At 37.7% G+C, this 57,671-nt stretch carries 37 protein-coding genes and 1 other RNA gene; 20 read left to right on the top strand and 18 right to left on the bottom strand.

The window, feature by feature from the left end; translation table 11 throughout:
• Window positions 1-455: 455 nt before the first annotated feature.
• The 8 genes from ACRD7B_RS13565 to ACRD7B_RS13600 all read right to left on the bottom strand — a co-directional run bounded on the left by ACRD7B_RS13565 (window position 456) and on the right by ACRD7B_RS13600 (window position 9,222).
• Entirely contained in the window at window positions 456-1,205 is a 750-nt protein-coding gene (locus tag ACRD7B_RS13565) for a tetratricopeptide repeat protein (protein ID WP_430825112.1), read from the bottom strand.
• A 97-nt stretch (window positions 1,206-1,302) separates the two neighbouring features.
• Window positions 1,303-3,129, bottom strand: coding sequence for a BatD family protein (locus ACRD7B_RS13570; protein ID WP_430825113.1), 1,827 nt, complete (start codon window positions 3,127-3,129; stop codon window positions 1,303-1,305).
• Window positions 3,130-3,162: 33 nt separating this feature from the next.
• Entirely contained in the window at window positions 3,163-4,113 is a 951-nt protein-coding gene (locus tag ACRD7B_RS13575) for a tetratricopeptide repeat protein (RefSeq protein ID WP_430825114.1), read from the bottom strand.
• Between the two features lie 14 nt (window positions 4,114-4,127).
• Window positions 4,128-5,183, bottom strand: a complete 1,056-nt coding sequence (locus ACRD7B_RS13580; protein ID WP_430825115.1) for a VWA domain-containing protein — start codon at window positions 5,181-5,183, stop codon at window positions 4,128-4,130.
• 24 nt (window positions 5,184-5,207) lie between these two features.
• Window positions 5,208-6,200 (bottom strand): vWA domain-containing protein, encoded by a 993-nt coding sequence (locus tag ACRD7B_RS13585; RefSeq protein WP_430825116.1) that lies wholly within the window; start codon window positions 6,198-6,200, stop codon window positions 5,208-5,210.
• Window positions 6,193-7,242, bottom strand: a complete 1,050-nt coding sequence (locus ACRD7B_RS13590; protein WP_430825117.1) for a hypothetical protein — start codon at window positions 7,240-7,242, stop codon at window positions 6,193-6,195. The genes ACRD7B_RS13585 and ACRD7B_RS13590 overlap by 8 nt, the downstream gene beginning before the upstream one ends.
• Window positions 7,242-8,108 carry a DUF58 domain-containing protein gene (locus ACRD7B_RS13595; protein ID WP_430825118.1) on the bottom strand — a complete coding sequence of 289 codons (867 nt, stop codon included), beginning with the start codon at window positions 8,106-8,108 and terminating at the stop codon, window positions 7,242-7,244. Before ACRD7B_RS13595 ends, ACRD7B_RS13590 begins: the two co-directional genes overlap by 1 nt.
• 118 nt (window positions 8,109-8,226) lie before the next feature.
• Complete coding sequence (locus tag ACRD7B_RS13600) at window positions 8,227-9,222, bottom strand: AAA family ATPase (RefSeq protein WP_430825119.1); 996 nt, start codon at window positions 9,220-9,222, stop codon at window positions 8,227-8,229.
• Window positions 9,223-9,568: 346 nt separating this feature from the next.
• Between ACRD7B_RS13600 and ACRD7B_RS13605 the strand changes: the two genes are divergently transcribed.
• Window positions 9,569-10,429, top strand: coding sequence for a histidinol-phosphatase (locus ACRD7B_RS13605; protein ID WP_430825120.1), 861 nt, complete (start codon window positions 9,569-9,571; stop codon window positions 10,427-10,429).
• Between the two features lie 26 nt (window positions 10,430-10,455).
• Window positions 10,456-10,644 (top strand): (2Fe-2S)-binding protein, encoded by a 189-nt coding sequence (locus tag ACRD7B_RS13610; protein WP_430825121.1) that lies wholly within the window; start codon window positions 10,456-10,458, stop codon window positions 10,642-10,644.
• 151 nt (window positions 10,645-10,795) lie between these two features.
• On the opposite strand, the gene ACRD7B_RS13615 is transcribed toward ACRD7B_RS13610, so the two are convergent.
• Window positions 10,796-12,001, bottom strand: a complete 1,206-nt coding sequence (locus ACRD7B_RS13615) for an S-adenosylmethionine:tRNA ribosyltransferase-isomerase (protein ID WP_430825122.1) — start codon at window positions 11,999-12,001, stop codon at window positions 10,796-10,798.
• Window positions 12,002-12,077: 76 nt separating this feature from the next.
• Here ACRD7B_RS13615 and ACRD7B_RS13620 point away from each other — a divergent pair, with 76 nt between their 5' ends.
• The 12 genes from ACRD7B_RS13620 to ACRD7B_RS13675 all read left to right on the top strand — a co-directional run bounded on the left by ACRD7B_RS13620 (window position 12,078) and on the right by ACRD7B_RS13675 (window position 33,271).
• Window positions 12,078-13,085: a DUF2027 domain-containing protein gene (locus tag ACRD7B_RS13620; protein ID WP_430825123.1), complete on the top strand. Its 1,008-nt coding sequence runs from the start codon at window positions 12,078-12,080 to the stop codon at window positions 13,083-13,085.
• A 37-nt stretch (window positions 13,086-13,122) separates the two neighbouring features.
• Window positions 13,123-13,725: a hypothetical protein gene (locus tag ACRD7B_RS13625; protein ID WP_430825124.1), complete on the top strand. Its 603-nt coding sequence runs from the start codon at window positions 13,123-13,125 to the stop codon at window positions 13,723-13,725.
• Between the two features lie 131 nt (window positions 13,726-13,856).
• Window positions 13,857-14,426, top strand: coding sequence for a class I SAM-dependent methyltransferase (locus ACRD7B_RS13630; protein WP_430825125.1), 570 nt, complete (start codon window positions 13,857-13,859; stop codon window positions 14,424-14,426).
• 485 nt (window positions 14,427-14,911) lie between these two features.
• Complete coding sequence (locus ACRD7B_RS13635) at window positions 14,912-15,568, top strand: PQLLE family protein (RefSeq protein ID WP_430825126.1); 657 nt, start codon at window positions 14,912-14,914, stop codon at window positions 15,566-15,568.
• Window positions 15,569-16,232: 664 nt separating this feature from the next.
• A complete protein-coding gene (locus ACRD7B_RS13640; protein WP_430825127.1) occupies window positions 16,233-16,892 on the top strand; it encodes a PQLLE family protein in 660 nt (219 codons plus the stop codon).
• A gap of 248 nt (window positions 16,893-17,140) precedes the next feature.
• Complete coding sequence (locus ACRD7B_RS13645; RefSeq protein WP_430825128.1) at window positions 17,141-25,888, top strand: T9SS type B sorting domain-containing protein; 8,748 nt, start codon at window positions 17,141-17,143, stop codon at window positions 25,886-25,888.
• A 20-nt stretch (window positions 25,889-25,908) separates the two neighbouring features.
• The gene (locus ACRD7B_RS13650) at window positions 25,909-26,958 is read left to right on the top strand and encodes a PorP/SprF family type IX secretion system membrane protein (RefSeq protein WP_430825129.1); all 1,050 of its coding nucleotides are present in this window, start codon (window positions 25,909-25,911) and stop codon (window positions 26,956-26,958) included.
• A gap of 67 nt (window positions 26,959-27,025) precedes the next feature.
• Entirely contained in the window at window positions 27,026-29,065 is a 2,040-nt protein-coding gene (locus ACRD7B_RS13655) for an OmpA family protein (RefSeq protein WP_430825130.1), read from the top strand.
• A 47-nt stretch (window positions 29,066-29,112) separates the two neighbouring features.
• Complete coding sequence (locus tag ACRD7B_RS13660) at window positions 29,113-29,736, top strand: SPOR domain-containing protein (RefSeq protein ID WP_430825131.1); 624 nt, start codon at window positions 29,113-29,115, stop codon at window positions 29,734-29,736.
• Window positions 29,737-29,755: 19 nt separating this feature from the next.
• An RNA gene (rnpB, locus tag ACRD7B_RS13665) (RNase P RNA component class A) lies at window positions 29,756-30,164 on the top strand.
• A gap of 21 nt (window positions 30,165-30,185) precedes the next feature.
• Entirely contained in the window at window positions 30,186-31,493 is a 1,308-nt protein-coding gene (locus ACRD7B_RS13670; protein ID WP_430825132.1) for a YihY/virulence factor BrkB family protein, read from the top strand.
• Between the two features lie 410 nt (window positions 31,494-31,903).
• Window positions 31,904-33,271 carry a 3'-5' exonuclease family protein gene (locus tag ACRD7B_RS13675; RefSeq protein ID WP_430825133.1) on the top strand — a complete coding sequence of 456 codons (1,368 nt, stop codon included), beginning with the start codon at window positions 31,904-31,906 and terminating at the stop codon, window positions 33,269-33,271.
• Between the two features lie 6 nt (window positions 33,272-33,277).
• Here the strand turns inward: ACRD7B_RS13675 and ACRD7B_RS13680 are convergent, their stop codons facing one another.
• Entirely contained in the window at window positions 33,278-33,694 is a 417-nt protein-coding gene (locus ACRD7B_RS13680) for a thioesterase family protein (protein ID WP_430825134.1), read from the bottom strand.
• Window positions 33,695-33,753: 59 nt separating this feature from the next.
• On the bottom strand, window positions 33,754-35,331 hold the full coding sequence (locus tag ACRD7B_RS13685; protein WP_430825135.1) for a peptide chain release factor 3: 1,578 nt from the start codon (window positions 35,329-35,331) through the stop codon (window positions 33,754-33,756).
• 176 nt (window positions 35,332-35,507) lie between these two features.
• On the opposite strand from ACRD7B_RS13685, the gene ACRD7B_RS13690 reads away from it, so the two are divergent.
• The gene (locus tag ACRD7B_RS13690) at window positions 35,508-36,368 is read left to right on the top strand and encodes a histidinol-phosphatase (protein ID WP_430825136.1); all 861 of its coding nucleotides are present in this window, start codon (window positions 35,508-35,510) and stop codon (window positions 36,366-36,368) included.
• A gap of 64 nt (window positions 36,369-36,432) precedes the next feature.
• On the opposite strand, the gene ACRD7B_RS13695 is transcribed toward ACRD7B_RS13690, so the two are convergent.
• The 3 genes from ACRD7B_RS13695 to accC are packed head-to-tail and all read right to left on the bottom strand — an operon-like array spanning window position 36,433 to window position 40,021.
• Window positions 36,433-37,971: an acyl-CoA carboxylase subunit beta gene (locus ACRD7B_RS13695; protein WP_430825137.1), complete on the bottom strand. Its 1,539-nt coding sequence runs from the start codon at window positions 37,969-37,971 to the stop codon at window positions 36,433-36,435.
• Window positions 37,972-37,988: 17 nt separating this feature from the next.
• Window positions 37,989-38,501, bottom strand: a complete 513-nt coding sequence (locus ACRD7B_RS13700) for a biotin/lipoyl-containing protein (RefSeq protein ID WP_430825138.1) — start codon at window positions 38,499-38,501, stop codon at window positions 37,989-37,991.
• A gap of 11 nt (window positions 38,502-38,512) precedes the next feature.
• Window positions 38,513-40,021 carry an acetyl-CoA carboxylase biotin carboxylase subunit gene (accC, locus tag ACRD7B_RS13705; protein WP_430825139.1) on the bottom strand — a complete coding sequence of 503 codons (1,509 nt, stop codon included), beginning with the start codon at window positions 40,019-40,021 and terminating at the stop codon, window positions 38,513-38,515.
• Between the two features lie 249 nt (window positions 40,022-40,270).
• Between accC and ACRD7B_RS13710 the strand changes: the two genes are divergently transcribed.
• Window positions 40,271-40,777, top strand: a complete 507-nt coding sequence (locus tag ACRD7B_RS13710) for a ferritin (protein WP_430825140.1) — start codon at window positions 40,271-40,273, stop codon at window positions 40,775-40,777.
• A gap of 49 nt (window positions 40,778-40,826) precedes the next feature.
• Here the strand turns inward: ACRD7B_RS13710 and ACRD7B_RS13715 are convergent, their stop codons facing one another.
• Window positions 40,827-42,632 carry a glycoside hydrolase family 15 protein gene (locus ACRD7B_RS13715; protein ID WP_430825141.1) on the bottom strand — a complete coding sequence of 602 codons (1,806 nt, stop codon included), beginning with the start codon at window positions 42,630-42,632 and terminating at the stop codon, window positions 40,827-40,829.
• A gap of 175 nt (window positions 42,633-42,807) precedes the next feature.
• Here ACRD7B_RS13715 and ACRD7B_RS13720 point away from each other — a divergent pair, with 175 nt between their 5' ends.
• Window positions 42,808-45,018, top strand: a complete 2,211-nt coding sequence (locus ACRD7B_RS13720) for a bifunctional alpha,alpha-trehalose-phosphate synthase (UDP-forming)/trehalose-phosphatase (protein ID WP_430825142.1) — start codon at window positions 42,808-42,810, stop codon at window positions 45,016-45,018.
• A 116-nt stretch (window positions 45,019-45,134) separates the two neighbouring features.
• On the opposite strand, the gene ACRD7B_RS13725 is transcribed toward ACRD7B_RS13720, so the two are convergent.
• Genes ACRD7B_RS13725 through ACRD7B_RS13735 form a run of 3 tightly spaced genes read right to left on the bottom strand, consistent with a single transcriptional unit; the run spans window position 45,135 to window position 50,846 of the window.
• Window positions 45,135-46,514, bottom strand: a complete 1,380-nt coding sequence (locus ACRD7B_RS13725; RefSeq protein ID WP_430825143.1) for an efflux transporter outer membrane subunit — start codon at window positions 46,512-46,514, stop codon at window positions 45,135-45,137.
• Window positions 46,511-49,666 carry an efflux RND transporter permease subunit gene (locus ACRD7B_RS13730; protein WP_430825144.1) on the bottom strand — a complete coding sequence of 1,052 codons (3,156 nt, stop codon included), beginning with the start codon at window positions 49,664-49,666 and terminating at the stop codon, window positions 46,511-46,513. The genes ACRD7B_RS13725 and ACRD7B_RS13730 overlap by 4 nt, the downstream gene beginning before the upstream one ends.
• A gap of 10 nt (window positions 49,667-49,676) precedes the next feature.
• Window positions 49,677-50,846, bottom strand: a complete 1,170-nt coding sequence (locus tag ACRD7B_RS13735) for an efflux RND transporter periplasmic adaptor subunit (RefSeq protein ID WP_430825145.1) — start codon at window positions 50,844-50,846, stop codon at window positions 49,677-49,679.
• A 735-nt stretch (window positions 50,847-51,581) separates the two neighbouring features.
• On the opposite strand from ACRD7B_RS13735, the gene ACRD7B_RS13740 reads away from it, so the two are divergent.
• From ACRD7B_RS13740 to ACRD7B_RS13750, 3 genes are all read left to right on the top strand, one after another.
• Window positions 51,582-54,659 carry a SusC/RagA family TonB-linked outer membrane protein gene (locus ACRD7B_RS13740; RefSeq protein WP_430825146.1) on the top strand — a complete coding sequence of 1,026 codons (3,078 nt, stop codon included), beginning with the start codon at window positions 51,582-51,584 and terminating at the stop codon, window positions 54,657-54,659.
• A gap of 40 nt (window positions 54,660-54,699) precedes the next feature.
• Window positions 54,700-56,196 (top strand): RagB/SusD family nutrient uptake outer membrane protein, encoded by a 1,497-nt coding sequence (locus ACRD7B_RS13745; protein WP_430825147.1) that lies wholly within the window; start codon window positions 54,700-54,702, stop codon window positions 56,194-56,196.
• 91 nt (window positions 56,197-56,287) lie between these two features.
• Window positions 56,288-57,595, top strand: a complete 1,308-nt coding sequence (locus tag ACRD7B_RS13750) for a PKD domain-containing protein (RefSeq protein ID WP_430825148.1) — start codon at window positions 56,288-56,290, stop codon at window positions 57,593-57,595.
• Window positions 57,596-57,671 lie beyond the last annotated feature (76 nt).

The following is a 57,671-nucleotide window of genomic DNA, read 5'->3' on the forward strand; positions in this document are numbered from 1 at the left end:
AGTCAAATCAAATCAAAAAATCAAAGAACGTTTGTATGTTGTTGAAATATAATTTATTGCAAATTGTTTTTAAAAATTAACGCATCACTAGTAATTTTCCAATAAAAATTCTATTTTCCAATTTTTGGATATGTGGAAATGTTCAATTTTTATTAAGTATCACATTTTCAGATTGTAATGTTTTTTGGCAAGGCGATTGATATATTCTAGGAAACAAAGAGAAATGATTTTACTGAGTATTATAGGCATTATTTCTTTGATGGTAGCAGCGTGTTACTTGTTTGATGAAATAGTGATTGATAAAGATAAATAGGTTGCATACTTGATTGATTATTATCGCAATTAAGTTTCAACCGGTAGTTTGGGTGTTTTATGAAAAAACCTCCTTCATCAACGGATGAGGAGGTTTTTTGTCTTTTAAACAATCCACTGTCTACTGACTAAAGACTATCGAACTATATTACAGTTATCGCATGTTCTTCAATCCAACCAACGTTTCCGTCCGCTAATTCTATTTCTTTCCAAGTACCAAGCGTATTAATAATTTCCACTTTGGTTCCTTCATGTAAAATAAAAATTTCCGTACCGCTGGCATCGGGTGAACTTTTAACAGTTAATGAAGGTGAGAATACGATGGCGTGATTACGCTCTGTTAATTTTTGCTTTTGTTGGTAGGCAAATACAATTCCTGTTATTGTTAAAATAAAAAAAGCGAAGCTCAGGTAAAATCCAGCTTTCTTCAGAATGACAGATCTGGAATAAATAAAAAGGGCGGCACATATTAAAGTTAATAATAAGCCACAGATGCCAATAATAGCCCAAAAATCGGATGTTGCCTTATTCTGGAAGCTCTTGTGCCATTTGCTAATAAAGAATCCACCAATGGGCGTTATTTTGTCTGTTGTTTGGCTATAGGCCAATTCAAGATTGTATTTTACATCCTTATCTTGTGGTTTCAGTAATAATGCTCTTTCGTAATTTAATATGGCATCGGCTAATTGGCCATTTTTGTAATACGCATTTGCTAGGTTGAAATAAAGGTCGCCACTTTCAACACCTGTTTCTAATATGCTTTGGTAGTTCGTAATGGCTTCATGATAGTTGCCGTTGCTGTAGTCTGCATTTCCTTTTTCAAAGCGATCATCCTGCGCATGCATCAATAAGCTCGAGAAAATTAATAGCAAGTATGTTATGTATATTTTCATCTGTTTAAAATTTATCTTCATTTGTCAGATGGAACTCTCATGAAAATCTAATTATTCTCAATGAAAAATGAATAATTGATTTTACATGTTCGTTTCATTATTTACGCTTTATCTGGTTTTCTAAGAGGCTAATTGTATAAATGGTTTTCTGATATAACTTATCCATTTCTCCGGTTCCCGAAGCAGGAGCATAACGTGCAAATTCACACGTATCTAGTATCTCCAATATATCGTTTACAGCTTCTTTCGAGGCATTTGACTTTATTAATATGTCACTCGCATTATCCTTTGATAGTTCTCCCAGAGGGATACTTAACTTATCGCTCATGTAACCCCATAATGCTTTTAGTACTTCTTCGTAGAAGGCTTCTTTTTCGCCGGTTTTAAGCAGTTGTGCCGAGCGTTTTAATCGCTGACGAGCAACTTTGTTGGCTTTTTTCGTTTTCTGTAACGAGATGTTAGCATTCTCTTTAATGCGTTTTTGATTGATGATGAATAAGAAGATGAAAACCAATAGGGGCACTATAAGTGCTAAATAATAGCTCAGACTTCCAAAAAGGAAAGTGCCTTTGGGTTTTAGTTTTGTAGTAGCCTTGATAAAGCGAATATCCTTACCAATGAATTTTACATTCTCGCGCGATACATTTGACCTAACAACCCCCGAATTGGCCATTTCGTCACCTTCGCCTTTTTCAACCTGAATGGTAATTGGCCCCGATTCCTGAGTTTGATACTTACCCGTTTTTGGATTGAAGTAGCTAAACTTTATACTTGGTATAGTAAATTCACCAGCATGACGTGGAATCATTAAGTATTCAAAGGTTTTAGACCCTTTCATGCCTGCTACGGTATTATTCGTGTTATTGGCAATTTTGGGGTCAAAGTCGTCAAAGTCAGCAGGGAACTTAATGACAGGATTCTCTACAAATTTGTGATTTCCTGTTCCATTAACCGTTACTTTTAAAGTAATGCCATCGTTAACTTTAACTTGGTTTTTGGTAACTGAAGCTGTCATCTTTAACTGTCCAACACCTCCGGTATAACCTTGTGGTCGTCCGTTAGGAAGCGGTTTTACAGTTAAGGTAATTGGTTTAGATTTTACCGTCTTCTTTACGGAGCGATAACCCGATTCAAAGAAATCATCGAATATATTTCTTGATCGCGCAGCTGTTCGTTGGCGCACTAAGAACTCTATCTCAGTTGGATCAATTGTTATTTTGCCCGTTTTCTGAGGGAATAGTAATTTTTGCTCGTAGGTTCCAACATTATAAGTTCGACCATTAATGTTTTCCATGATCCAATTAATGCCCTCACTCGATTTTAAATCTTGTGCAATAAATGCAGAAAGTTTAGGCTGTTTAATGTCCGACAAACCATCTAATTGTACTTGAGTATAAATCTTAGTTGTTAAAACCATCGACTCATTTTGGTATAATGTTCGCTTGGATGGTGTAACCGTTATAAACAGTTCGTCAGCTTTAGCAGCACTTGACGGAGCACTTTGATTACCCGAGTTATTTCCTTGTTGTGTTTGAGCCTGATCGGCTTTAACCACTTGAATCTTTAGTTGGTTTGAAGTTACTTTTTCCCCATCCACCATTATTGTTGCCGGAGGAATGGTAAAATTACCTTCTTTCAACGCTTTAAGAATAAATGTAAAAGTATAAGTCGTTTCTCGTGATACCTTGCCATTAATAATTGAAGTGTTGTGCGAATAGGAAGTACTTGGACCCATCAGGATTTGAAAATCTTGAAGTGGAGCCAGTCGTATATCATTTCCTTCCTTATTAAGGGTGTATACCAGCTGAAATTTATCACCTTCAACCACGGCCTGTTGAGCCTTTGCCCTAAAGGAGATATCCTGTGCCGATACCGTTTCAAAAACGCTAGTAAGAAATATTAATGTTAGAAAGAGTAGTCTCATGTTCAATTTAATGTTTGTACAAAAGTAATGTTTCTACCAGTTTTTTTCACTCTTTGTTTGTTTTGCTGCCTTTGCTTTCTGAAGTTTTTTCTGCAACTCGTCTTCATCTTGTTGAATAGCATTTAATAAACGCTGTGCATCTTCTTTCGACATTTGTTCTTCAGGTTGCTGCTGCTGCTGATTTTGTTGTGGTGGCGGTTGCTGATTAGGATCTTCCTTTTCTTCGCTATCAGGTGTGCCATCGTTATCTGAATCTAAATCACGATAATCAGGTGTTCCATCACCATCGGTATCCTTTGGATTATTTGGGTCATCACCAGCTTCTTGTTGATCGGGGCGGCCATCATTGTCCGAATCCTTATCCTTATAATCTTCAACACCATCACCATCGGTATCCTGATTTTGATCTGGCTGACCTTGATTATTCTCTTTTTCCTTTTCATCAGGGATACCATCTCCATCCGAATCTTGCCCTTTATTCTGCTGTTGGTCTTGATTTTGTTGCTGATCCTGATTCTGGTCCTTGTTTTGATCTTGATTCTGTTGTTGATCTTGCTGTTGTTGTAGCATTTTTTGAGCTGCAATCAGGTTATAACGCGTATCATGATCTTCGGGATTATTGCGCAAGGCATTTTTATAGGCTTCTACACTTTCAGCAAACTTTTGCTGCACAAAATGAGCATTACCAATATTGTGGTAAACTTTTGCCAGGTTTTCAGTATTCTCCTCCGTTTTTGCTAAAGTCTGAAACTGTTCCAAAGCCTCATCAATCTTTTCTTGTTTGAATAAGGCGTCGGCCAGATTAAATTGTCCTTCAAAAGAGGTATTTTCTTTATCAAGTGCTTTGCGGTATTCAATTTCAGATTCAAGGTAGTTTTCATCGTTAAATTGCGTGTTGCCTTTTCGGATGAATTTGCGCTCCTCTTGTGCATTCGAATTAATAAATGCTCCTAAGATGAATAGACTAAATATGATGTACTTCATTATCTGGTTTACATTTATTTATTAATCTTATTGTCTTTTACTTCAAATATATTGATGTGTTTTAAACGTCGGTTTTTACGTTCAAGTATCAAGAATTCAATAATAATTAGAAGAAGAGCAAAGCCAAGAAACCATTGAAATTGGTCTTTATAATTCTCATAAACTTTGGCTTCTAGTTCTGATTTTTCCAATTCTCCCAACTCATCTACCAAATTATTGATTCCGTTTCTGATATTATTAGCTGGTATGTAGGCACCATTCCCGGTTATCGCTATTTGTTGAAGACTGGCTTCATCCAATTTAGATATAACCACATTGCCATTCCTATCTTTCATGAAATCGTTAGCTCTACCACCTTTAACAGGGATAGGTGCACCTTTGGGTAAACCCATGCCTACAGTATAAACACGAATACCCTTCTCATAGGCATCGGCAGCTGCTTTTATCGGGTCATCATCGTGGTTTTCACCATCGGTAATCACAATGATGGCTCTGTTTACATCTTCCTGCTTGGTAAATGAGTCCATGCCTTTATATATAGCTGAACCAATAGCTGTACCTTGTCTGCCAACAGCATCGGTACTTACCGAGTTAAGAAACATTTTAGCCGAAGCATAATCGGTGGTAATGGGTAATTGAACAAAGGCATCGCCGGCAAATACAATGAAACCGACCCTATCGTTATGCAATTTGTCAACCAAGCGAGAAATAGCTCTTTTGGCACGTTCAAGCCTATTGGGTTCAATGTCTTGCGCCATCATACTGTTTGAAACGTCGAGGGCAATAATTAGCTCAATGCCCTTTCGTTTTACGGTTTGAAGCTTAGTTCCGTATTGTGGACCTGCAATGCCAATGATTAGAACAATCAGTGCCAATAAAAGAAAGTAAAACTTAATGGTAGGTCGCTTAAACGATACATTGGGCATTAAGTCACTTATCAATTCATTATTGCCAAATTCATCCAGGGCTTTTTTACGCTTGCCAGCAAAGTAAAGGTGAATGAATGCCAATACAGGAATAAGCAATAATAAATAGAGGTATATGGGTTGTTCAAATCTGAAAATATCCATGTTTAATTCTTTAATCAATAGGTGTTAAGGTAAATTGCGGAAAACTGTATTTCGTAAAAATACTTCTAACAAAAGGAATAAGCCTGCGAGTAAAGCAAAAATGAAGTACTCTTCTTTTCGCTTGGTGTATTCGCGAACCTCAATCCTCGTTTTCTCCATCTTATCTATTTCGGTATAGATTTCGTTCAATTTGTTTTTATCCGTTGCCCTGAAGTATTTACCATCCGTCAGATTCGCAATTTCCTGAAGAAGTTCCTCGTCAATTTTAACCTCCATTTGCTGGTATTGCTTGCCAAATACGGTTTCAACAGGGTAAGGCGCCATACCTATTGTACCAACACCAATGGTATATACTCTTACGCCAAATGTTTTGGCAATTTCGGCAGCTGTTAAAGGTGCTATCTCGCCTCGGTTGTTTTCACCGTCGGTTAAAAGTATTATCACTTTACTCTTAGCATCACTATCTTTAATACGTTGCACCGCTGTGGCTAAGCCCATTCCAATGGCTGTTCCATCTTCTAGTAAACCCATCTTGATATCCAGAAACAGATTGTGCAATACGTTATGGTCTGTTGTTAAGGGGCATTGAGTGAAACTCTCTGCTGCATAAATTACCAATCCTATTTTGTCGTTGTTTCTTCCTTTAACAAAATCAGCGGCAACCTGCTTTGCGGCCTCAAATCGGTTGGGTTTAAAATCTTCGGCGAGCATACTACTGGATATATCCAAGGCAAGCATGATGTCAATTCCCTCGGTTGTTTCGTCACTGAAACTATTGCTCGACTGTGGGCGTGCCAAAGCTGTTATCAATAGAATTACGGTAAATACACGGAATGCGAACAAAGAATGTCTTAAATAGATCTTTTTTGATACAGGTGCTTTCGAAAAACCTTTAAGGGTCGAAATCTGTAAAGAGGCTTGCATCCCTTTTTGTTTCCAAACATACCAGGCAATGTACAGAGGTACAATTGCTAGTAGGATGAAAAATAATGGTTGCGCAAATGTTATATTACTCATTGTTGTTATTTCTTAAATCATTATCTGCTGATTCAGCTTCTTTATCCAGCATGTTTTGCTTTTCTTCTTCTAAGGATTTAATCTCTTCAATCTTTGTTTGATTGATAAAGAAGTAAGCGTTAATCATGCTCATGTCATTTTCATCGGGAAATGGCTCGTGCTTAGCAAACTTTACCAAATCAGCGGTTCGTAATATTTGCTTCAGGTTTTCAAAAGATTTATCATCACTAAAATCGATGGTTTTGAACGAGGCAAGAATTTCATCACTGGTTTGCTCCATGGCACTCACTTCAAATCGTTCTTCAATATAATGACGTAATGCATCCGTTAACTTGGAGTAATACTGTTTGGTTAGACTGCGTTGCCAAAGTTTTTCACCTTTTATTTCATCCAGCTTATTTAAAGCAATAACATGGGGCGGTATTTTTGGTTCCTCCTTTTTGAATATATTCACTGGTATATCGCGCCCCCTGTATTTCATGATGGCCAATGTGGTTCCCACTACTAGGAAAATAAATAGAATTACAAAAGGAAAATATTTTTGTATTTCGGATAAGAGGAATGGCGTATCAATTGGTTGTTTAATGTCGGTGATACCCTTTTGTGGATCCACTTCTTCGAAAGGATTTACCACCATCAGCGACATGTGATCGGTTTGCAAGGTTTTATCCAATAACTTACCGGCTTCCTCAAAAACAATTGGTGGAATGTAATGCAAACCGCTGTCGAAAGAGGTGATTCGATACCTTTGCTCCAGAAGAAAACGATTGTTTTCAGTGCTTAAAGTATCGATCGGATTCACCCTAACAATTTCAACACTCTTAGTAATAGTATCCTTAAATGTTGGGAAAGCTAATTGTATATCGTTTGGCTGCGACATCTGAATTTTCAGATCCATCTGCCCACCAATATAGGTAACAGTAGAATCTAATTTCGCCGAAACAGATACGTTTTGTGCTGTCATGCTTAGGGTCAAAAGCAGAAAGCCAAAGCTTAGTAAATACTTTTTTGCCCAATGATATCTTAGATGTATTTGTGTCATTATATTCTCTTTTTAAACAGCGCTATCAGTGCTTTCACGTAGTCATCGTCTGTGCGCACCGAAACATTATCAACTCCACATTTTCTGAAAAGATTAAGGGTGGCTTTATCAGTATCGTGCCACCATTTTTTGTAGGCTTCTCTTACCGCATTGTTTGAGGTATCAGTCCACTGGTATTGTCCCGTCTCAGCATCTTTCAACTTTATCAGACCAATAGATGGTATTTCTGTTTCGCGCTTATCAAACACCTTCAATGCAACCACATCGTGTTTCTGATTGGCAATCTTCAGTGCATCTTCAAAATTATCGTCGATAAAATCGGAAATGATAAAGGCTGTACACCTTTTTTTGATGGCATTGGTCAAGTATTTTAAGGCTTCCGAAATGTTGGTTTCACGGTGTTCAGGCGTATACGAAATCAACTCGCGAATGATGTGCAGTATGTGTTTACGTCCCTTTTTAGGGGGAATAAACTTTTCGATACGATCGCTGAAAAATACCACGCCAATCTTATCGTTATTCTGAATAGCTGAGAAAGCCAAAACAGCGGACATTTCAGTAATCACGTTTTTCTTAAACTTGAAGGATGTTCCAAATTCGCGCGAACCAGATACATCAATCATCAAAAGCACGGTTAATTCACGTTCTTCTTCAAAAACTTTAATGTAGGGGTGATTAAAACGTGCGGTCACGTTCCAATCGATATTGCGGATGTCGTCGCCATATTGGTATTCGCGTACCTCACTAAAGGTCATACCACGCCCCTTAAAGGCCGAGTGGTACTCACCAGCAAAAATATTGCTGGATAAGCCACGCGTCTTAATCTCAATCTGACGTACTTTTTTTATTATATCTGTTGCTTCCAAGATCTTTTCCTTTTAGCCAGGCATCTTAAATAAAATTTATGCCCATTAAATGATCGAAATACAAATAACTTACAACTAAGCTATCAGCCATAAGCTAATAGCTATAAGCTTACCTCGTCTAAGGTACTTCAACCTGGTTCAATATCTCGCTAATGATCTGTTCCGAAGTAATGTTGTTTGCCTCAGCTTCGTACGACAGACCAATACGGTGACGTAATACATCGTGACAAACAGCACGAACATCTTCAGGGATAACATAACCACGGCGCTTGATGAAAGCATAGGCCTTAGCTGCCATCGATAGACTGATACTGGCACGAGGTGACGCACCATACGAAATCATATCCTTGAATTTCTCCATGCCATATTGCTCAGGGAAACGAGTCGCGAAAGTAATGTCAACAATGTACTTCTCAATTTTCTCATCCATGTAAACATCTTTCACCACACCACGTGCACGAATAATGTCATCTGGTTTTAAGATGCTTGACGCCTTAGGGAATGTTTTAGCTAAGTTGTGACGAATAATCATTTGCTCTTCGTCTTTCTTAGGATAATCCAAAACAATCTTTAACATGAAACGGTCAACCTGTGCTTCAGGCAATGGGTATGTTCCTTCTTGCTCAATCGGGTTTTGTGTGGCCATTACCAAGAATGGCTCTTCCAGTTTGTAGGTAGTATCACCAATGGTTACCTGACGTTCCTGCATCGCCTCTAAAAGCGCACTCTGAACTTTTGCCGGGGCACGGTTAATCTCATCGGCCAAAACAAAGTTGGTGAAGATAGGTCCTTGCTTAACTACAAATTCTTCTTTCTTCTGACTATAAATCATGGTTCCTAACAAATCGGCAGGTAACAAATCCGGTGTAAACTGTATTCTTGAGAATTTAGCGTCTACAATGGTTGCCAGTGTGTTAATGGCCAATGTTTTTGCCAATCCCGGAACACCTTCCAAAAGAATGTGCCCATCGGATAATAAGCCGATCAACAAACCTTCTACAAGGTGCTTTTGACCAACAATTACCTTATTCATTTCAATAGTAAGTAAATCTACAAAAGAACTTTCTTCTTTAATTCTTTCGTTAATAGCTTTAATATCTACTGTTTGATCCATGATTAGTAGTTTTATATTTTATTTATTTTTTCTTGTGCTTCACCAAATGTGTTGGGTTTGCTCTGTTTACATTCAAATAAACACATTATAGCCCGATTGAATTATTCTGTGCTCGTTAAAATTTGTTAATCGACCCCGACTTTAACGTCTCTTTAACATTTCAATTTTAACTTAAATCTTAGCTATTGTTTTATGTATTTTCATTGAATTCGAACAAAAATAGCAGGAATTTAAGAGACTTAGGAATAAATGCTCTAGTTTTTATGACTTAGTTTAAAAGTGTTATTGCTCATTGTTGTTTTAAGAAAATCTTAACACTTTTGTCGGGCATTAAAACTAGTTATTGATGAATTATTTTAGTTTTCATACGCACAGTGATTTTTGTGACGGTAAAACATCGATGGAAGAGGTATGTAAACGTGCCATTGAGTTGGGATTAAGTGCTGTTGGTTTTTCGAGTCATGCACCTGTGCCCTTTAAAACTAAATGGGCCATGCAGTTTGATGATGTAATAGCTTATGCAAGTGAGGTGAAGCGCTGCAAGGCATTGTTTGCTGATGAAATAAAAATATACGCTGCTTTGGAAGCTGATTATATTCCTGTTGGCAATAGTGTGAGTTATGATGCCTGGCGACAAATGGCTGACCTTGATTATATAATAGGATCGGTGCATTTAGTGGCTAATCCCTCCGTCCCTGATGAGTTGTGGTTTTTGGATGGCCCAGCTGAGAACTATGAAAAGGGCATTAATGCTTGTTTTGGTGGTGATGTAAAAAAGGCTGTAGGGCAGTTTTATAAGCAAATCCAAGACATGGTTAAGTTTCAAAAGCCGGATGTGATTGCGCACATGGATAAGGTGGTGATGAATAATAAGGGGCGTTTTTACAAGGGTGATGAGGACTGGTATCTGGATTTAGTTGAAGAAACCTTAAGGGTGGTAGCTCAGTACGGTACCATAGTAGAAGTTAATACACGAGGCATTTACCGAGGTAAATACCATACCTTTTTTCCTAATGAGCAAATTATCAAACGTTGTGTGGACATAGGGATTCCCTTAACGGTATCGGTTGATGCACATCACCCGGATGAGCTTACCGCTGAATTTGAAACGGCAGTATTAGTGGTGGAAAAGCTTGGAGGAAAAGACTTGGCTTATTTTAATGATGGAAAGTGGGAACAATTACCGATTTCCGATGTTTTGAAGTAAGTTTTAAATAACAATAAGCAAGAACTATGTTTGAAGATAATGATTTTGTTTGCCGCCATATGCAATTAACTAAGGCGGATATTGTAAAAGTTATTCGTGATAAGAATATAACATCCTTCGACGACCTTCAGGATGAAACCAATGTAGCTACTATCTGCGGAAGCTGTGTTTCTGATATTGAAGATATCCTGGAAGAGGAAATTGCAAAACGTTAAATCAATTGTTCAATTTGAAGATGTGTTAATATAATGATGAGTTAGTTCGACAGGCTCACTAACCATTTTTGATAATAGTTAATCCTAATACATTATCTAATTTTCAAATTAACTAATTGGTATATTGTCAAATCTCCAAATTGAAACATTGTCACATTAGTAACAGCGAGCTATCTCCATAACTCAAAAAGCGAAACTCATTATCCATGGCATATTGGTAGATGTCTTTCCATTTGTCACCAACAATGGCGCTGATAAGTAGTAATAAGGTGCTTTGTGGTTGATGGAAGTTGGTTACCAAACCATCAATCATCCTGAACTCATAACCCGGAACAATGATGATGGCTGTCTTGCCAGCTAGGTGCAGTATCTTGTTTGTCTCCATAAAAGCCAGTAGAGCTGTCAAAGCATCTTTCTTGGAAGTATTACTTGGTAGGTTATATGGGTCCCACTGCTGAATGCCTTCAGAGATATCGAGTTTGTTCAGTAAACGAACACCATACCAATATAGACTTTCAAGTGTACGTACCGATGTAGTACCAACGGCAATGGTAGGATCTTTGTGATTTATTAATTGCTCTAGAGCATTGCGTTCTATTACAAAATGCTCGGTATGCATGTCGTGAGCAGCAATGGTTTCTGATTTTACCGGTTTGAAGGTACCAGCCCCCACGTGTAAGGTGATGTTTAAAAGGGTGTGATTCTTTTGATTTAAATCACTTAATATCTCCTCGGTAAAGTGTAGCCCAGCGGTTGGTGCTGCTACCGATCCTTTGTGATCGGAATAAACCGTTTGATAACGATCCTTGTCAATGGCCTCAGTTTCACGATTCAAATAAGGAGGTATGGGTGTTAGGCCTATGGCTTCAATTAGTTCTGCAAAGGCATAGTTTTGATTATCCCAAGTAAAAGTAATGGCATAGGCATCGCCCAACTGTTCTCCCTTATCAAGCTGAAGCTTGATGGTGTCACCATTGATGGTAATGTGTTTTTTGAGCGGTGCAGCTTTCCATTTACGAGCATTGCCAACAATGCATTTCCAGGTAGTGGTTTCTCTACTGTCGAAGGCCATTTGTACTTCGGCAGGTGCCAGAGGTTCCAAACAAAATATCTCAATCTCAGCACCCGTTTCTTTCTTGAGCTTTAAGCGAGCACGAATCACCTTGGTGTTATTAAAAACAAGCATGCTTTTAGGTGGAAGGGCTGTTTTAATATCTGGAAACTGATGTTGTGCAATGTTGCCTTGTTTATAAACGAGTAATTTCGAAAGATCCCGGTTTTTGAGCGGGTATTTGGCAATGCGCTCGTCGGGTAGGTCGTATGTGAAATTACTTATCGCTATATCAGGCTTTATCATTGTTTCAGTTTTTAGGGCGACAAATTTAGTTAACTTTGTTTTAATAAATGAATATGCACAAATCAAAATTACTATAATGAAAGTTAAAGCAGGAGATACAATACGGTTCTTAAATATAAGTGGAGGTGGAGTGGTAACCCGAGTAGAGGGTAAGTTGGTATTTGTAGAGGATCAAGATGGTTTTGAAGTGCCTGTTATGGCCAACGAAGTGGTTTTGATTAAAGACGAGAGTAAAGCAGCTGATAAACCAGCGGAAATTGAGGAAGTGGTTGAAGATACTTACGAGTACGAAGAAGTTGGTGACGATAGTGATCCCAAATTCTTTGTGGCATTTCTTTCTGGTGAGCAATCTGGCCAGGAATCAGGTAATTTACGTGTGCAACTGATCAACGATAGCAATTACTTTGCTTATTATACTATCGCTAATGTTCGTAAGGATGCTCAAGTTGATTTATTATTTAATGGTTTGATTGAGCCCAATACGAAAATCAGTTTGGATAAGATGACTGTATTGCAGTTGGATGATCGCCAGTGGAAAGTAGATATGATCTTGTTCAAAAAGAATAAATCATATAAGAACATGGCACCCCTGTCGGAAGTCTTCAAAATTAAAGCGGCTCGTTTTTTTAAGGAGAATAGTTTTGCCGACAACGATTACTACCACGAGAAGGCTGTTTTGATTCCTTTGATCAAAGGCGAGTTTGAGCGTAAGTTGGATGAGTTAACTCAAAAAGATGTTGATAAGATAGTTAAGGAGAAAGAGGCTAAGCCGGTGCGTAAGAAATATGCCAAGCGTGATGAACCAGGTATTCTAGAGGTGGATTTACACATTGATGAGTTGATTGATACAACTGCTGGATTAAGCAAGGGAGAGATATTGGGTATACAAACTGATAAGTTTAAACAGATCATGAAAGAGAATGAAATTCAACGAGGGCGTAAGTTGGTGTTTATTCATGGTGTGGGCACTGGTACTCTGAAAACTGAAATCAGAAAGTTATTGGATCGCCAATATAAAAAGCACTCTTATCAGGATGCTTCTTTTAAGGAGTATGGCTATGGAGCTACCATGGTGATTATATAAATATTTGGGGTCTGTTGTATTCGTTGGGACTGAATAAATGACGCAAGAAGAAATAATTAAGAAGTTAGAGCAGATTGCTAAGCAAAAGGATGTTCCTTTTTATTCGAGTTCTGAGGTCAAATATAAAATACCTAATCTGGCACGACGTTACATTGCAGCTAGATACGTTATATATGACTTGAGAATGGTTGAGAATGGACTCTATTTTATTTTTTATGACTCTTCAACTGGTGGTACTTATAGATCTAGTGCATGGGGAGAAACGTTTTGTGGCTTGTTCATGGCGATTGATGATTTTAATTCTAATGTAACCATCAAAAAAAGACAGTGGATTGATAGGTTAAGTGTTCGAAGGAGATATTTAACTGGAAATAGATTACTAGATCAGGCAATTACAATACATTCTGATTCAAAAAGCATCAATCAAAATTTTCTTAAAGAAAAGAAGATAGAGTTTCTGAATAAGATGATGCGGAAAATCAACCCTATAAAGGTTGAAACTGAAGTTGATTCATGGAATATTGTTCCTGAACTTGATCACAAAACTGTAATTTCGATAAGTGTGAACCGTTGGTTAACGAGTTCAAATCAGATAGAATGGTTCGTTGTAAATGCGTGTAAATATTTACTCGAAGAGTGATGTGTGTTGATACCGTATAAGGAGTATAGCTTGGAAATTTTGACCCGTCCTTGTTCGATTGATTTGGATAGTTTAAAGTGTTGTTTTACTCTTTTATAGAATGATTATTTTTCACCAATAGAGCCTAGTGTATGACTGATTACGATAAGTATTACCGGACAGAGAATTTATTTGGAGAGGCATATGTGCAACTGATTGATTTTTTCAGCAGCTATAAGCCCAAGGGGATATTACTTGATGTGGGGTGCGGGCAAGGTAGAGATGTAATTCCTTTAGCTAGGCTAGGATATCAGGTAACAGGTATTGATAGCTCAATGGTGGGTGTGGAACAGATGAATACAATCGCTCAAAAAGAAGGCTTAAATGTAACGGGATTAGTGGGTGATATTTACGCCTTTGACAACTACTCCGCTTTTGACATTGTGTTGCTCGACTCGATGTTTCATTTTGAGAAACGAGATAAGCAAAAAGAGACTTTATTGCTTAGTAAAATTGCAAGGGACATAAAAAGCAATGCCGTTATTTGTGTTTGTATTCAGGATACAGGAAAGAAAGTTGCTATTTTAAAAGAAACGATAAAAGATACCGGACTTGATTTCGATGTTCTTAATGATTCTTCATTGATTTATAATTATGAGGATAAGGAGTCTGGACATAAATCAAAGACGAAGTATTGTATGTATATTGTGAAAAAGAAATAATTATATGCTTGAAGAGTGATATGTAACTAGCTTGGTGGTCTAGGTAGAGTGATCATTTTTCGATGGCACGGTGATTATGTAATCATCAATTATATCAATAATTTTAAAGAGCCGGCAGTAAGACTTACTACTGGCTTTTTTTGTGAAAACCTAGGGACACAATGATATGAGTTTGGTTAATATGATGTATTAACTCCATTCTATTTTTCTAGGCTCTCCGCCTTAAATAAGTGATTTATGTCCTCTTCAGGGGGTTCAGAGCTTAATAGATTAGTAAGTTTGTTTTGTAGGCATATCGTTTGTGTATTAGGTATGTAGCGATATTTAAATTAGGGAAATATTTTTATACAAGCAATAATTATTCTGCTGTTTTTAAACATAAATTTTTGTCTTTACTATAGTTGATGTTTGCCTTAAATTTATTCTACTAACAAAAGCTTGAATTGAGACGCTGCTTTTAACATGTTGAATTAAATGAGTTAACTATGAAGGGAACAAAATCTTCATTGGAAGTGATGCTGCTCGAGCGTTATAGGATATCGCTCAAAAACGCAGAAGAACAATCTGATATTGCGCAAGTAATGGCAGAGTATGGATATACCGCTAAAGAATTTAGCGAGGGTAAGGCACTTTTATTAGATACTCGAACGGCTTTCGATTCTAAATTGCAGGAGGCTGAAGAAGAATCCAGTGCTTATCAAGCGTTTAATGTTTTGAGGGGGCGGCTTTCAAAACAGTATTCTGTTTTAAGAAAAAAGGCTAAGGTTGTGTATCGTAAAGATGCCCTGATGTGTGATAAGTTGGCTGTTAGTGGAGATATGCCTAATGCCTACATTAATTGGTTTGAGGTGATTCGTAAGTTTATAAATGTGGCGATGGCCAGTGAAGAAGTACGAACTAAGTTGGCTCGACTTAAGGTAAGTGAAGAGGACTTGAATCTGCTAAGTGATGATTTAAATGAACTAAAGAACTTGCGGGCTATTTATTTGAAAGAAAAGGGTGAGTCGCAGAATGCTACTCAGATCAAGGATGAGAGTTTTGCAAAGTTGGATGATTGGATGCGAGAGTTTTATGCCGTTGCTAAAATTGCCTTGGAAGATCAACCACAATTACTCGAGTCACTCGGTATAGTTGTTAAGTGACTCTTATATTATACGAAACGAACATGACCTGCTAGCTCTCTTGAGTTAGCAGGTTTTTTATTGCTAAAACTTCAGGTTAATTCTTATATCTGGCTTAATGAGAGGGATTCAGAGTTTCCTTAAATATTCAAATTACAAGTTATACCAATTGTATAGCTTATAAATTTCTATCTTATTTAGAATACACATATCTTATTTTTAAAAATGGTAGTCGTAACTATTAACTTCTTTATCTGAGTTAAAATTAACTAATCTATTTATTGATATCCTTTATCTGATCTAGTTTTAGTAAATCTTTTATTGGAATGTAGAAATCTAATTTATAGTGTTAAAATTATATTTTAAAAATTAATTGTCGAAAATTAAATAGTTAAAATCTATAACTAGTTTGAAGAAATCTGATTTATAATTGTAGGATTCAAACAATATAAATATAAATGATAAAATTAAATTGTGGGATTATAAAGTAGATCCTACGGTATCGGTGAATATTTTGGGTTAAAGTTTATTTAATTAAGTAGTATCTTTTTACATAAAAGATTGGAAATTGTTAAAATAAGTTACGAACTATTTGGAATTATAAAAAATAATTGTAAATATTTGTAAGCATTGTATAAATTATACATGAGTTGAGAATATTAAGAGGACTGTAAAAGAAAATTAGATGCATTACACAAAACATACGATAACATCATTTATACATCAGGCAGATACTATTGTTAAAAATGGTAAGCAAGTCGATGCTATTCGTAATGCGGTAGTTAAATATGGCTACGATGAGCAGCAAATGAGTGCCGGAGAGATACTTGTTAAAGAGTTACGTGAGATACAGATTGCTCAACATGAAGCTAAATCGGAAAAAGTCCGAAATTATAAACGAAAGCAAAACCTGCAGGCACAGGTTCATAAGCTATATATGAAGTATGTGAAATTGGGGCGTATTGCTTTCGTTAATGATGTGAGAGCGCGTAAAGCTTTGGTGTTGGATGGTGGGAGAGAACGTACCTATAATGAGTGGTTGTATCAGGTTACAGCATTTTGTTCCATAATGCTAGGTAACGATAATGATTACCTGGAGGTCATGGCGCGTTTTGGTGTGACAAAGCTTGATTTTGAGGACTTGAAGAAACAACTTAAGGAGTTGAATAAGGTATCTGATCTGTGTTTGAAGAGCATGGGAGAGGTGAGAGAGCTAACTGCACAGCGAAAAAGAAAAGTATTAGAAATGCAGCAATATGTCAGTGATTTTTTAAAGGTGGCACGAATAGCTTTGGAGTATTCTCCGAAGTTGTTGGAATCATTGGGCGTTGCAGTAAAAAGTTAATAAAGAAAAATGCAGCTATAATGCTGCTTTTAATGTAACATCTTGATGAAGGTGTCGTACAAACGTTAACTGTTGTTAAACAGAACATTTTTGTTTAGTTGAATCATTCCCTAATGCACATGGTGTTAGGATATAAATAAAAATGTTTTGGCAATAGTGTTCCGGAGCCATAAATGCGAAGGAAAGTTTGTTACGAAAATAATGGTGAAGTTGGAAGTGCAGTTGGGGATTAAAATAAACATTGGTTTATGAAAATGATTTTACGCTTTAGGTTGTTGATGTTTTTGGGTTTGATGCTTTTGGTTTCAAGCGCGAATGCTCAAAGTTCAAAGTCAATTAAAAATGACATTAGGGCTATACATAAGTATTTAGGTTACTCTTCTCCTGTTTTGAAAGGTGGAGAAGTTGGTAATCCTATTCCTTCTTTAGAGGCAGAGTATTGTTCTACTGATGGTTCTGATGACGTAATTGTTCCTGATAAAAGTGCTTTGCCGCCAGCAGCTGTAGATATTCAGTGGGAAATTGTAACTAATATTGCTGGTGAAGGTGTTATGCTGCATCCTGGTTGGGGTGATGTTTTAGGAACCGGAACCGATACATATTTGCGTTTTCATCCGGATAGAGTTGATGCAAGGTATTTAAATAATGCCACTATTTATATCGTTATGACTCCTTTAAATGGAGCCGGTGTAAGTGCTGGTGGTGGTTTAACTGACTGGACATTGGTTTATAAAACGGCCACACCTTATGATTTATCAAGTAATGTACCCGCTATTTGTGCGGGTAGCGATGCTATATTAACATTGTCAAATTCTGAAAGTGGCTATGGTTATCAGTTGATGGTTGATGGTGCACCAACTCAAGGTAGTGTTAATGGTTCGGATGGTGTTGCTATTACCTGGACTGTTTCTGCTGCAGGTGATTATACGGTAGATGTTGTAAGAACAGCTGTTCCGAATTGTGCCATTACAATGAATAATACAGTATCATTAACAGTATATCCGCTGCCTACTGCTACGGCAACTAACGATGGCCCCAAGTGTGAGGGCGAGGATATTATATTGACGGGTGGAGATAATGGCATGGTAAGCTATGCGTGGTCTGGGCCTTTGTCTTATTCAAGTGGAGATCAAAGTCCTACCTTAAGTGCTGTTACGCCTGGAATGACTGGAGCTTACACTCTATTAGTTACGGATGGAAATGGTTGTCAGAATACAGCTGTCACCAATGTGGTTGTTAATACTGCACCTACTGGTGATATATCGGGTACTGCTGATATTTGTGATGGTTCTAGTACAGATTTAACATTTACTTTAACGGGTGTTGGGCCTTGGGATCTGGTTTATACCGATGGTACAACCGATTTTCCTATCAACGGTATTGTAGCTAGTCCACATGTGGTTTCTGTTACTCCAGCTGTTAATACAAGTTATACAATAAAATCATTAAGCGATTCAAATGTGCCGGTATGTGCTGCTGCCGTTTTAACGGGTCAAGCAGATATTACTGTTCTTTCAAGGCCAACTTCGGTTATAAGTGGAGATGCAAGTATTTGTGATGGTGAATCTACTGATTTAAGCATCGTTTTAACGGGTGCATCAGATTGGGATTTGACCTATACTGATGGTACAAATACGTTTAATGAAACAATTAGTTCAAGTCCGCACACCATTTCGGTGAGCCCTTCAGCGGTTCCTGCAAATGCGCAAACGGCTTATCCATATCTTGTAACTGCTTTGGTTGATGCAAATGGTTGTGTGGCCAATTTTGGTGATATGACTGGAGGTGCCATTGTAATAGTCAATCCTATTCCAAATGTTACTTTAGTTAGCGATCAGGCAGGTGATGAGTTTTGTGCTGGAACCTTAGTGGAATTTACGGCTGGTGATGCCAATGTGGATGAATTTATATTTTATAAAAATGGCATAGAAGTGCAGGCAAGAAGTACGACTGCTACCTGGAGTGCCAATGATTTAGTTGATGGTGATCAAATTACTGTTGAGGGTTTTGATACGGATTTTGCACCTAATACAGATTGCAGTGCAATATCTGCGCCTGTTACTGTTGTTGTGAATGAAGTTACAGCTACGCTAAGTATTTCTTCACCCGGTGCTGTAATTTGTGCTGGTACGCCAGTTACATTTAACGCCAATGCTGTTAAAACACCTTTCGACGCAGGTGCTACATATAATTATGAGTTTCGTCGTATTCGCTCTGCTGTTGATACGCAAGCGCAGGACGGACTGTCCAGTACTTTTACTGATCCGGCTCTTCAGAATGGCGATCAAATTTATGTGATTATTACTGAAGCTAATTCGGGTTGTGATGGCACATCTAGTACAATTACGATCACAGTTAATGATAATCCTGTGGTTACTTTAGTGCCAGATGTTAATCCTAGTTGTGATGGGAGCGATGTTACTTTAACCGCAACGGTTACTAATGCATCACCTACGGTTGTGCCAACTAATTATGAGTTTTTCTTAAATACGGTAAGTCAACAAAGCAGTGCAAGTAATACCTTTACAAGAAATAATTTTGCTGACGGTGATCAGGTGTTTGTAGAAGTTACAACAGCCGCAGGATGTAATGCAAGTTCTGCGCCTCCTGTTGTTATATCTATTGATCCGTTACCAACACCTACAATTACAGGTAACTTCACACCATGTGTTGACGCTATTGAAAGATATACAACCGATCCTGGTTTTGCAGGTTCGTATGTTTGGACCGTTACTGGTGGTACTTTTGATGCAGGTGGTGGTATTAATGATGATTACGTAGATGTGGATTGGAATACAACAGGTATCCAAACCTTGACGGTTACATATAATTCTGCAGATGGTTGTCCGCCTGTTGCGCCTACAAGTCAAACAATAACGGTCAACTCTTTACCAACGGTTGGTTTAACAGGAGAGACCGATGTTTGTGATGGAGCTACCGAAACATATACAACAGAAACAGGCATGAGTAATTATGTTTGGAACGTAGTGGGTGGTTCTATACAAACAAATGATAACAATGGAACAATAACAGTATTGTGGAATGTTATAGGGAACGGTTCTGTGAGTGTTAATTATGATAACTCAAATGGATGTAGTGCCAATAATCCTACTGTTTTGGCAACAACTGTTCATACGCTTCCTATTCCTACTATTACAGGTAATTCACCTGTATGTTTAAATGCTACTGAAAGATATTCTACCGAAGGTGGATATACTAATTACGATTGGCAAGTTGTTGGAGGTACAATTATTCCAACCGCTAATCCTCATATTGTTGATGTACAATGGACATCAATAGGAAATCAAGAGATTTCGGTTAATTACGAAACTTTAACTGGAAACTGTTCGGCAGCTTCTCGAACAACTTCAGCAATTTTTGTTAACGACTTATTAGTGCCAACAATAACTGGAGATAATGATGTTTGTGTTAATTCAAGTGGTAATATTTATACTACTGAAGCTGGAATGACCGGATACGTTTGGACTGTAGTTGGTGGTACTGTTGATTCTGGTGGTTTAACAAATGAGGTTTCTGTAACATGGAATACTGCTGGAGCTCAATCTATAAATGTATCTTATACCGATGGTAATACTTGTCCGTCGGCTGCTGCAGTGCCTTATGCGGTTAATGTAAACGCCTTGCCAACTCCTACCATAACTGGAGATGCTACTGTTTGTAACGGAACAAGCTCGGTTTATTCTACAGAGACAGGAATGACAGCTTATGCATGGACTGTTACGGGTGGAGGATCTATTTCTGCTGGCCAAGGAACAGAAAGTATCACGGTTGATTGGACAGCCGTTGGCCCTCAGGATATAACAGTTACTTATATTGATGCTAATTTATGTGGTGCTGGTACTCCAACTTCAACGAGGGTGACAGTTACTGATCTGCCATCTCCAACCATTACAGGTTCAGATGATGTGTGTGAAGGGCATACCGAAACTTATACAACCGAAGGTGGTGCCTCTAATTATGATTGGCAAATTGCTGGCGGAACTATAATTCCAACAGCTCAAGAGCATATAGTAGATGTAGTATGGACATTAGGAGCAGCACGCGAAATATCCGTTAATTACGAATTGTCATCTTGCCCTGCCGCAACCCCATTTGTGTTGCCAGTAACGGTCAATCCTATTCCAACAGTGTCGTTAACAGGAGTTAATGAAGCTTGTTTAAATACGATTGGTCATATATATACAACTGATGCTGGTGAAAGTAACTACCAATGGACGGTTGTAGGTGGTACCGTAACAGCTGGTCTTGGCACTAATGAAATAACAGTTACATGGGATGTTCAGGGAGCCGGTTCTGTGGAGGTTAATTATGATAACTCCGACGGATGTTCTGCTGTAGATCCAAGTCGTATTGATGTAACAGTTCATCCTTTACCTATTCCAACTTTATCAGGTAATAATACGGTATGTAATACATATCGTGAAGTGTATACAACAGAGACTGGTATGACTAATTACAACTGGTTAGTTTCTGGAGGTACTATCGATGTGGATGATAATAATGGAACTATAGAAGTGATATGGAATACGCTTGGTGCACAAACTATTAGTGTATCTTATACTAATAGCAATAATTGTGATCCAAGTATTCCAACGGAAATAAATGTTACCGTAGAAGATACGCCTGTGCCAACTATCACAGGAAATAGTATCGTATGTAATAATAATACAGAAATATATTCTACTGAGACTGGAAATGACAATTATGTATGGACAATTACAGCAGGTGGAACTATTGTTAGTGGACAAGGAACAGATGAGATTGAGGTGCTATGGAATGCTACAGGTGCTCAGCAAATTACTGTAAATTATGAATTTGCTAGTGGATGTACAGCACCAAATGCAACACCTTTAGATATTACGGTGAATCCATTATCTGGAGTTGTTCTAACAGCTGCACCTTCTACAAGTGTGGTGGCAGGTACAGAAATTACCTTTACAGCTACTGGAACTGATGTGGTTAATTATGATTTTTTAATTAATGGAGTTCCCGATGCTACTCATGATGGCTCTGATTCTTATAGGTGGACACCTGCTGATATTAGTGATGATAATACTGTAGTGCGGGTTATTGCAACAACAAGTACTGGTTGTACTGACTTTGCAGAATTAACCATTCGTGTTTTTGAAGGTTTAGCGCCTACTGATGTAGAGCCTTTAACTCAAGTTTACTGTGAGGGCGATGCTTCTGCGGTATCGATATATCTTGTTGCGCCGGTAATGAACGGTGTTAGTTACGATTTAATTCGAACAGATGATAGTCAATTGATGGGTACAGTTACGGTAACTGATCCTTCTGACGAGGTACGTTGGACGCATGGAGTTAACGGTGTTGACTTTACTTATGCCGGAACGGCAACGTTTAAAGTAGAAGCCTATTGGCCAGCAGTTCCTGGTGATCGTATTGATATGAATAATCAAGTTGTGGTTATAGAAACTGCCTTGCCTGATAATTCATTCACAATTGATCCAGTTGGAGTTGTCACTGGTTGTAATGCTGGTGCTGGTTACGAAATTACCCTCTCTGGATCAGAAGCTGATGTAATATATACTCTAACTGTTGATGGTGCTCAGGTGGGAACACCTATCCCAGGAACTGGAGCCGCGCTTAATTTTGGTTTCCAGTTAACTACTGGTGTGTATGTAGTTGTTGGTGATAGAGATGGTTGTATTCAAGATATGTCTGGTACTTTCGAAATACAATCTGATTGGAGTGGTACAACACAAACAGTTGTTGGTAACCCTGCGGACGGTCGTTTCTGTATTGGTGGCGCAGGTATTGAAGTGATATTAGAAGGTTCTGAGGCTGGCACTAATTATGTTGTTACCTATAATGGAGCTGAAATTATTGGTTCTGATTGGACAGGTGATGGCGCGGCCAATACCTTTGGTCCGTATGATGCAGCTGGTGATTATGCTGTAAATGTTAAAACAACAAGTGGATGTTATTATCCTATGAGTGGATTGGTAACTGTTACGGAAGTTGCTTTACCAACTGCATTTAATTTATTAGCCGAAAACGATAATCCATTCTATTGTACAGGAGGAGCTGGCCTTGAATTATTACTTGATAATAAAGAAGCTGGTGTTCGTTACACCTTATATAAAGATGGTGTTTATGCTGAAGATATACTTGCTACAGTAGATGGTGGACAATTAGTGTTTACTGGAGCTTATACTGCTGGAACATATAATGTAAGAGCAAATATTGAAGGTTTGACTTGTGAGGAGGATATGGCCAATACATTAGATCTAGTTGAAGATCCTTTACCACAGGTTCTTGAACTATTAGGTGAAACTGGTTTCTGTGAGGGTGGTGGTTCTGCCACACTTTATATCAATAATCCAGAGGCTGATGTTACTTATGAACTCTTATTGGATGGAATAGCTACAGGAGACTTTGGTACAGTAGGTGGTGGACAGATTATTTGGTCTGCAACTGCCGCTGGTCAATATACTGTGCAGGCTACAAAGAATAATGCGAGTACTAATTGTGGACCTCATCCAATGAATGGTGCTATTGATGTAACAATGACCTTGTTGCCTGAGGATAGATTATTGACAGTTGTTGATGGAACAGATTGCGATAACGGTACAATTGTAACAATTAATAGTTCACAAGCTGGAATCAGATATGTATTGATTGATAATGATACTGACTCTGAAGTGCCTGGTTATGAAATAATAGGTGATGGAGGTAATATCTCCTTCAACCCAATATTTGATGATAATGGATCTTATCGCATTGAAGGCTTCAATACAACTTGTAATAGGATAATTGACGATGCAAATCACAATCCAATATTGGTTAATATTGCTGGTGTTGTAGGTAAGCGTACTATTGACTTTACACCATCAGGACCAATTTGTGTTGGTGATGGAGGTTTAACCATACAGGTTCATAACCCTGATGCCAATGTGGATTACGTACTTTACCGCATCGACGGTACTGGAACAGATGTATTTGTTGAGACATTAACTCAGCCTCACTCTACTGATCCTATTGCCTTTACACCAACCTTTGCTGAAGGTGAATATAAGGTGATTGGATATAGAGATTTCGCTGGTGATCCGACCGGATGTAATAATGAAATGTTGAATCGTTTAACGATTTCATATAATCCTCTACCTAAGTCTTACTTAATGACTGGATCAGGTTCATATTGTAATACAGGAACAGGTACTGTTCTGGGTATTGAAGGATCAGAAATCGATTATATTTATAATTTAGTTTTTGATGATGGATCTGGAAATGTGGTTGTAGATACGAAAGTTGGAGATGGAATGCCGCTTGTATTTGACGCTGTTTCAACCACAGGTACTTACACTGTTTATGCAGCTTCTCCATTTGGCTGTACATCAAGTATGGACGGTTCAATTGATGTGCAAAGTGTAACTGAAGTCATTAATCAGGATCTTACAATGCCAGCTTATACATATTGTGCCAATAGCACTGGAGTTGATCTGGTATTACAAGACCAGGAGTATGGTGTGTACTATGAGGTTCGTGAAGCCGACGGTATTACAGTTGTTCTTCCTGCTGTTCAAGGTGGTCAGCCAGGTTCGCAATTAATATTGGGAGAAGTTCAAGCAGGAACTTATACCATATTTGGCTCCTACGATGTAGCCTTTACTTCATGTGTTATGCAAATTAATAGTGGAGCTGAAGTTATAGTAACATCTGATCCTGTAAAACCTATTCTTAGTTTATCAAGTACTGATTATTGTGCTGATGGAGATGGTGTAGTACTAACGGTTGATAATTCCGTTTTGAATGTGGGTTATCAATTAATAAATAATGCTGGTGATTTAGTGAATTATGTAAATGGTATTGGAGGGCCAGTTGAGTTCCCAGTACCTATAAGAGGAACAGAAACATACTTTGTTAAAGCTATTTCGTTTACCACAGGTTGCGAGGTTGATAGTGATCCAATAACTATTACTGAAAATCCCCTACCACAAATATTTGATGTGTGGTTAGAGATAGAGGACGAATTTGGTGATGTTAGTGTAAGTCCTTGTGAAACGCTTTGTCAGGGCTCAGTTAATATTGATAAAATTAAACTTGAAAGTTCCGTGATTGGAACCTCTTACACACTATTACGTGAATTAGGTGGAGATCTTTACGAAATTGTTTCAACAATTGTAGGAGATGGTCTTGAACTTGATTTTGGAGTACAAGATGAGGCTGGTTATTATGTGATACAAGCTACAACACAGCCACAAGGATGTTCTGTTTTAATGGATGGTCGTGTTCTGCTCTATGCAATACCTTTAGAAGCAATCGATGATGTAGTTGGCTTGCAAGGTGGTGAATTATTGGTAGAGTTTGATGTTGCCCAAAATGATCTTTACCTGAATGGGGTGGATGTGTTTGAGGATGCAGAAAATGAAGTTGATAAATATAGAAATCTTGAATTCGAGCTCATTACAGCATTTGAGTTTATTGATGAAAATGGTGATCCGCAACAACATGAGGTTATTGGTTCTGCAACCATTAATTCCGAAGGTAAATTAGAATACAAAAAGTTACCAGGTTTCTATGGTAGAGACTCTGTTCGCTATAGGGTTACAAATATTGATCCATTGCACCCAAACAGATCTGATATTGCAACCGTATTTATTTTTGTTGGAAATGTTAATGTGGAAGACGGGAAAGATCTACTACTACCAAATGCCTTTTCACCAAATGATGATGGAATCAATGACTTCTATGTTATATCAGGAAGTTTTGATGTTGCAGTTTCAAAACTAGAAGTGTTTAACAGGTGGGGAACCTTGGTTTATAGATCAAAAGGTGACTTTTATGGTAAGGATGATGATTGGTGGGATGGAAAATCAAATGCTGGAGCCATGGTCTCTCTGGGTGATAATTTACCAAATGGTACTTATTATTATGTGTTCTCAGTGGAAGTCAACAATGATGGTAATAAGGAATCAAAAGAATACAGTGGATTTATTGAATTAAGACGATAATACGAACATATATTATACTGATGAAACGATTTAATTTAAATAGACAAATAGATCTTATTGCCAAACGAGAGTTTGAGTGCGATGCTAAAGGTGTGTTGTCTTCAGGATCGTTTAATCTGACTCTTTTAAAAAGATTTAATCACATGAAATATCTTATCCCTATATTGTTTTTATTGCTTTTTGTTCTGCCATCAAAGGCGCAACATCAGGCAGCGTACAATCACTATATAGCTAATCAGGGTTTATTGAATCCTGCGTATAATGGTACGCGTGATATTATGAGTGGATTGCTTATACACCGTAGTCAATGGATTGGAGTGGAAGGTGCTCCTATGAATCAGGCATTAAATGTTCACGGGCCGATAGAGGATACTAACCTTGGTGTTGGTGTGATATTGGCCAATGATAATTTGGGTTTTACCAATGTGTTTGATTTTATGGGGGCAGCGTCGTATAAGATTCAATTGGATCGTCGTGGTAAGTTTCTGTCATTCGGTTTACAATTGGGGGTATCTTCTAATGTTTATGATGGTACCAGAGCTATTACGGATCAATATGGCGATCCGGTATTTCAACGTAAGGAAAGTAATATCACTTTTAATGTAGGGGTTGGAGCATACTATTATGCCGAGAATTACTTTGCAGGTTTCTCCATTCCAAAGATGTTTGATCCGGTTTATAATCAAGGTTCAGAAGGATATAAAAATACGCTTAATATAGAACACCTTCATTCGTATTGGTATGGAGGATATATTTTCGATTTAGGTGATGTTAAGATAAAACCAACGGCTTTAATCAGAACGGTGGTGGGGGCACCATTAACGTTCGATGTTTCTGCCAATGTGTTACTAATGGAACGATTGTGGTTAGGGGCTTCATATAGAAGTGTGTCAGAAGCCGTTTTCTTATCTGAATTCATAATCAATAGACAGTTTACAGTACGCTATTCGTTCGATTATTCCATATCCCCAATGGGTAGGTTTGGTCAGTACGGATCGCACGAAATAGGTATTCAGTTCGACTTTTCATTTAATAAGCGTCCTGGTATGCGATCTATCAGATATTTCTAGTAAATTTATATTAGAGCTATTTGAACATTAAATTATGTATAAGCAATTTGGTTAAAAATTATAACCTATGAAACCCAACTATAAAATACATCTACTTTTATTATTGTTGACAATTGGGCAATTTACAGTCGCTCAAAGGTCTGAAATTAAGAAGGCTCAGAATCAGTACGAGAATCAGGATTATTTCCAGGCTTTGGAGTACTACAAAATAGCTGTAGAAAAAGGAGCTGATGATTTGGATACCAAACTCCATATGGCGCGTTGTTATTTTAATCTTAAAGATATACAGACTGCTTTTGATATGTATCTAGGGCTGGAGGATAAGCTTAGAAACGAAGTAGATATACGTAACTATGCAGCTTGTTGGCAACAACAGGGTGGTTTTGATGTGGCCATTGAGTGGTACGAAAAAGCTATTAAAGCAGAGGCAAATCCACTAGACATGAAAGAGCTGATTAAAGCTTGTAAGTGGGCAAGGGAAAATGGAGCCTTTGATCAATCGGTTCTTGTAAATCCGGCCAGTTCATTACTTATAGGTGGACAGTCTTTTGGTATACAGTTTTATAAAGATGAAGTTGTGTATTCGGGAGCTAAAGAAGATGCTGGAAAAAAGGTAGATAATACGGGTAAGGTTTATTTAAATTTATTTTCAGCCAAATATGTTGATGGTGAAGTGCAAGAGGGTGGAAGTTCATTTTCATCAAATCTGGAGTATGATTTTCATGTTGGGGCAACAGCTTTTACCAGTGATTTTAAACGAATATATTATACAAAAGTGGTACGCATTAAAGGGGGTAGCCGTATAAAAATATTTACCTCTGAGTTTAACGGTAAAGACTGGGTGAATGAGCGCGAATTAGCTAATAACTCCGATGATTTTGATATTGGTTACCCGGCAGTATCACCAGATGATAAAACGTTGTATTATACCTCAAACCAACGCGGTGGCTTCGGAGGTCAGGATATTTATAGTGCACCTATTAAAGCTAATGGTGATGTTGGTAAGGGTGAAAACCTTGGTAAGGAAATTAATACTTTTGGAGTTGAGAAATGGCCATATATAAGTAAAGAAGGAAAGTTATATTTTGCTTCTGACGGTCACCTTGGTTTTGGAGGGCTTGATATATTCGAGGCTGAATGGGATGGTAATAATTTTACCAATGTGCGGAATATGCGCCAACCTATAAATACAGGTAGTGATGATTTTGGTTTCATACTTGATCCAAATGATGCTACACGTGGTTTTCTTTCATCTAACCGTATAGGTTCGGGTAGTACAGATGCGATCTTCATGTTGATGCCATCTGATGCTCAGGAAGAGGTTAAAAAGGATGTTCCTCCTGTAGCTGGTTTGGATGTAATACCGGTATTTGATGAAACGGCGACTGTTGAAGAACCAGTTGTAAGTGAACCTATCGTTGAAACACCTTCGGTTGACTTATCGATGTTCCCCGCTGTTTTTGCTGCTAAATTAACTTCTACCTTTAATGGTGGTGCTGTTGCAGGTGCTAGTGTGGTTATTAAGGATGCCAATACTGGTGAAGTTGTTGCCAATGGCGTATCTGATGCTGATGGTAAGGTTAATATTACTATTCCTGATAACTTCAGAAATGATGCTCAGGAATTCGAAATAGAACTTTCCAAAGGCGCTGAATTCAATAGTAAACGTATGTTGGTTCATATCATGGAAATTGAAGACATAAATAATAATGGTTTATCCCTTACACCAATTTTTGATGATTCAGCCTTGAATGATATCGGTAAGATGGTTATTTCTTATCGAGGTAGTAAAATTACTGATGAAGGTCAGAAAGTATTGGATCAATTGGCTACAATCTTACAGCAAAACCCTAATGTGGTTGTTAAGTTGAACGGTCACACCGAAGCTAAAGGTAACCGTTATAATAACCTGGATGTCTCGCAAACCATAGCAGAAGTTGCTGAAAAAGAATTGATGCTACGTGGTATTAATGATGAAAATATGATTCCGCGTGGATATGGAGAACGTTATTTGCTTAATAAATGTAAGCGTGGCGTGTATTGCGACGAAGCAGAACATTTAAGTAACCGTCGTATTGAGGTGGTTGTTTGGAAACGACTTAATTAATTTATTAAGTATTAATTGTATTATATTTAGGCATTAAAATATAGAGAATGAAACTCAAATACTTTTTACTCGTCACCATATTGTTCACAACAGCAGTTTCGGGAATAGCTGAAGATATTGCTGCTTTGCGAACAAGTAAAAAGATTATTAGAATGGATAAAGCCATTGAGCCTTATTATGCCATTCAAATTATAGCTCTGAAAAAGCCACCTGGTGTTGCGTCTTTCTTTACTAATATTGATAAGGCAAGGGAATATCCTTGTGCAGATGGTTTTTATCGTTTCTGTGTAGGGCAATACAGCAGCTACGATGAAGCCAAAAGTAACCTGCAATCTATTCGTGGTTTGGGTTATGATCAAGCATTTGTTGTAAATACGGCTGAGTTTGATTTAGGGCAGGGAAGACCTGTTGCGCGATCAAGTAAAAAGATTGATCCTAATAGAATGTATACTGTGCAACTAAGTGCCTTCCGTTTTCCTGTGTATTTAAGTCATTTTAAAGACTTAGATAATGTGACAGAATATCGAATGAAGGATAAAATATTTCGTTATTGCGTTAGCGAAGTTATGGGAACGGAAGCTGCCGCTGAGTTGGAACGCATTAAAGGTTTAGGCTATAAAGATGCATATTTGGTAGAACTGGATAGGTATGCTCCTTTTAAAATTGAATAATAATTGTACTTTTGCAAATATAGCAGGCCGGTCTATCGCTTAGATCATTTGGTTTAAGAGGAAAGTCCGGGCAATGCAGAGCACCGTATTTCTTAACAGGAAGAAGCTCGTGAGGGTTTAGTAATGTAGCAGAAAATAACCGCCTTGTTTGTGCGCTGAGCTTGTCGAGGTACATATGCGGGTAAGGGTGAAAAGGTGGGGTAAGAGCTCACCAGTATTGTGGGTAACTATGATAGCTGTACAACTTACGGATTGCAAGACCATGTATATTATAACTCCATTATGGAGCAGAGCTGCTCGCTTTGTTTTTCTTTTGAAAAGTTGTAAGGGGTAGGTCGCTAGAGCTTATGGGTAACCATAAGCCCAGACAAATGATAGACATCTGCTTTTGGCAGATACAGGACCCGGCTTATAGGCTTGCTATTTTTTTCTTTTCTAATATCAAAGACATGAAACATTGGCTCTCACGACTAGTTCACTATTTGAACGAAGAAATCTGGCGTATTACTGCTGATGATACCACGCGTCGTCAATTTTTTTTAATTCGAGCCATTCGCATTCTTTTTCTTGCCATTAAAGGTTTTATTAACGACAAGTGCCAACAAAAAGCTTCGGCGCTTACCTTTTATTCATTGCTCTCAGTGGTTCCGGTTGCCGCATTGGCTTTTGGAATAGCTAAAGGTTTCGGGTTTGATGCAAAGCTAAACGAACTCTTAGCTGCACGCCTCGAAGGTCAAGAGGAGGTATATAAGTTTGTAAGCAATTTTGCATTGAATTATCTCGAACGCACCCCTGGCGTTGAAATTGCCGGTATTGGTCTGGTTATGCTTTTATGGGCTGTAATGAAAGTGTTTGGAAATATTGAAAGCTCATTCAATGATATTTGGGAGGTAAAACATGCCAGAAGTTTTATACGAAAATTCAGCGACTACATTTCCTTGATGTTGGTCGCCATATTATTGCTAGTTTCTAGTAGTGGTACAGTTATGTTCGTTTCCAAGCAATTAAAATCAATTGGCGTTGAAGATGTCAGAAATCCATTTTTTGTATTGGCTTCTTCTTACATGTTAATATGGATAGTATTCACATTGATTTTATATATAATGCCTAATGCGAGAGTCAAGTTTCGTTCGGCCTTATTTGGTGGAATTATCTCAGGATCTTTATTTCAACTCTTGCAATATGGATACATTCACTTTCAGAGTTCAGTAACGAGTTACAATGCTATTTATGGTAGTTTTGCTGCCTTGCCATTTTTTCTAATATGGATGCAAGCCAGTTGGTTAATTGTACTTTTCGGGGCTGAATTGTCATTTGCCTATCAGAATGCAAATAGTTTTGAATTTGATGCAGATACACGACGTGTTAGTTATACGTATCGCCGTTTGGTTATTATAATGGTTGCAGCCGATGTTGTAAAGCGTTTTGAACGAGGAGAGAATCCGCCTTCTAAAATGGAATTGTCCATTAAGTTGAAATTACCTATTCGTTTAATTAACGAAGTGTTGTACGAGTTGGTTGAATGTAAAGTATTTTCAGAAGTAAACTCTGAAGATGACAAAGAAATCTGTTATCAACCTGCCATTGATATCAATAAGTTAAGTATTATGAGTGTAATATCGATGGTTGAAGATAAAGGAAGCCGGGATTTACATTTTGAAGAGACGCATAACTTAAGCCGTATTCAGTCCGTTCTGGGGGTGTTTAGCAATGTACTGCATTCATCTGAGGACAATGTATTGCTCAAGGATTTATAAGGAAAACTAAACCATTAGATATAAAAAAAGCAACATTGAATTTCAATGTTGCTTTTTTATATAAGGTATCACATCAATTGGGATTAATTTAAACTCCTGTAAAACAGGATTTGAGTGCATACAATCATCGGTAATCCTCCGTGCCATAAATGACAACCCGAAGGTGAGGCCCGCCCTTAGAAAGCATAGCGTCACTCGGTATTCTGATAGCGTTGAGTTTAACAATCAAAACAATTGATGTGATAGTTTCTTTATCAAAGATCGTATAACAAATATACCTTATTCGCACATCAATTCCAAGGTTTATCAAGGGTTTTAATCCTGTGAAGAGGGAATCAATTGACCATTAAATTATTAAATTTGTGTTTTAACATTTGTTTAATATCTGGATTTCGAAATTTGTTTCATCTATGTATGTAATTGTCGATATAGAAACCACGGGTGGTAATTTAAATAATGGTAAGATTACTGAAATTGCCATATATCGACACGATGGGAATAAGGTTATTGATGAATTTGTCAGTTTGGTTAATCCTGATAGTTATATACCACCCTTTATTAGTTCGTTAACGGGTATCACAAACGAAATGGTTGAGTCGGCTCCGCCATTTTATCAGGTAGCTAAAGATATTGTTGAAATATGTAAGGATGCTGTTTTTGTAGCTCACAATGCAGGTTTCGATTATAATTTTATAAAAGCGGAGTTTAAAAGTCTGGGTTTTGACTTTTCAATGCCTACCGTTTGTACAGTTAAGCTGTCGCGAAAATTGTTACCAGGTCATGCTTCTTATAGTTTGGGCAAACTGTGCGATGCTTTGGGCATTGCGAATGGAGCCCGACATCGTGCTGCTGGTGACGCACTTGCTACAGTGGAACTTTTTGAACTATTATTAAGTAAGAACAATGGCTTAATAAATCCTGAAGACCCGTACACCGAGTTTTCGGCTGATGGTTTACACCCGCAGCTTAGTATCGCAATTATTAAGGAACTACCAAACGAAACAGGAGTCTACTATATTCATGATGAAAATGGTGACTTGGTATATATTGGGAAAAGTAAGAAGATCAGAAATCGAATTATTACCCACTTAGGAAATCCAAAGACCAAGAAAGGGCTTGAGATGAAACAAAAGGCTGCTTCCATAAGTTGTGAGCTTACTGGTAGTGAACTGATTGCTTTATTGAAAGAATCCCAAGAGATAAAAGAGGAGAAACCTCGTTATAATCGCGCCCAACGTCGTTCGCGAAATCAAGTTGGTTTATATCACTACCGCGATAGGAAGGGGTACTTACGCTTGATTCTAAAGCCCAATAGCGGGGTTGAAATTCCGGCCACTACCTTTGAAAGCTTGAAGGAAGGTCGTGACCAACTCTTTAAATGGATTGAGGAGTACGAACTCTGTCAACAATTGTGTGGTTTATACGACGGTAATAATGGTTGTTTTCAATATCAACTTAAAACATGCCGGGGTGCCTGTGTTGGTGAGGAACTTGATGAAGCGTATAATCTTCGGGTAAATCAATTGTTGACCAAATTATCTTATGGGTATAATAATGTGGTTATTATGGATAAGGGTAGAAGCAACGATGAAATCGGAATTGTGATAATTGAAAATGGACGCTATTTAGGTTGGGGTTATATCTATGAAGATACCGTTATTGAGTCTCCTAAAGAGTTTAAGGATCACATTAAATTATACAATGATAACAGAGATACGCGTGTGATTATAAATCAATACCTCCGTCAGAAAAAACACAAAAAGCTTATTCCCTATTAGCGATTGCTACCTGCTGTTCTTCTTTAAAAATTCATCGTGATCAATTAAATAGCGCTCATGAGCACCAATGCCAATGGACTTTCCAGTAGAATTAAGCACCGCCACATCAAAAAAGAGTTTCCGCTCGTCAATAAATTTTAAGTGTGCTTTACATTTAATGCTTTCACCTTCAGCAACAGGATGAAAGTGTTTAACGTTCATTTCAACACTTAATGAATCTACACCATTTATCAAATTGGGTTCAATGAGCTCAACACAGCATTGCTCCATGAAAACAATCATTGCCGCTGTGGATAAATAGGGTACACGACCAGTACCAAGTGTGGTGGCCAGATCCTTTTTTTCAACAACAATGTTTTTTTCTAAAATAATCCCTTTAGCTATGTAAAGATCAAATTTTGAATTATTCTTTGCTTGCTTCATGTGTGATTATTTGTTCTAATTCAAATATAACACATAAGATACAAGAAATAAATAGCAAATTAAAATTCTGAGGTAAAGTGGAATTCGATGTTTTTAAAATTGCTTTGCGCCATTTGTAACATATATGCTGAATCTGCCATAAACACATCACGACCCGATTTATCTTTGGCCATGTATTGAACTTTACGTTTTTTGAAGTCAGCTAATTCTTTTTCGTCTTCACTTCTAATCCAGCAAGCTTTATGCAAGTTGATTGGCTCATACCTACATGAAGCTCCATATTCGTGTAGTAAGCGGTATTGAATTACTTCGAACTGAAGTGCACCTACCGTACCTATTACTTTTCGTCCATTGAATTGGCTCACAAATAGCTGGGCAACTCCTTCATCCATTAACTGATCAATGCCCTTGGCTAGCTGCTTCGATTTCATCGGGTCATCGTTCTCGATGTATCTAAATAATTCTGGCGAAAAACTTGGAAGACCTTTGTAGTGCAATTTTTCTCCTTGAGTAACGGTGTCGCCTATTTTAAAATTACCTGTATCAGGTATACCAACTATATCACCTGGATAGGCTTCATCAATAATGGACTTTTTATCGGCCATAAAGGCGGTAGGACTGGAGAATTTCATGTTTTTACCATTACGTACATGCAGGTAGTTGGTATTACGTTGAAATTTACCAGAACAAATTTTCAAGAAGGCTAAACGGTTTCGGTGATTAGGATCCATGTTGGCATGAATCTTAAATACAAAGCCAGTGAACTTTTCTTCTCCAGCATCTACCATACGCTCTTCTGCTTTCGAAGGCTGTGGAGTAGGGGCTATTTGAAGAAAACAATGCAGAAGTTCGCGAACGCCAAAATTATTTAAAGCACTACCAAAGAAAACGGGTGCAACACTAGCCTCACGATACGGATCCATTTCGAAATCGGGATAAACACCTTGTACTAGTTCAAGTTCTTCTCGTGCACTTTCGGCCGAATCATCACCGATAATACTATTAAGAACTGGATCATTAAAGTCTTCGATGGAAACACCTTCTTCTAATACTTGTTTGCCCGGATCAAAAAGGTAAAGGTTTTTTTCAAAAAGGTTATATACGCCTTTAAACTCGGTACCATTACCAATTGGCCAGCTTAATGGCTGAACTTTTATTTTTAATTCTTCTTCAACTTCGTCAAGTAATTCAAAGGGGTCTTTACTTGGGCGATCCATCTTATTAATGAAAACAATTACGGGCGTATTACGCATACGGCACACTTCCATTAGTTTTCTGGTTTGCGCTTCTACACCTTTAGCTGCATCCACAACAATGATTACGCTATCAACCGCAGTAAGCGTTCGGAAAGTATCTTCGGCAAAATCCTGGTGACCTGGTGTGTCAAGAATATTAACTTTATAGCCATCGTACTCAAAACCCATTACCGATGTGGCCACAGAAATACCTCTTTGTTTCTCAATTTCCATGAAATCGGACGTGGCTGTTTTTTTAATTTTATTCGATTTAACAGCTCCTGCAACATGAATAGCCCCACCAAAAAGAAGTAGCTTCTCAGTAAGTGTTGTTTTACCCGCATCCGGGTGACTAATAATGGCAAACGTACGTCTTCTCTTAATTTCTTCTGTAAATCCCATGACCCTAATTTTTTCGACCTGCAAATTTAAACAATAGATTCAATTTAGACATGTGTTTCGTTGATAGTTTATTGAAAATTTAATCTGCTTTTTGTTTATAAATCGAAGAATATTTTTAATTTTTGCTTTTAAATTATAAGAGAGAGACCGAAGTATTTACTAATTGAATAAATTTTATGAGTTGGACCAATTATCACGGTCATTCAGATTATTGCGATGGGCACGGTAAAATAGAAGATTACATAACCAAAGCTATCGATTTTAATATGTCTGCCATTGGCATTTCTTCACACGCACCTGTACCATGTCCTACTGATTGGAATATGCCAAAGGATAAATTAGTAGCCTATATCTCAGAAATTGAAACATTAAAAAATAAGTATAAAGGCAAGATTGCTGTTTACAAATCTTTGGAAGTGGATTTTATTCCAAACATGATGTCACCGACACATTCTGATATAAAAAATATAGATTTGGATTACGTCATTGGATCAGTACATTATATTGATCAATTTGAGGATGGTACGCCTTGGGATATGGATGGGTCTGATAGCCAGATTAAAAAAGGTTATGAGGAAATATTTCATTCCGACTTTAAAAATTTAGCATTAAAATATTTTTCTGCCCAAAAAGAGATGCTACAAAATCATGCTCCAGATATACTTGGGCATATGGATAAGATTAAAGTGCATAATCAAATGTATGATCTAGCTGATCCAAAAGAAAGTTGGTTTGCAAATGAAGTTAAAGAGACTTTGTTGCTTGCTAAGGAGCAAGGGGTGATCGTTGAAATTAATACGAAGGTATATAATCATTCGAATCTAATATTTCCTGGGCGAGCGTTTTTTCAATTTATAAGAGAGAATGATATACCAATTACAATGAATAGTGATGCACATATGGCCAAGTTTCTAATTGCCGGTTATGAAGATGTTGCCGGTTTACTTCTTGATAATAGTATTACGCATCTACATGAGTTTATTGAAGGGCAATGGCAACCTGTTAAATTCAATACAAAAGGATTAATTTTTAAGTAATATATGTCATGAAAAAACGCAAAGTAGCTGATGCAACTTTGCGTTTTTTTAGTTCAATTGTTCTTTAAAGAGGAATATTTCCGTGTTTTTTAGGTGGATTTGATTCGCTCTTGTTTTGAGTCATCTCCAATGCTTGAATTAATTTATACCTCGTATCCTTTGGTAGTATAATTTCATCGATATAACCAAGTTCTGCAGCGCGATAAGGATTAGCAAAATTTTCGCGATAATCGTCAACACGTTTCGTTTTCGATTCTTCATCCACATCACCTCGGAAAATAATATTTACCGCTCCTTCAGGTCCCATAACTGCAATTTCGGCTGTTGGATAGGCTAAGTTTATATCTGCCGCCAAATGTTTAGATGCCATAACATCGTAGGCACCACCGTAGGCTTTACGTGTAATAACTGTAATTTTAGGCACTGTTGCTTCGGCATAAGCATAAAGCAGTTTAGCTCCATGTTTGATGATTCCACCGTATTCTTGAACCGTTCCTGGTAAAAATCCGGGTACGTCTACAAAACTTACAACCGGAATATTAAAGGCATCGCAAAAACGAACAAAACGTGCTCCTTTGGTCGATGAATCAATATCTAAAACGCCAGCTAGATAATTGGGTTGATTACCAACTATACCAACTGTTCGTCCTGCCATTCGACCAAAACCAGTAATGATGTTTTGGGCATAATGTGGCATAACTTCCAAGAAGTGCTCGTTGTCAACAACCTTACCAATGATATCGTGCATATCGTATGGTTTATTCGGATCGGCCGGGATTAAATCTTGTAGATCCTGACTCTCACGTTTAATGTCATCGGTTGTTGCAAGCACTGGTGCATCTTCCATATTATTAGAAGGTAAAAAGCTCAGTAGCTCACGAATCATCATCAAAGTGTGTTCATCATCATCGCCCATGAAATGTGCCACGCCACTTTTTGAGTTGTGTGTCATTGCACCACCCAATTCTTCTTTGCTTACCTCTTCGTGTGTCACCGTTTTAATAACTTCTGGTCCGGTTACAAACATGTAACTCGTATTCTTAACCATAAAAATAAAATCGGTTAGTGCTGGGGAATAGACAGCTCCACCAGCGCATGGTCCCATTATCGCTGAGATTTGTGGAATTACACCTGAAGACTTTACGTTTAGGTGGAAGATATCGCCATATCCTGCAAGGCTTTGCACACCTTCTTGTATTCTAGCTCCTCCTGAATCATTCAAGCCAATCAAGGGTGCTCCCATCTTCAGCGCCAATTTTGACACCTTAATAATTTTATCGGCATTGGTTCTACTTAATGAGCCACCAAACACAGTGAAATCTTGTGCGAAAACATATACCAAACGCCCATCCACTTTACCATAACCTGTAATTGCACCATCGCCAGGAAATTGAGTTTTCTCCATGCCAAAATTGGTACACTTGTGTTTTACCAATTTATCCATTTCAACGAAGGTTCCTTCATCGAGGAAGCAATTAATTCTTTCTCGAGCTGTTAGTTTACCTCCTTTGTGTTGCTTAGCAATACGAGCCTCGCCACCACCTGCTTCTGCTTGCTGGTTGCGTTCTTCAAATTTGTTATATTTATCTTGTAAATTCTGCATTGTCTTTAGTTTGTAAGTTACTGTGCTTCAATTTCAATTAATGGTTGATGACCTTCAACGGCATCTCCTTCGTTAACCATTACTTTTTTAACGATACCATCTGCTGCACTTTTGTATTCACTTTCCATTTTCATGGCAGATACCACAATTACAGTCTGTCCTTTTTCAACAGTATCACCTTCGTTTACAGGTATCTTTACAATCTTACCCGGCATTGGTGTTGAAATGATATTACCACCTGCATCAAGCTTGCTTTTTGATTTGGAACGATAACGAGCGGCTGCATCAATCACCTCAATTTCGTAGTAGTTATTGATTGTGTTCACCTTGTATTCATTTGGTGTATCTCCTTCAATCATTTCCATGTTGATCGATTTACCATCCATAATGATTGAATAAGCATCTATTTCTACTTTTTCAATGTCTAAATCGTATATGCGATTATCGATCTCAACCTTGTATTTCGAACCATTCTTTTCGATCACATTTATCTTTGCAACCCTGGTATCTATTTTTAATTCTAATGACATATGAGGGTGTTTTAAAGTCTAACGATGTTTTTTCTTCTTGCGTACTCTTTCCATGCTGACTGATTTGGCGTTGCAACATTAGATTTTGTTGCTGCAGCGTCCATCTTTTCAGTATAATCGAGGTAGGCAACCAAAAGAGCGATGTCTTCACAGTAATCGGAACAATCATCATCCATCATTAGAAAGTCCATGTTCTTTTCAATGAAGTGAGTATCATACTTTCCGTTTACAAAATCATCTGCCTTCATTATTTGAGAAACAAATGGGATGGATGTTTTTACTCCCGTTATCTTGTATTCGTATAAGGCGCGTTTCATTCTTTCGATGGCTTCGTGTCTGGTTGGTGCCCACGAGATTAGTTTTGATATCATTGGATCGTAATGAAACGGAATTTCATAACCTTCATATACATAGCCATCTGTTCGAATTCCTAGTCCCAATGGTTCTGAAATATTCTTAACCACACCTGGGCAAGGCATGAAGTTGTTTTTATGATCCTCGGCATATATTCTACATTCGATGGAATGTCCATTTTGCCTCAAATCTTCCTGTTTGAACGCCAGTGGTAATCCGTTGGCGACATTAATTTGAGCCTTCACTAAGTCAACTCCTGTCACACGCTCGGTAATGGGATGTTCAACCTGAAGTCGGGTATTCATTTCCAGGAAATAGTAGTTAAGATCATTATCGACTAAAAACTCAACCGTTCCAGCACCAACATAGTCAACCGATTTAGCTGCATCTATGGCACATTGTCCCATCTTTTCTCTTAACTCGGGTGTCATTAGGGGAGAAGGAGTTTCTTCCACCACCTTTTGGTGGCGACGCTGAACTGAGCATTCTCTTTCGAAAAGGTGCACATAGTTACCATGTTCATCAGCCATTATCTGAAACTCGATGTGATGCGGACCTTCTATGTATTTCTCAATGTAAACGGCGTCGTTACCAAACGAAGACCTAGCCTCGGATTTGGCCATTTCGTATGATGAAACCAAGTCTTTTTCATCGCGAACAAGTCTCATTCCTTTACCACCACCACCGGCACTCGCTTTGAGCATTACAGGATATCCTATTTTCTTCGCAACTGATTTAAGTTTATCAGTCGCAATGTTTTCCTTTGTTCCAGGTACTACGGGCACACCATTATCTATCATCAGTTGGCGAGCAGTTAGTTTATCGCCCATTGTATTAATGGCATAAATGGAAGGACCTATGAATTTGATTCCCGCCTTATTCACTTTCTCAGCAAATTCAGCATTTTCGGATAAGAATCCGTAACCTGGGTGTATGGCATCTGCTTTTGATTTCAGTGCCACTTCCAGTATTTTATCTATATTTAAATAGCTTTCCGATGATGTTGCCGGTCCAACGCAATAGGCTTCGTCGGCATACCTTACATGCATCGCGCTACGATCAGCTTCGGAATATATGGCAACTGAATTGATGCCCATTTCTCTGCACGATCGCATTACTCGCACCGCTATTTCTCCGCGGTTGGCTACTAATACTTTTTCAATCATAATGGAAATAAGGGTTTCTATTGAGCTTAATTGCTCTGATATATAAAAATTTAATAAGCCTTTTGTTCTAAATAAGATTAAAAGACTAAAATATCTCAATTGCAAAAATGATGATTTTAATCAAGTTTCCAAATAATTTGATCACTTTGTGTGGAATCATTATAAATAGTGAAAGCATCAAACTACTCGCCGTTTCGATGGTTATTAATTCTATATCTTTGAATTTTAATAAGAATAAAATAGACTGTTATGCTGAATAAAAATGTTGAAAAAGCATTGGTGAATCAAATAGAGAAAGAAGCTTATTCTTCTAATCTATATCTGGCTATGGCTGTTTGGGCCGAAACGAATGGTTTCGAAGGAACAGCTCAGTGGTTTTACGCACAATCCGAGGAAGAGCGTTTACACATGTTGAAGTTTATTCGTTATGTGAATGAGCGTGGTGGTAATTCTGTTATACCGGCCATTGCACAGCCACCATCGGAATATAAAGACATGAAAGAGGTTTTTGCCAAGACATTAGAGCACGAACAATACGTTTCAAGTTTAATTAACGATATGGTTGGTGTTTGTGTGAAGGAAAAAGATTACACGACTCAAACTTGGTTGCAATGGTTCGTTAACGAGCAAATTGAAGAAGAAGCTTCGGTTTCAGGTATCAATGATAAACTTCGCTTATTAGGTGATCACAACCTATATATGTTTGATAGAGACATTATGGGGATGCGCGGTGTTGTACCAGCAAGTGCTGAGTAAGTATCAATAGAATATAAGTAAAAAGCCCCGCACTGCGGGGCTTTTTAATTTAATGTATTGTACTTAGTATTTTCTCCTCTTTTGTTATTTCATTACCCGAAAGCGTTATAGCTGTCTCTATAATTGCCAAGTGGGAGTAGGCCTGAGGGAAGTTGCCCAATAAGCGACGTGATTTAAAATCTAAATCTTCGCTAAATAAGCCCAGATGATTGGAAGAAGCGAGCAATTGCTCAAATTTACGTGTTGCTTCATCTTTTAATCCAATTTTATACAAGCTATTGATTAACCAGAATGAACAGATTGTAAAGGCTGATTTAGGTTCCCCAAAATCATCTTTATTTTTATATCGGAACATCAAACCTTCGTGTTCCAATTCTTTTTGAATCGCTAAAACAGTCTTCTTATATCGCTGGTCGTCGGCTTTAATGAAACCGTAATTCTCCATTAATAAAACAGCAGCATCTAAATCGTTGGAGCCATACGCTTGTGTAAATGCGTGTTGTTCATCTGACCATGCATTAGTATAAATGTCTAACTCAATATCAAGCTTCAATTCATTCCATGCCTTATCGTAAGTGTCTCGACGAAGTAGTTTAGCAATTTTTTGAGCTCTGTCAATTGCCACCCAACATAGCACCTTACTAAAGGTGAAGTGTTTGCCTTCTGATCGAATTTCCCAGATTCCCTTATCAGGTTCTTGCCAGTTTTCTTCTACAATCTTTACAATGTTACGTACAATTGTCCAAAGGTCTTCGCTTCGTTCTAAGGTGGTGCTGTAGAGCTTGAAATATTGTAAGATAACATCCATTAAGATGCCATAAATGTCGTTTTGCTTTTGAATATAGGCTGCATTACCAACGCGTACTGGTTTACTACCTTCGTAACCATCAAGGTGAGTTAACTCTATTTCATGGAGGTTTTTTTCGCCATGTATGCCGTACATGATTTGCATCTTTTCACCTTTGTCAGGCATCAAATTGATGACGAAATCTAAGTAACGTTCTACAATTTTATGATGCCCCAACTGCGTCATTATCTTAACTACCATCGATGCATCACGTATCCAGCAGAAGCGATAATCCCAGTTACGCACTTCTCCAATTGTTTCAGGTAATGATGTGGTAAGTGCAGCTAAAATAGCACCTGATTTCTGATAGTTTAATAATTTAAGCGTAAGTGCACTTCGAAGAATTTCTTCGGTGTATTTTTTATACGTTGTTGTTCTATCTGACCAGTTTAGCCAATAGGTTTTTGTTCGCTCTAATTTTAAGTACGATCGAGAAGTTGATTGATGCAGTAATTTCTGATTGTAGCTCAATAGTAAGAATTCATTCTGCTCAATAGAAATACTTTCGGTATTAACTATTTTTTGCTTATCGAGAGAAGAATATAAATAAACCGAATCGTATTCTCCAGCAGTGGTATACGCTTTGATGTATTCCTTCTCATCATTTACAACAGTTGGATGTTCGGCATATTCGAGCTGAGGAGTGAAGTTAACAACTACATCAACTTTACCCGATACGTGTTTAATGTAGCGAACAATGTCTGGTGGCGTGTAATACTTGCCATTCTCATTACGATATCTTGGCATAAAGTCATGCAACTCAAATTCACCCGAAGCGCATGTAAAACGAGTAACCAAAATATTGGTATGTGGTAAATAAAACTGTTTACTAGTATAATCTTCGGTAGGTTTTATACTAAAATATCCACCTCTGTTCTCATCTAATATTTTTGCAAATGTAGATGGCGAAGCAAAATGAGGTAAACAAAGCCATTCAACTGCTCCTGATTCAGATACTAAAGCTGCACTTCGGCAGTTACCAATGATGCCATAATTTAGGTTATTCATACGCGTAAACTTTCTAATAAACTTCAATCTTCTTTTCTTCTCACAATCATATAACCAATAAAGGTGTATATTTGCTTAAACAGCGCGAAAAAAAGGTATTTTTCTTTAAATTGCTATTTTTTCATACAATACTTGATGAATAAATAGTTAAATCTTTTAAACCTAAATATAATATATGTCGAGACTTCACATTGTTGCCAATAGATTACCGTATAGTATAGTTAAGCAAGAGGATGGATTTCAGTTGATTGAGAGTGTTGGTGGATTGGCCACAGGCATGAAATCAGTGTATACTGAATATGGTGGGAAATGGATTGGTTGGTCGGGCCATAATTCCGATGACTTAACATACGAAGAAGCAAGTGAGATTGATGATTTATTGGAAGAAAAAGGTTGCGCGACTGTTCCATTGAGTGATTCTGATATTTTAGAATATTATGAAGGCTTTAGTAATAAAACAATATGGCCTTTGTTTCATTATTTTACGCAATATGTTGATTATGCTCCAGAGAATTGGGAGACATTTAAGCGTGTTAATCAGCGTTTTGCCGATAGGGTTTTAGATGTTTGTGATGATGGAGATACGGTTTGGGTTCATGATTATCAACTGCTATTAGTTCCTGAAATGATTAAATCAAAGAAACCGGGCGTAACGGTTGGTTTCTTTTTGCACATACCTTTCCCATCGTACGAAGTATTTCGTATTCTTCCCTGGCGCATGGAACTAATAAATGGTATGTTGGGAGCGGATTTATTAGGTTTCCATATTTACGATTACGAACGCCATTTCTTAAGTTGTGTTCGTCGTTTGTTTGGTCACGAAATAGCCCTGAATCAAATACATGTTGATGAACGAATCGTTAAAGTTGATGCTTATCCAATGGGTATTGATTACGATAAGTTTAGCAATGCTTCAACAGCTGTAATGCAAAAAACGGTGCATGAACGCTCCGAGCTACACAAGGAATTGGAAAAGTATTTTCTAATGTCTCCTGACCGAAGGTTAGTTTTATCCATTGATCGTTTGGATTACTCTAAGGGTATTCCGCAACGTTTAAAATCGTTTGGTAAATTTCTTGATAAACATCCTGAATTCAGAGGTAGTGTAACACTAATAATGTTAGCTGTGCCAAGTCGTGGGCATGTTGAGGAGTATCAGATACTTAAGCGCGAAGTTGACGAGTTGGTTGGTAAGATAAATGGTGAATACGGTAGCGTAAATTATACGCCGGTATGGTATTTTTATCGGGCTCTTCCTTTTGAGAATTTAGTGGAACTATATAATTCATGTGATGTTGCTCTTATTACGCCACTTCGCGATGGAATGAATTTGGTTGCTAAGGAATATGTCGCATCAAGAAATACTCAAACCGGAGTTGTTGTGCTAAGTGAGATGGCTGGAGTGAGTAAAGAGATGGGGGAGGCCATTACTATTAATCCGATTAACGAAGATGAGATTGCGGAAGCCCTGCATCGTGCCTTAACCATGCCGAAGCAGGAACAACAAGAGCGCATGAAACATCTACAGAATCGAATTAAGCGTTATTCAATTTTTAAGTGGGCCAGTGATTTTGTAAACGATTTGGAGAAAGTTAAGCTTATTCAGAAAGCTTATTTGGCAAAAAAGATATCTAAAACAGTTTATAAGGAAATTGACACCAAGTATACTAAGGCAAAGAAACGTGCTATATTCCTTGATTATGATGGTACACTAACTTCTTTCCACAAAGATCCGCAGGAAGCTTATCCTAATGAGGAGTTGTTCGATATACTAGAGGCTTTAATTGCTGATGAAAAGAATACCGTAACAATCATTAGTGGGCGCGACAAAGAAACATTGGAGAAATGGTTCGCCGATATTCCAATAAACTTAATTTGCGAACATGGTGTTTGGTTACGTAAACTAGGTGAGGATTGGCAAACATTGACTCAAGTAAATAATGATTGGATGCCAATGATACGTCCAGTTTTAGAGCGCTTTGTGGATCGTACCCCAGGTTCTTTTATTGAAGAGAAAAATTATTCTCTGGTATGGCATTATCGCAAGGCTGAACCAGAACAAAGTGAAATACGAGCCAAAGAATTGACCGATGAATTACTTGGTTTGGTTGGAAGCCTCCATTTAGAAATAATGGAAGGAAGCAAGGTTATTGAAGTGAAAAATGGTGGTATCAATAAAGGCATTGCAGCCAATCAATTTATTCAGAATGAGAAATATGATTTCTTAACAGCCATTGGCGATGATTGGACAGATGAGTACATGTTTAAGGAATTACCAAAGGAAACAATAACTATAAAGGTTGGAATGAATCGTACTGCCGCAGCATACAAACTAGAATCAGTAGAGGCTGTTAGAGGATTTCTTAAAAAGCTAGGTGAGATATAGGTGCTTAAGCTTTATGAAAAAAATAATCCGATCTCCTAAGCAATGTGCGAAGGAGATCGGATTTTGTTTTATTGTGATCGGCTAATCTGCCAATCGTTTTATTTAAGTTATGCAGTCTATTCCCATCCACCGCCTAGGGCTTGATAAAGCTTAATGTAGGCGGATAATAATTTCTGCCTGTTTTCAGCAAGACCAATTTGAGCATCAAATGCCTGACGTTGACTTTCGAGGTACTCAATGTAGCTGGCAATTCCTTTGTCATATCTTTCGGATGATAAAAAGGTTGCGCTTAATGAGGCTGTAACGTGCTCCTGTATTGCCGCTTCTTCCTCCTTTAAGGTTGCAATTTCAATGAGTAAATCAGCCACTTCTTTGAAGGCTTTTAAAGCTACATTTTGATAGTTATAAATAGCTGCTTCCTTTTTACTTCTTTCCGCTTTTACACGGTTGGCATTTTGATTCCAATGAAACAATGGCCCAAGAAGACTACCGCCCACATTCCATGCAGCGCCACCGCTTGTTAATGTGGACAAATCATCACTAGCTCCACCAAACATACCTGTAAGACTAAAAGAAGGAAAACGATTAGCTTGTGCAACACCTATCATGGCATTTTGTGCAACTAACTCTTGTTCTGCCAATAGTACATCGGGTCTTCTTTCTAATAAATCAGCAGGTATTCCAACGGGGATCTCAGGTACGTAAGATATGTCCTGCAATTCAACATTGGTTAGTAATTCACGAGGATTTTCACCAAGTAAGATGCTTAGCGTACTTTCAGAATGCGCAGCCAAGCGTTTATACAATGGGATGGATGTTGCCGCTATTGCTCTTTGAATTTGGGCATGGTTTAAATCAATTTCCGGAATAATACCAGCATCAAAACGTTGTTGTATTAGGTTTAATGAGCTATCTCTTATAGCATATGTCGATTCCGAGATAAATTGTTTTTCCTTATATTCCAATATTTGAAAATAGCTTGTTGCCACAGCTGTTACCAACGAAAGTTTAAGCGATGATAAACCATATTCTGTAGCTAAATATTGTGCTCTTGACGCTTCATTCAGTCGTCTGAATTTACCCCAGAAATCCAATTCCCAACTAGCTTGAGCACCAATAACAAAGTTATTACTTATTGATTCTGATTGAACGAAGTTGAAATTACCACGTTGTGCCTGACCTGTTACGCCAAACTTAGGTAGCATTTCAGCTTTTTGGATATTTAATTGATACATGGCAGCTTCAACTTTCTCAGCAGTAGCTAGTACATCGTAATTGTTTTTGAGAGCCGTACTAATTAAAGTATCTAAAATTGGATCGTCAAATACCGTCCACCATTTAATAGCATCATTAAAAGTAGTGTCACCCTCTGAGAAGCGGAACGATTCAGGTGCTTCCACTTCTGGTCGGGAATAGTTTTTACCCATCTTACAACTTGCCATGCTTACAATTATCACAGCAAAAAGTAGGAGTGTTTTATATATGTTTCTCATCATGATTCTTTCTTTTCTTCAGTCAATGCTCTTTTTTCCTCGTATTTACCTAATTTCCCTATTAATACGAAAAACATAGGGTAAAGAAATACTCCGAGTATAGTGGCCAACGTCATACCACCCATTAATGCCATTCCCATTACCTTTCTTGATTCAGCACCCGATCCGGTAGCAATTACCAGTGGAAATACCCCTAGTATAAATGAGAAAGCTGTCATCAAAATTGGTCTGAATCTCGATTTAGCAGCGCTAATTGCAGCATCGAATAGGGTTAGACCTTTATCAAATTCTTCTTTCGCAAATTCAACAATTAAGATGGCATTTTTAGCGGCCATGCCAATTAACATCACAAAGGAGACTTGAGCAAAAATATTATTCTCAAAAGTTGGACTAAAAAGACGTCCTACCCACAGTGCAAGCAAAGCACCAAAAATAGCAAATGGTGTTCCCAATAAAATACTAAAAGGTAAGGACCAACTTTCGTATTGAGCTGATAAAATCAAGAACACAAAAAGCAAAGAGAAGGTTAATATAACACCCAAAGAACCGGAAGCCTTCTTTTCTTGAAATGACATAGCATTCCACGCATAGCCCATGTCAGCAGGCATTACTTCAGCAGCAACCTCTTCAAGTGCATCCATTGCCTGTGTTGACGTATAACCAGGGGCTGGGCCACCTGTGATTTCAACTGAACGAAACAGGTTAAAGCGGTTGGTGTATTCAGCACCCGATATTGGAACAATTGTAGCTAATGTAGCCAAAGGAACCATATTGCCTTCATCATTTCGAATGAAGAAATTGTTAATGTCTGCTTCCGACATTCTATATTGAGGCTCTGCTTGAATATACGTTTTGTATAAGCGGCCAAAGCGCGTAAAGTCATTTACGTAAGCACCACCCATAAATGCTCCAACGGTGGTGTAAAGATCGTTAAGGTTAACGCCCATTTTTAAAGCTTTCTCCTTATCAATATTCATATATCGCTGAGGAACGTTGGCCTGAAATGTGGTGAATGCTCGTCCAATTTCGGGTCTAGCATTGGCAGCTTGCATAAATTTAGCAGCGTTCGCTGCTAAATAAGCAGGTTCATTACCTCCCTTATCCTGAAGCATAATACTAAATCCAGAACCGTTACCTAAACCAGGAATCGCTGGAGGGCCAAAAGCAAAGGCTTGAGCTCCTTTTATTTTCATGAAGAGTTGTCGATTAACCTGTTCAACAAGTTCTTCAGCAGTTAGATCTCTCTCATCCCAATTTACTAAACTAGCAAACATAAAGCCAGAATTAGACGACATGGCACCCGAAAGTAAACTAAAACCAGTTGCGTTCGAAACGTATTTTATTTCAGGGAATTGCATTAGTATTTCTTCGATCTCTTTGGCAACTGCATCCGAACGTTGTAACGAAGCTGCATCTGGTAACTGCATATTCACAAAGAAATAACCCATGTCTTCTTCAGGAATAAAACCTCCTGGTACCAACTTGCCAAATAAACCAGCACCAACTGTTAGTAATACTAAAAATATCACTCCTCTTTTAAGTTTACGAGTAATCACGTTAGTGTAACTCATGTAACTGTCGGTAGACTTACCCATCCACTTGTTAAAAGCACCAAAGAATTTACCAAGAAGTCCTTTGTATGGTTTTGGCTCCTTTAAAAGAAGTGCTGATAATGCCGGACTTAAGGTAAGTGCGTTAACAGATGAAACGATAACAGAAACTACAATTGTAATGGCAAACTGTTGATAGAGTCGTCCTGTAATGCCTGCCATTCCAGCAACAGGAATAAATACTGCAATAAGAACGAGTGTTGTTGCTATAACAGGTGCGGTAACCTTACGCATGGCATCCAATGTGGCTTCCTTTGATGTCATTCCATTGGCTATATTAACCTGAACCGCTTCTACCACAACAATGGCATCATCTACCACAATACCGATGGCCAGAACTAAGCCTAATAAGGAAAGTACATTTATGGTAAATCCCAAACCAGGGAAGAACATAAATGCGCCAATTAATGAAACTGGGATAGCTATGGTTGGTATTAGTGTAGCTCGCCAATCCTGAATAAATATGAATACCACAAGAATTACCAGAATAAGGGCAATGATTAAGGTCTCGATAATGTCATTTATACCCGCTGTAATTGGAGCCGTTGAATCTAACGAAACATCGTATTTCACGCTTTCAGGAAATGAAGCGGACATTCTGGCCATTTCATCCTTAACCTGGTTTGCCAATTCTACAGCATTGGAGCCTGGTGCTTGGTATAGTGCAATGATAGAACAGGTTTCGCCATTTAATCGTGTAAAAGCACTATAGGTTTCAACCCCAAGTTTAATGGTTGCAACATCTTTTAATTTTACCTGTGATCCGTCTGATTGAGTTCGAACTACTATATTACCAAATTCCTCAGGTGAGTTAAACCGTTCGGGCATTCTCACCGTATAGGTAAATTCCGTTCCGGGAGGGGCGGGTTCAGCACCAAATTTTCCTCCAGGTACAATCACATTTTGTTGATTAATCGCATTAAGTATTTCCGGAACTGTTAAGCCCAGGCCTGCTAATCTATCGGGTTTTACCCATATACGCATAGAATAATCTGATGCACCAAGAACGTTAACACGGCCAATACCTTTGATACGGGCTAATTGATCTTTTAGGTTGATTAAGGCATAATTACCAAGGAAATCCTGATCATATCTTCCATCCGAGGTAAGTGTGACCAACATAAGAATATTCGGCAGGGATTTCTCGGTTGTTACACCATATTTTTTAACCGACTCAGGTAATTTAGCGGTTGCTGCAGAAACTCTGTTTTGAGCCAATACAGTGTTCATATCAGGATCCGTTCCAACTTCAAACGAAATGTCAATTACCATACTACCATCGTTGGCATTGGTCGATTTCATGTAAATCATGTTGTCAACACCATTGATCTGCTGTTCCAGCGGTGTGGCCATCGATTCTTCCACATTTAGCGAGTTGGCTCCAGTATAAGTTCCCCTAACTTGCACAATTGGCGGCGTTAGGTTTGGGTACTGCTCAATTGGCAGCCCTATTAAAGACACAACACCAACAATTATAATAACAATGGCAATTACCATTGCTACAATTGGTCTGTGAACAAAAAAGTTTCCTTTATTTTCTGACATAATTGTTGCTTTACAGTGCTGGTTGTTGACTTTTAAATTCAATCAATTCTGGTTCGATAATAACACCATTTCTTACTTTTTGTAGAGCATCAATAACGATTTTTTCACCCACTTGAAGGCCTTCTTTTACGGCCCAATAATCGGCCAGTCTATCTCCAACAATTATTTGGCGTGATTCTACTTTGTTCGAATCATTTACTACAAATACAGAATGTTGTCCTTGTAATTCACTTACACAACGCTGAGGTACTGCCAAATATCCTCCATTATTATCTATTTCAATTTTTACCTTGGCATATTGTCCTGGGCGCACAATTGAATTTGGATTTGGGAACGCCGCTTGAATCAATATTGCACCAGTTTTACTGTCAACACCCCTGTCTAAAAAATTAATTTTTCCTTTGTGCGGATGAATAGACCCATCGGCTAGAACTAATTCCAAATAATCTTCCTCATTTTCATCAACTATTTTTTCGCCTTCATTCTTATTTAGGCCATATCGTGCTACAACTAAATATTGATTCTCAGGAATGAAGAATTCAACATGAATATTGTCAATACGAGAAACGGTGTTTAGAATCACGGGATTCGGAGATTTCCCAACGTACTCACCTTCTTTTGCTAAGGTTTTTCCAATAAGTCCGTTGATTGGAGATTTAATCCTGGTATAACTTAACTGAATTTGCGATAAGCGTAATACAGCCTCTGCAGCCTCAACAGCAGCCTGTGCCGCTTCGAATTGTGCAACAGAAGCGTCGTAATCCGACTGACTCACTGCATTTGTTTTAGCAAGTGGCTCATATCTATTAAGATCACTTTGCGCTTTAACAAAAGCTGTTTTTGCCTCAGCTAACTGACTACGTTTGCTAGCTACTTCTGCTTCGTAGGGTTGAGAGTCTATTGTGTATAGGAGTTGTCCTTTTTTAACTGGTAGTCCCTCATCAAAATGGATGCCTTCTAAATAGCCATCAACTCTTGCGCGAATGGGAATATCCTTAAAGCCATGGACCATCCCAACGAACTCAAAATATATTGGAATGTCTTGATTCTGTACTTCTACTACAGTTATTCTCTGTGGTGGTAGTTGCGCGTTCTTATTCTTCTGCGAACAATTAGTAAATAGCATTAATAGCACTGTGCTACTAGCTATAAAGGCGAGTAGTTGAGTTTTCTTCATCATATTTAAATAGGGTACACATTTATATAAGTACAAAATAAACAATTTTATTCAAGCCATAACAGTATGCTAGTATATATTGTTCGAGTTTTGTTGCCTTTAATTAAACTAATTCGAAAATGTTAAAAAAATGCCCCGTTCAATTAGGAAAGAAGTAAGAACGGGGCAAGGGGAAAACAACCTGTCTGGAAAGTTTGAAACAAAATAACAAAAAAGAAAGCATAATGATTATTGAGAGTTACCTAATTGTGATGAAGTTGTGTTTTTGATAGATTAAATTGAAATTATTATACATAAAACAAGTTTCAATAATTTGACTTCGCATTTGGTAATGTTTTTACAAAATTCTTTTTCACTGAAGAATATTCTCCTTCTCGACACTAGCTATATAATGGTCATTTGATTTCAGTTTGCATGAGTATAAAAATTGTATGCAAAAGTATGCGTTGTTATATGTTTGCTTACTGTTTAGTATTCGTTGTAATTAAAATTGGTATTTAATTTTTTAACAAAAATTTACAAGTGTAGTGTTTAGCTTTGTTTTTGTAAGTGTCATGTATAAAGTGATTTATAATGTTTGAGATGTTGTTTGGGGAGGTGGTGAATTGGGTTTAAGTATTAATAATTGTAAATGCAATGAATGAAAATAATTGTGCAAGCGTTTGCACAATAAGAATTTTAATTTCATATTTGTAGCGATATAGGATCTAATAATTCGTTTAACCTAAATTAATACAAATGAAAAAAGATCAGAGTTCAAGCAAGTTGAATTCCTTATTAGAAAAGGGATGGCTTGGTAAACGCCTCATGATTCTTGCAGTTTTCTGCATTTTTGGCTTGCACGGACATGTGTTTGCGCAAGAGACAAAAACAATAACAGGTACAGTTACCTCTTCTGAGGGAGAAACTTTACCGGGTGTAAATGTTTTTGAAAAAGGAACAACTAATGGTACAGTAACTGACTTTGACGGAAAGTTTTCATTGCAAGTTAGTGATGATGCGACCTTAGTAGTAAGTTTTATTGGTTTTACCACACAAGAGATTCTTGTGGATGGAAAATCAAATTTTGATGTTATACTACAGGCTGATATGACAGACCTGGACGAGGTTGTTGTAGTTGGTTATGGTATTCAGAAGAAGTCTGATGTAACTGGAGCTATTTCTACAGTGAAACCTGAGGAATTAGTTAAACGTGATGTTGCTTCAGTTGATCAGGCCTTACAAGGACAGATGGCTGGTGTGACTGTTACGCAAGGATCAGGTACGCCAGGAGAATCACCTAATATTACAATTCGTGGTCTAGGATCATTAAATAATACATCTCCTCTTTATGTAGTAGATGGTATGATGTTGGATGATATCGCGCATATTAATGCTAAAGATATTGAGTCTTTGCAAGTATTGAAAGATGCTTCTGCTTCTGCAATTTATGGTTCGCGTGGTGCAAATGGTGTTATTATTGTAACAACTAAAAAAGGACAAGCAGGACAAGGTAAAGTTATGTTCTCTGGTTACTATGGTATTCAGAATTTTGGACATACACCTGAGTTAACAAATGCTAGCGAATGGGCAATGTTAAATAACGAAGCACGTTTAGCGGCAGGAATGGAGCCTAATTTCTCGAACCCTGCTTCTTTAGGTGAAGGAACTGATTGGTTAGGAGCTATTACAAATGAAAATGCACCTATTCAAAGTTATGACCTTTCATTTTCTGGAGGTACTGAAAAAAGCACTTATTTCATTAGTGGTTCATATTTCAATCAAGAAGGTGTTATTAATAAATCCGATTATGATCGTCTATCGGTGCGTATTAATTCAGAGCATAGGGTAAAAGAGTGGTTAACTGTTGGTGAAAATGTGACTGTTACAACTTCTAATCAATCTACTATTCTTGAAGGTGATGAGTGGAATAACCTTTTGATTACACCATTAAATATGGAACCAACAACTCCAATTTTTAATGAAGATGGAACGTATGGTGTTTCAGGTAATCAGGTTAATAACCCTGTAGCTGCTATTGACAATACTTTTAATAATAGAGAGTCGTTTAGAGTGTTAGGTAATTTATATGCTGATATTGCTCTAATGAAAGGTTTGGTTTTTAAAACCAACTTAGGAGCGAATATGGCATTTAATGAGGATAACTCTTATAATCCAATTTATTTTGTGTCGATTACCGACCAAAATGAAATCAATAGTTTATCTAAGGGGCACGATAGAGAAACTTCATTGTCATGGACTAATACTTTAAACTATAATACGAAGTTTGGTGCTGATCATGATTTTGCAGCAACTGTTGGTACGGACTATTACGATCAAACCTTTGAATGGGATGGATTGTCTGTTACCGACTTCCCAACTGATGAAGAAGATTACCGTATTATTGATAATTCACGTAATAAAAATGAGGCTGTTTCGTATGGAGCTCTTTTTGAAAGTCGTCAGATTTCTTACTTAGGACGTGTTAATTATGCGTATAAAGGGCGTTATTTATTAACTGCTAACTTTAGGGCTGATGGTTCATCCAAATTCGGATCCAAAGAAAAATGGGGCTATTTTCCATCATTTTCTGCAGGGTGGCGTATTATCGAAGAAGATTTCATGGATGGCGTTGAGTTTGTTAGTAATTTAAAATTGCGTGCTGGTTGGGGGCAGATTGGAAATCAAGGCGCTATATTTAATTATGTTCAATCGACTTTAGCAAGCACAGGTTTGAATTATGTGTTAGGATACCCTAAGTCTGTAGTTAATGGTACTGCATTTCAGGGTGTTGGAAATGATGAAATTAAGTGGGAGACTGTTGAGACAACTAATATTGGTTTAGATTTTGGATTATTAAGAGGTAAATTGTCTGGTAGTTTCGAATATTACATCAAAGACACTCGAGATATGATATTGGATCCTCCAGTTCCTGGTCAAACTGGTGTTGAGTTACCACCTTGGCAAAATACTGGTGCAATGAAAAATACTGGTATTGAATTAGCTCTTAACTGGCAGGATAAAGTTGGAATTGTTGAATATTCGATAGGAGGTAATATAACAACTATTAATAACGAAGTTATTAGTCTTGGTACAGAGGGTAATGTTATTTCTAATGGTGATTTCAGGAGTGCTGGTTTTGTAAACCGTACTGTTGTTGGTCGACCTATCTCCAATTTTTATGGTTTAGTTGCTGAAGGTTTATTCCAAAATCAGGCTGAAATTGATGCTTATTATGCAAATGCTGGCGGTGCACCTTCAAACGTTGCTCCTGGAGATATTCGTTATCGTGATGCAGATGGAGACGGAGAGGCTGATTATGACTTCATAGGAAGCCCTATTGCAGATTTTACCTATGCAATTAATGGTAGTTTGTCTGTAAAAGGCATTGATTTTAGTTTCTTGCTGAATGGAGTACAAGGTATTGATGTATATAATGGACCTGATTATTATCAGTTGAATTCAATGGCATACTGGAATACGTCTAAGGAAATGTTGAATCGTTGGACGGGTGAGGGAAGTACTAATAATCCGCGTCATCCACGTTTGAATGCGAGTGATTCGCATAATACACGTATTTCTAGTCGTTACGTGGAAGATGCTTCCTTTTTAAGAATTCAGAATGTTCAGATTGGTTATACTTTACCTTCTTCTGTTGTTGAAAAGATTAAATTAGAAAGTTTACGAGTATATGTAAGTGGACAGAATTTGCACACTTTTACTGAATATACTGGTTATGATCCTGAAGTTGGTGGTTATGGAACTGAAATAGGTTTAGATAGAGCTACTTATCCTACGCCACGTACCATTACATTTGGTATCAACCTAAGTTTCTAATTGGATAAAATTTTTAGAACAAAAGTTAAAATTAAAAGAAATGAAGAAATTTAATATATTAACACTGACCATGGCATTCTTGGTAATGTTGGGGTCTTGTTCAGAGGATTTACTGGATACTCCAGCGCCAAGTATATCTGATGTGTCATTTTTTACAGATGATCAAGCCGCTTTTGATGTTTTGGTTGGTGCATATGATCCTATGTCGCGTTATAATTATTCACAAATTCACGAGTGGATGATTGGGGACATTATTTCGGATGATGCCGAAAAAGGTGGAGAAGGACCGGGTGACTGGGCTGAATGTCAGGATTTAAAAGAATTTCGTGCCAATTCTGAAAATAGTATTCTTGTTGGTCGTTGGCAAGAGCCATATGTAGGTATTAATCGTGCCAACAAGTTAATTGCTGGTATTCAGGATAATCCTAATATTTCAGCCGGAGTTCAGAAGCGTTACATTGCAGAAGCAAAGTTTCTTAGAGCTTGGTATCACTTTCATTTGGTAAAAGTTTTCGGTGGTGTGCCTATTGTTACTTCGGTGTTACAACCTTCAGAGTTTCAAAATCCACGTAATTCTGTTGCTGAAGTTTATGCTCAAATCGAGGCTGACTTGAGAGATGCCGCAAAAGATTTACCTACAAAACCTGATTTAACGGCTGAAGAAGTGGGGCGTATAACTAAAGGTGCCGCTGAAGCTATGCTGATTAAAATGTATATTTTTCAGGAAAAATGGCAGGATGCAGCCACGCTTTCACAGAGTTTTATCGATACTTATGATTGGTACTTCTTGGAGCCTGATTTTGAAAAGATTTTCACAACTGCTGGCGAGCATGGTTCAGAATCTATTTTTGAAATTATGCATTTAGGTGTTGCAAGTAATACTGGTTGGGGAGATGATAATGAAGGTAATGTAACATCTATCTATCAAGGAAGTCGTCAGATCTATAATGCCAAAGGTGAAATAAAAAGCGGCTGGGGCTGGGGATTTAACTTACCAACGCAAAATTTATTTGATGAATTTGAGGAAGGTGATTCTCGTCGTTCGGCTACTTTAATAGATGATGGTGATGTACTGTGGGAAGGTACCGATGATGAAGAGATTATTTGTACTCAGCATGTTAATAGTATTGGCTATTCACAAAAGGTATATCATTCTAAAAAGTATTATATTCCACCAAGTGAGCGTTTGGGTATGTCTGATGCATCTAATAACTGGAGAGCTATTCGTTATGCTGACGTTTTGTTATGGAATGCAGAAGCAAATGCTCATATTTCTGGTGGAGACTGGCAATTTGGTGTAAATGCGGTTCGTGGACGTGAGAGTGTTGACCTTGGACCTACTCCATATTCTGATGGATTGGAAGCAGTTTACCATGAGCGTCGTGTTGAGTTTGCAATGGAAAGCCACCGTTATTGGGATTTGGTGCGTACTGGCAGAGGAAATTTAATGCCTGGGTATTCTGATAATAAAAGGTATTTACCAATTCCTCAGATTGAGATTAGTCTAAATCCAAATTTAGAGCCAAATCCATACTAGTTGATATTGAGTTTTTAAAAAGGATAATTATCAACTCAACTGCAACAATGGTTGAGTTGGTTTATCTGATATTAAAATAAAAAATAAACAAATGAAAAAGATAAGTTATATAGCCTTATTGTTTGTAGCTATTTTGGCATTTTCTTGTTCTCCTGAAGTGGATTTAAGAGAGCAGCCAAGCACGCTGCCAGGCGTAGATTTTAGTGTTGATGCCACGGATCCTAATCAACCTATATTAACAATTAATGATAATACTGTTTTTAATGCCAATTGGTATTTCGAAGACGGTACTATGCTGCAAGGCAAAAGTGTGCAGTGCTTTTATCCACTAGAGGGTGATTATGCATTTACCATTACAGCTATGAACGGAAAAGGTCAGGCTGAAGGGGCTGGATCTGTAAATGTACCAGAAAGTAATCCGGATATGGTATTTGGAATTCCTGAATATGTGGCTTTATGTGGTGAAAAGGAAGATAATGGTAAATATTGGGTTTGGGCTCAAGATGAACCAGGAGGAGATGTTTCTTATATGACTGCTGATTATGATTGGTCTGAGTTTTGGTGGAATCCTTATGCTGGTGATGCAGGTGCTGATTTGCCAGGTTTACTTAATGAAATCAAATTTGATTTAGTTGGTGGTTTTAATATGACTCGATTTGAAACTAAAGGGGTACCTGCTGAAAGCGGTAGTTTTAGTTTAAATCTTGATGCTATGACTTTGCAGCTTAATGGTGTAAATATTCCTAATTACGATGATGAAAATCTTGATCCTAATGTAACTGCAACTGGTTTGTATAAAATTCAGGTATTAAATGATTATGAGTTGCTATTATGGCAAGATCACGGTCCTAATAATGGTGGAGCACATGATTATGCTTGGGCATGGAAGTTTAAAGCTCGTGATTTGGTTCCTTTGGATGATCCTTTGTTTAAATTAGCTGGTGAAAAAGGTGAAGGTGGACGAACTTGGACTTTTGATAATGATGGTCAGTCGCTTGGTGCATGTTATATGACAGCAGATTATAACTGGGAAGAGGCTTGGTGGAGTCCGTATAGTACTCTGGAATCAATTCCGGAGTATGACCATACTATTAAATTTGATTTGGATTATAATTATATCCGTTATGACGGAACGGGAGCTGAAATTGAAGTTGGTACTTATACGTTTAATAGTAAGTCAGGTGAGTTGCAGTTAACTGATGGTTTTGTGCCGAATCATGAAGTACGTAATCCAGATGAAGATGCCGAATCAAATATTGATTTGAATGTTGCCGCTACGGGTAAGTATATTGTTCAGAGCGTAGATGATGATCAATTATTCATATGGCAAGATCATGGGCCAAATAATGGCGGTGCCATGGATTATGGTTGGGCTTGGATTTTCAAACAAGCAGAATAAATAGTTAGTTAAATTTTTGATAGTTCTGGAAATTGTACGATTTCTAGTGTAAGAGTTGAAGAAGTGTTTACCAATT

Source organism: Carboxylicivirga fragile, from assembly GCF_050589805.1.
Lineage (GTDB): Bacteria > Bacteroidota > Bacteroidia > Bacteroidales > Marinilabiliaceae > Carboxylicivirga > Carboxylicivirga fragile.

Coding starts and splice junctions, on each gene's coding strand:
- ACRD7B_RS13565 (WP_430825112.1), bottom strand. CDS start 1,205: ATGAAAATATACATAACATACTTGCTATTAATTTTCTCGAGCTTATTG.
- ACRD7B_RS13570 (WP_430825113.1), bottom strand. CDS start 3,129: ATGAGACTACTCTTTCTAACATTAATATTTCTTACTAGCGTTTTTGAA.
- ACRD7B_RS13575 (WP_430825114.1), bottom strand. CDS start 4,113: ATGAAGTACATCATATTTAGTCTATTCATCTTAGGAGCATTTATTAAT.
- ACRD7B_RS13580 (WP_430825115.1), bottom strand. CDS start 5,183: ATGGATATTTTCAGATTTGAACAACCCATATACCTCTATTTATTATTG.
- ACRD7B_RS13585 (WP_430825116.1), bottom strand. CDS start 6,200: ATGAGTAATATAACATTTGCGCAACCATTATTTTTCATCCTACTAGCA.
- ACRD7B_RS13590 (WP_430825117.1), bottom strand. CDS start 7,242: ATGACACAAATACATCTAAGATATCATTGGGCAAAAAAGTATTTACTA.
- ACRD7B_RS13600 (WP_430825119.1), bottom strand. CDS start 9,222: ATGGATCAAACAGTAGATATTAAAGCTATTAACGAAAGAATTAAAGAA.
- ACRD7B_RS13605 (WP_430825120.1), top strand. CDS start 9,569: ATGAATTATTTTAGTTTTCATACGCACAGTGATTTTTGTGACGGTAAA.
- ACRD7B_RS13610 (WP_430825121.1), top strand. CDS start 10,456: ATGTTTGAAGATAATGATTTTGTTTGCCGCCATATGCAATTAACTAAG.
- ACRD7B_RS13615 (WP_430825122.1), bottom strand. CDS start 12,001: ATGATAAAGCCTGATATAGCGATAAGTAATTTCACATACGACCTACCC.
- ACRD7B_RS13620 (WP_430825123.1), top strand. CDS start 12,078: ATGAAAGTTAAAGCAGGAGATACAATACGGTTCTTAAATATAAGTGGA.
- ACRD7B_RS13625 (WP_430825124.1), top strand. CDS start 13,123: ATGACGCAAGAAGAAATAATTAAGAAGTTAGAGCAGATTGCTAAGCAA.
- ACRD7B_RS13630 (WP_430825125.1), top strand. CDS start 13,857: ATGACTGATTACGATAAGTATTACCGGACAGAGAATTTATTTGGAGAG.
- ACRD7B_RS13635 (WP_430825126.1), top strand. CDS start 14,912: ATGAAGGGAACAAAATCTTCATTGGAAGTGATGCTGCTCGAGCGTTAT.
- ACRD7B_RS13640 (WP_430825127.1), top strand. CDS start 16,233: ATGCATTACACAAAACATACGATAACATCATTTATACATCAGGCAGAT.
- ACRD7B_RS13645 (WP_430825128.1), top strand. CDS start 17,141: ATGAAAATGATTTTACGCTTTAGGTTGTTGATGTTTTTGGGTTTGATG.
- ACRD7B_RS13650 (WP_430825129.1), top strand. CDS start 25,909: ATGAAACGATTTAATTTAAATAGACAAATAGATCTTATTGCCAAACGA.
- ACRD7B_RS13655 (WP_430825130.1), top strand. CDS start 27,026: ATGAAACCCAACTATAAAATACATCTACTTTTATTATTGTTGACAATT.
- ACRD7B_RS13660 (WP_430825131.1), top strand. CDS start 29,113: ATGAAACTCAAATACTTTTTACTCGTCACCATATTGTTCACAACAGCA.
- ACRD7B_RS13670 (WP_430825132.1), top strand. CDS start 30,186: ATGAAACATTGGCTCTCACGACTAGTTCACTATTTGAACGAAGAAATC.
- ACRD7B_RS13675 (WP_430825133.1), top strand. CDS start 31,904: ATGTATGTAATTGTCGATATAGAAACCACGGGTGGTAATTTAAATAAT.
- ACRD7B_RS13680 (WP_430825134.1), bottom strand. CDS start 33,694: ATGAAGCAAGCAAAGAATAATTCAAAATTTGATCTTTACATAGCTAAA.
- ACRD7B_RS13685 (WP_430825135.1), bottom strand. CDS start 35,331: ATGGGATTTACAGAAGAAATTAAGAGAAGACGTACGTTTGCCATTATT.
- ACRD7B_RS13690 (WP_430825136.1), top strand. CDS start 35,508: ATGAGTTGGACCAATTATCACGGTCATTCAGATTATTGCGATGGGCAC.
- ACRD7B_RS13695 (WP_430825137.1), bottom strand. CDS start 37,971: ATGCAGAATTTACAAGATAAATATAACAAATTTGAAGAACGCAACCAG.
- ACRD7B_RS13700 (WP_430825138.1), bottom strand. CDS start 38,501: ATGTCATTAGAATTAAAAATAGATACCAGGGTTGCAAAGATAAATGTG.
- accC (WP_430825139.1), bottom strand. CDS start 40,021: ATGATTGAAAAAGTATTAGTAGCCAACCGCGGAGAAATAGCGGTGCGA.
- ACRD7B_RS13710 (WP_430825140.1), top strand. CDS start 40,271: ATGCTGAATAAAAATGTTGAAAAAGCATTGGTGAATCAAATAGAGAAA.
- ACRD7B_RS13715 (WP_430825141.1), bottom strand. CDS start 42,632: ATGAATAACCTAAATTATGGCATCATTGGTAACTGCCGAAGTGCAGCT.
- ACRD7B_RS13720 (WP_430825142.1), top strand. CDS start 42,808: ATGTCGAGACTTCACATTGTTGCCAATAGATTACCGTATAGTATAGTT.
- ACRD7B_RS13725 (WP_430825143.1), bottom strand. CDS start 46,514: ATGATGAGAAACATATATAAAACACTCCTACTTTTTGCTGTGATAATT.
- ACRD7B_RS13730 (WP_430825144.1), bottom strand. CDS start 49,666: ATGTCAGAAAATAAAGGAAACTTTTTTGTTCACAGACCAATTGTAGCA.
- ACRD7B_RS13735 (WP_430825145.1), bottom strand. CDS start 50,846: ATGATGAAGAAAACTCAACTACTCGCCTTTATAGCTAGTAGCACAGTG.
- ACRD7B_RS13740 (WP_430825146.1), top strand. CDS start 51,582: ATGAAAAAAGATCAGAGTTCAAGCAAGTTGAATTCCTTATTAGAAAAG.
- ACRD7B_RS13745 (WP_430825147.1), top strand. CDS start 54,700: ATGAAGAAATTTAATATATTAACACTGACCATGGCATTCTTGGTAATG.
- ACRD7B_RS13750 (WP_430825148.1), top strand. CDS start 56,288: ATGAAAAAGATAAGTTATATAGCCTTATTGTTTGTAGCTATTTTGGCA.